The organism is Curvibacter sp. GW821-FHT01G03, assembly GCF_059422285.1.
The window spans coordinates 165,369-217,824 of sequence record NZ_JBWKWP010000010.1 but is presented as its reverse complement, the minus strand read 5'-3'; the positions used below and the strand labels follow the sequence as shown (position 1 = coordinate 217,824).

General features: G+C 66.6%; 68 protein-coding genes (1 of these 68 running past the window's edge). 50 read left to right on the top strand and 18 right to left on the bottom strand.

The window, feature by feature from the left end:
- Positions 1-142 precede the first annotated feature (142 nt).
- The 15 genes from nifB to AC07VS_RS16650 all read left to right on the top strand — a co-directional run bounded on the left by nifB (position 143) and on the right by AC07VS_RS16650 (position 9,571).
- Entirely contained in the window at positions 143-1,738 is a 1,596-nt protein-coding gene (gene nifB / locus AC07VS_RS16720; RefSeq protein ID WP_494658693.1) for a nitrogenase cofactor biosynthesis protein NifB, read from the top strand.
- Between the two features lie 79 nt (positions 1,739-1,817).
- Positions 1,818-2,012 (top strand): 4Fe-4S binding protein, encoded by a 195-nt coding sequence (locus AC07VS_RS16715; protein ID WP_019572750.1) that lies wholly within the window; start codon positions 1,818-1,820, stop codon positions 2,010-2,012.
- Position 2,013: 1 nt separating this feature from the next.
- Positions 2,014-2,415, top strand: coding sequence for a HesB/IscA family protein (locus AC07VS_RS16710; RefSeq protein WP_492345881.1), 402 nt, complete (start codon positions 2,014-2,016; stop codon positions 2,413-2,415).
- Positions 2,416-2,430: 15 nt separating this feature from the next.
- Positions 2,431-3,003, top strand: a complete 573-nt coding sequence (locus AC07VS_RS16705) for a hypothetical protein (RefSeq protein ID WP_494751511.1) — start codon at positions 2,431-2,433, stop codon at positions 3,001-3,003.
- On the top strand, positions 3,000-3,848 hold the full coding sequence (locus tag AC07VS_RS16700; protein WP_494751510.1) for a 4Fe4S-binding leucine-rich repeat protein: 849 nt from the start codon (positions 3,000-3,002) through the stop codon (positions 3,846-3,848). Before AC07VS_RS16705 ends, AC07VS_RS16700 begins: the two co-directional genes overlap by 4 nt.
- The gene (locus AC07VS_RS16695; RefSeq protein WP_019572754.1) at positions 3,841-4,206 is read left to right on the top strand and encodes a nitrogen fixation protein NifZ; all 366 of its coding nucleotides are present in this window, start codon (positions 3,841-3,843) and stop codon (positions 4,204-4,206) included. The genes AC07VS_RS16700 and AC07VS_RS16695 overlap by 8 nt, the downstream gene beginning before the upstream one ends.
- Positions 4,203-4,496, top strand: coding sequence for a nitrogen fixation protein NifZ (locus AC07VS_RS16690; RefSeq protein ID WP_494658689.1), 294 nt, complete (start codon positions 4,203-4,205; stop codon positions 4,494-4,496). Before AC07VS_RS16695 ends, AC07VS_RS16690 begins: the two co-directional genes overlap by 4 nt.
- A complete protein-coding gene (locus AC07VS_RS16685) occupies positions 4,493-4,957 on the top strand; it encodes a DUF3024 domain-containing protein (RefSeq protein ID WP_492345877.1) in 465 nt (154 codons plus the stop codon). Before AC07VS_RS16690 ends, AC07VS_RS16685 begins: the two co-directional genes overlap by 4 nt.
- A gap of 30 nt (positions 4,958-4,987) precedes the next feature.
- Positions 4,988-6,142, top strand: coding sequence for a cysteine desulfurase family protein (locus AC07VS_RS16680; protein ID WP_494751509.1), 1,155 nt, complete (start codon positions 4,988-4,990; stop codon positions 6,140-6,142).
- 54 nt (positions 6,143-6,196) lie between these two features.
- Positions 6,197-6,412 carry a putative nitrogen fixation protein NifT gene (gene nifT / locus AC07VS_RS16675; RefSeq protein WP_492345875.1) on the top strand — a complete coding sequence of 72 codons (216 nt, stop codon included), beginning with the start codon at positions 6,197-6,199 and terminating at the stop codon, positions 6,410-6,412.
- A gap of 57 nt (positions 6,413-6,469) precedes the next feature.
- Positions 6,470-6,730 carry a hypothetical protein gene (locus AC07VS_RS16670; RefSeq protein WP_492345874.1) on the top strand — a complete coding sequence of 87 codons (261 nt, stop codon included), beginning with the start codon at positions 6,470-6,472 and terminating at the stop codon, positions 6,728-6,730.
- A 2-nt stretch (positions 6,731-6,732) separates the two neighbouring features.
- Positions 6,733-7,896 (top strand): DegT/DnrJ/EryC1/StrS family aminotransferase, encoded by a 1,164-nt coding sequence (locus AC07VS_RS16665; protein ID WP_492345873.1) that lies wholly within the window; start codon positions 6,733-6,735, stop codon positions 7,894-7,896.
- 9 nt (positions 7,897-7,905) lie between these two features.
- Entirely contained in the window at positions 7,906-8,754 is an 849-nt protein-coding gene (locus tag AC07VS_RS16660) for an SIR2 family NAD-dependent protein deacylase (RefSeq protein WP_494658685.1), read from the top strand.
- Between the two features lie 68 nt (positions 8,755-8,822).
- Positions 8,823-9,119, top strand: a complete 297-nt coding sequence (locus AC07VS_RS16655; protein ID WP_019572762.1) for a 2Fe-2S iron-sulfur cluster-binding protein — start codon at positions 8,823-8,825, stop codon at positions 9,117-9,119.
- Between the two features lie 8 nt (positions 9,120-9,127).
- On the top strand, positions 9,128-9,571 hold the full coding sequence (locus AC07VS_RS16650; RefSeq protein ID WP_492345871.1) for a hypothetical protein: 444 nt from the start codon (positions 9,128-9,130) through the stop codon (positions 9,569-9,571).
- A 131-nt stretch (positions 9,572-9,702) separates the two neighbouring features.
- Here AC07VS_RS16650 and AC07VS_RS16645 read toward each other — a convergent pair whose 3' ends face one another.
- The 7 genes from AC07VS_RS16645 to AC07VS_RS16615 all read right to left on the bottom strand — a co-directional run bounded on the left by AC07VS_RS16645 (position 9,703) and on the right by AC07VS_RS16615 (position 13,352).
- Positions 9,703-10,419, bottom strand: a complete 717-nt coding sequence (locus AC07VS_RS16645) for a hypothetical protein (protein WP_494751508.1) — start codon at positions 10,417-10,419, stop codon at positions 9,703-9,705.
- The gene (locus AC07VS_RS16640; protein WP_494658682.1) at positions 10,403-10,732 is read right to left on the bottom strand and encodes a hypothetical protein; all 330 of its coding nucleotides are present in this window, start codon (positions 10,730-10,732) and stop codon (positions 10,403-10,405) included. Before AC07VS_RS16640 ends, AC07VS_RS16645 begins: the two co-directional genes overlap by 17 nt.
- Positions 10,733-11,154: 422 nt before the next feature.
- Positions 11,155-11,388 (bottom strand): FmdB family zinc ribbon protein, encoded by a 234-nt coding sequence (locus AC07VS_RS16635; RefSeq protein WP_492345869.1) that lies wholly within the window; start codon positions 11,386-11,388, stop codon positions 11,155-11,157.
- A 27-nt stretch (positions 11,389-11,415) separates the two neighbouring features.
- Entirely contained in the window at positions 11,416-11,904 is a 489-nt protein-coding gene (locus tag AC07VS_RS16630; protein WP_494751507.1) for an ArsC/Spx/MgsR family protein, read from the bottom strand.
- The gene (locus AC07VS_RS16625; RefSeq protein ID WP_494658679.1) at positions 11,901-12,239 is read right to left on the bottom strand and encodes a thiosulfate sulfurtransferase GlpE; all 339 of its coding nucleotides are present in this window, start codon (positions 12,237-12,239) and stop codon (positions 11,901-11,903) included. Before AC07VS_RS16625 ends, AC07VS_RS16630 begins: the two co-directional genes overlap by 4 nt.
- 11 nt (positions 12,240-12,250) lie before the next feature.
- Positions 12,251-12,859 (bottom strand): hypothetical protein, encoded by a 609-nt coding sequence (locus AC07VS_RS16620; protein WP_494751506.1) that lies wholly within the window; start codon positions 12,857-12,859, stop codon positions 12,251-12,253.
- Complete coding sequence (locus AC07VS_RS16615; RefSeq protein ID WP_494751505.1) at positions 12,852-13,352, bottom strand: group II truncated hemoglobin; 501 nt, start codon at positions 13,350-13,352, stop codon at positions 12,852-12,854. Before AC07VS_RS16615 ends, AC07VS_RS16620 begins: the two co-directional genes overlap by 8 nt.
- 394 nt (positions 13,353-13,746) lie before the next feature.
- On the opposite strand from AC07VS_RS16615, the gene nifH reads away from it, so the two are divergent.
- The 8 genes from nifH to AC07VS_RS16575 all read left to right on the top strand — a co-directional run bounded on the left by nifH (position 13,747) and on the right by AC07VS_RS16575 (position 20,664).
- On the top strand, positions 13,747-14,622 hold the full coding sequence (gene nifH / locus AC07VS_RS16610; protein ID WP_492345866.1) for a nitrogenase iron protein: 876 nt from the start codon (positions 13,747-13,749) through the stop codon (positions 14,620-14,622).
- Positions 14,623-14,714: 92 nt separating this feature from the next.
- The gene (gene nifD / locus AC07VS_RS16605) at positions 14,715-16,178 is read left to right on the top strand and encodes a nitrogenase molybdenum-iron protein alpha chain (RefSeq protein WP_019572772.1); all 1,464 of its coding nucleotides are present in this window, start codon (positions 14,715-14,717) and stop codon (positions 16,176-16,178) included.
- A gap of 89 nt (positions 16,179-16,267) precedes the next feature.
- A complete protein-coding gene (gene nifK, locus AC07VS_RS16600) occupies positions 16,268-17,827 on the top strand; it encodes a nitrogenase molybdenum-iron protein subunit beta (protein WP_492345865.1) in 1,560 nt (519 codons plus the stop codon).
- A 113-nt stretch (positions 17,828-17,940) separates the two neighbouring features.
- The gene (locus AC07VS_RS16595) at positions 17,941-18,264 is read left to right on the top strand and encodes a hypothetical protein (RefSeq protein WP_494751504.1); all 324 of its coding nucleotides are present in this window, start codon (positions 17,941-17,943) and stop codon (positions 18,262-18,264) included.
- Between the two features lie 8 nt (positions 18,265-18,272).
- Complete coding sequence (locus tag AC07VS_RS16590) at positions 18,273-18,842, top strand: hypothetical protein (protein WP_492345863.1); 570 nt, start codon at positions 18,273-18,275, stop codon at positions 18,840-18,842.
- 9 nt (positions 18,843-18,851) lie between these two features.
- Complete coding sequence (locus tag AC07VS_RS16585; RefSeq protein ID WP_492345862.1) at positions 18,852-19,208, top strand: hypothetical protein; 357 nt, start codon at positions 18,852-18,854, stop codon at positions 19,206-19,208.
- A 7-nt stretch (positions 19,209-19,215) separates the two neighbouring features.
- Entirely contained in the window at positions 19,216-20,121 is a 906-nt protein-coding gene (locus AC07VS_RS16580; RefSeq protein WP_494751503.1) for a hypothetical protein, read from the top strand.
- A 60-nt stretch (positions 20,122-20,181) separates the two neighbouring features.
- Positions 20,182-20,664 (top strand): ferritin-like domain-containing protein, encoded by a 483-nt coding sequence (locus tag AC07VS_RS16575; RefSeq protein WP_492345860.1) that lies wholly within the window; start codon positions 20,182-20,184, stop codon positions 20,662-20,664.
- Positions 20,665-20,780: 116 nt separating this feature from the next.
- Here the strand turns inward: AC07VS_RS16575 and AC07VS_RS16570 are convergent, their stop codons facing one another.
- Together AC07VS_RS16570 and AC07VS_RS16565 are read right to left on the bottom strand one after the other, a co-directional pair.
- Positions 20,781-21,710, bottom strand: a complete 930-nt coding sequence (locus tag AC07VS_RS16570; RefSeq protein ID WP_494751502.1) for a hypothetical protein — start codon at positions 21,708-21,710, stop codon at positions 20,781-20,783.
- 364 nt (positions 21,711-22,074) lie between these two features.
- On the bottom strand, positions 22,075-22,320 hold the full coding sequence (locus tag AC07VS_RS16565; protein ID WP_494751501.1) for a hypothetical protein: 246 nt from the start codon (positions 22,318-22,320) through the stop codon (positions 22,075-22,077).
- Positions 22,321-22,609: 289 nt separating this feature from the next.
- Here AC07VS_RS16565 and nifE point away from each other — a divergent pair, with 289 nt between their 5' ends.
- From nifE to AC07VS_RS16525, 8 genes are all read left to right on the top strand, one after another.
- A complete protein-coding gene (gene nifE, locus AC07VS_RS16560) occupies positions 22,610-24,169 on the top strand; it encodes a nitrogenase iron-molybdenum cofactor biosynthesis protein NifE (protein WP_494751500.1) in 1,560 nt (519 codons plus the stop codon).
- A 68-nt stretch (positions 24,170-24,237) separates the two neighbouring features.
- Positions 24,238-25,665 carry a nitrogenase iron-molybdenum cofactor biosynthesis protein NifN gene (nifN, locus tag AC07VS_RS16555; RefSeq protein ID WP_494751499.1) on the top strand — a complete coding sequence of 476 codons (1,428 nt, stop codon included), beginning with the start codon at positions 24,238-24,240 and terminating at the stop codon, positions 25,663-25,665.
- A gap of 40 nt (positions 25,666-25,705) precedes the next feature.
- Entirely contained in the window at positions 25,706-26,125 is a 420-nt protein-coding gene (gene nifX, locus AC07VS_RS16550; protein ID WP_492345855.1) for a nitrogen fixation protein NifX, read from the top strand.
- Positions 26,118-26,642: a NifX-associated nitrogen fixation protein gene (locus tag AC07VS_RS16545; RefSeq protein ID WP_494658673.1), complete on the top strand. Its 525-nt coding sequence runs from the start codon at positions 26,118-26,120 to the stop codon at positions 26,640-26,642. The genes nifX and AC07VS_RS16545 overlap by 8 nt, the downstream gene beginning before the upstream one ends.
- A gap of 31 nt (positions 26,643-26,673) precedes the next feature.
- The gene (locus AC07VS_RS16540) at positions 26,674-26,883 is read left to right on the top strand and encodes a CCE_0567 family metalloprotein (RefSeq protein ID WP_492345853.1); all 210 of its coding nucleotides are present in this window, start codon (positions 26,674-26,676) and stop codon (positions 26,881-26,883) included.
- A gap of 18 nt (positions 26,884-26,901) precedes the next feature.
- A complete protein-coding gene (fdxB, locus tag AC07VS_RS16535; RefSeq protein WP_492345852.1) occupies positions 26,902-27,213 on the top strand; it encodes a ferredoxin III, nif-specific in 312 nt (103 codons plus the stop codon).
- 17 nt (positions 27,214-27,230) lie between these two features.
- On the top strand, positions 27,231-27,806 hold the full coding sequence (locus tag AC07VS_RS16530; RefSeq protein WP_494658672.1) for a nitrogen fixation protein NifQ: 576 nt from the start codon (positions 27,231-27,233) through the stop codon (positions 27,804-27,806).
- A gap of 38 nt (positions 27,807-27,844) precedes the next feature.
- Entirely contained in the window at positions 27,845-28,018 is a 174-nt protein-coding gene (locus AC07VS_RS16525; RefSeq protein WP_494751498.1) for a hypothetical protein, read from the top strand.
- A gap of 140 nt (positions 28,019-28,158) precedes the next feature.
- Here the strand turns inward: AC07VS_RS16525 and AC07VS_RS16520 are convergent, their stop codons facing one another.
- Both AC07VS_RS16520 and AC07VS_RS16515 read right to left on the bottom strand, forming a co-directional pair.
- A complete protein-coding gene (locus AC07VS_RS16520; protein ID WP_494751497.1) occupies positions 28,159-29,193 on the bottom strand; it encodes an aminoglycoside phosphotransferase family protein in 1,035 nt (344 codons plus the stop codon).
- A gap of 43 nt (positions 29,194-29,236) precedes the next feature.
- The gene (locus AC07VS_RS16515; RefSeq protein ID WP_494751496.1) at positions 29,237-29,749 is read right to left on the bottom strand and encodes a GNAT family N-acetyltransferase; all 513 of its coding nucleotides are present in this window, start codon (positions 29,747-29,749) and stop codon (positions 29,237-29,239) included.
- Positions 29,750-30,205: 456 nt separating this feature from the next.
- Here AC07VS_RS16515 and AC07VS_RS16510 point away from each other — a divergent pair, with 456 nt between their 5' ends.
- From AC07VS_RS16510 to AC07VS_RS16425, 18 genes are all read left to right on the top strand, one after another.
- Positions 30,206-30,895, top strand: coding sequence for a globin family protein (locus AC07VS_RS16510; protein ID WP_494751495.1), 690 nt, complete (start codon positions 30,206-30,208; stop codon positions 30,893-30,895).
- 124 nt (positions 30,896-31,019) lie between these two features.
- On the top strand, positions 31,020-32,057 hold the full coding sequence (locus AC07VS_RS16505; protein WP_494657694.1) for an LLM class flavin-dependent oxidoreductase: 1,038 nt from the start codon (positions 31,020-31,022) through the stop codon (positions 32,055-32,057).
- 135 nt (positions 32,058-32,192) lie between these two features.
- Positions 32,193-32,987: a TOBE domain-containing protein gene (locus AC07VS_RS16500; protein WP_492345847.1), complete on the top strand. Its 795-nt coding sequence runs from the start codon at positions 32,193-32,195 to the stop codon at positions 32,985-32,987.
- A 125-nt stretch (positions 32,988-33,112) separates the two neighbouring features.
- Positions 33,113-33,472 carry a CidA/LrgA family protein gene (locus AC07VS_RS16495; RefSeq protein ID WP_492345846.1) on the top strand — a complete coding sequence of 120 codons (360 nt, stop codon included), beginning with the start codon at positions 33,113-33,115 and terminating at the stop codon, positions 33,470-33,472.
- On the top strand, positions 33,462-34,193 hold the full coding sequence (locus AC07VS_RS16490) for an LrgB family protein (protein ID WP_492345845.1): 732 nt from the start codon (positions 33,462-33,464) through the stop codon (positions 34,191-34,193). The genes AC07VS_RS16495 and AC07VS_RS16490 overlap by 11 nt, the downstream gene beginning before the upstream one ends.
- Before the next feature lie 206 nt (positions 34,194-34,399).
- The gene (locus AC07VS_RS16485; RefSeq protein WP_494751494.1) at positions 34,400-35,914 is read left to right on the top strand and encodes a class I adenylate-forming enzyme family protein; all 1,515 of its coding nucleotides are present in this window, start codon (positions 34,400-34,402) and stop codon (positions 35,912-35,914) included.
- Positions 35,911-36,156, top strand: coding sequence for a hypothetical protein (locus AC07VS_RS16480; RefSeq protein WP_494751493.1), 246 nt, complete (start codon positions 35,911-35,913; stop codon positions 36,154-36,156). The genes AC07VS_RS16485 and AC07VS_RS16480 overlap by 4 nt, the downstream gene beginning before the upstream one ends.
- The gene (locus AC07VS_RS16475; protein WP_492345842.1) at positions 36,153-37,151 is read left to right on the top strand and encodes a tripartite tricarboxylate transporter substrate binding protein; all 999 of its coding nucleotides are present in this window, start codon (positions 36,153-36,155) and stop codon (positions 37,149-37,151) included. The genes AC07VS_RS16480 and AC07VS_RS16475 overlap by 4 nt, the downstream gene beginning before the upstream one ends.
- Before the next feature lie 5 nt (positions 37,152-37,156).
- Positions 37,157-37,972, top strand: a complete 816-nt coding sequence (locus AC07VS_RS16470) for an SDR family oxidoreductase (protein ID WP_494751492.1) — start codon at positions 37,157-37,159, stop codon at positions 37,970-37,972.
- Positions 37,972-38,268, top strand: a complete 297-nt coding sequence (locus tag AC07VS_RS16465) for a PaaI family thioesterase (protein WP_494751491.1) — start codon at positions 37,972-37,974, stop codon at positions 38,266-38,268. The genes AC07VS_RS16470 and AC07VS_RS16465 overlap by 1 nt, the downstream gene beginning before the upstream one ends.
- A 71-nt stretch (positions 38,269-38,339) precedes the next feature.
- Positions 38,340-39,356 (top strand): UDP-glucose 4-epimerase GalE, encoded by a 1,017-nt coding sequence (galE, locus tag AC07VS_RS16460; RefSeq protein WP_494751490.1) that lies wholly within the window; start codon positions 38,340-38,342, stop codon positions 39,354-39,356.
- Positions 39,357-39,544: 188 nt separating this feature from the next.
- Positions 39,545-39,991 (top strand): hypothetical protein, encoded by a 447-nt coding sequence (locus AC07VS_RS16455; protein WP_494751489.1) that lies wholly within the window; start codon positions 39,545-39,547, stop codon positions 39,989-39,991.
- 231 nt (positions 39,992-40,222) lie between these two features.
- Positions 40,223-41,257, top strand: a complete 1,035-nt coding sequence (locus tag AC07VS_RS16450) for an ABC transporter ATP-binding protein (protein WP_492345828.1) — start codon at positions 40,223-40,225, stop codon at positions 41,255-41,257.
- 78 nt (positions 41,258-41,335) lie between these two features.
- On the top strand, positions 41,336-42,622 hold the full coding sequence (locus AC07VS_RS16445; protein WP_494657685.1) for an ABC transporter substrate-binding protein: 1,287 nt from the start codon (positions 41,336-41,338) through the stop codon (positions 42,620-42,622).
- 4 nt (positions 42,623-42,626) lie between these two features.
- Positions 42,627-43,547: an ABC transporter permease gene (locus AC07VS_RS16440; protein ID WP_492345826.1), complete on the top strand. Its 921-nt coding sequence runs from the start codon at positions 42,627-42,629 to the stop codon at positions 43,545-43,547.
- Positions 43,548-43,557: 10 nt separating this feature from the next.
- Positions 43,558-44,451, top strand: coding sequence for an ABC transporter permease (locus AC07VS_RS16435; protein WP_492345825.1), 894 nt, complete (start codon positions 43,558-43,560; stop codon positions 44,449-44,451).
- Positions 44,448-45,167 (top strand): GntR family transcriptional regulator, encoded by a 720-nt coding sequence (locus AC07VS_RS16430; RefSeq protein ID WP_492345824.1) that lies wholly within the window; start codon positions 44,448-44,450, stop codon positions 45,165-45,167. The genes AC07VS_RS16435 and AC07VS_RS16430 overlap by 4 nt, the downstream gene beginning before the upstream one ends.
- 18 nt (positions 45,168-45,185) lie before the next feature.
- Positions 45,186-45,866 carry an aspartate/glutamate racemase family protein gene (locus AC07VS_RS16425; protein ID WP_494751488.1) on the top strand — a complete coding sequence of 227 codons (681 nt, stop codon included), beginning with the start codon at positions 45,186-45,188 and terminating at the stop codon, positions 45,864-45,866.
- A gap of 31 nt (positions 45,867-45,897) precedes the next feature.
- On the opposite strand, the gene aroE is transcribed toward AC07VS_RS16425, so the two are convergent.
- From aroE to AC07VS_RS16400, 5 genes are read right to left on the bottom strand one after another with little or no spacing between them, the layout of a single operon-like run.
- A complete protein-coding gene (gene aroE, locus AC07VS_RS16420) occupies positions 45,898-46,719 on the bottom strand; it encodes a shikimate dehydrogenase (RefSeq protein WP_494657681.1) in 822 nt (273 codons plus the stop codon).
- Positions 46,720-46,748: 29 nt separating this feature from the next.
- The gene (locus tag AC07VS_RS16415; protein ID WP_494657680.1) at positions 46,749-47,978 is read right to left on the bottom strand and encodes a CaiB/BaiF CoA transferase family protein; all 1,230 of its coding nucleotides are present in this window, start codon (positions 47,976-47,978) and stop codon (positions 46,749-46,751) included.
- Between the two features lie 29 nt (positions 47,979-48,007).
- Positions 48,008-48,493 carry a MaoC family dehydratase gene (locus AC07VS_RS16410; protein WP_494657679.1) on the bottom strand — a complete coding sequence of 162 codons (486 nt, stop codon included), beginning with the start codon at positions 48,491-48,493 and terminating at the stop codon, positions 48,008-48,010.
- 27 nt (positions 48,494-48,520) lie between these two features.
- A complete protein-coding gene (locus AC07VS_RS16405) occupies positions 48,521-48,931 on the bottom strand; it encodes a VOC family protein (RefSeq protein ID WP_494657678.1) in 411 nt (136 codons plus the stop codon).
- 22 nt (positions 48,932-48,953) lie between these two features.
- Positions 48,954-49,880: a ketopantoate reductase family protein gene (locus tag AC07VS_RS16400; protein ID WP_494751487.1), complete on the bottom strand. Its 927-nt coding sequence runs from the start codon at positions 49,878-49,880 to the stop codon at positions 48,954-48,956.
- A 111-nt stretch (positions 49,881-49,991) separates the two neighbouring features.
- Between AC07VS_RS16400 and AC07VS_RS16395 the strand changes: the two genes are divergently transcribed.
- Entirely contained in the window at positions 49,992-50,966 is a 975-nt protein-coding gene (locus tag AC07VS_RS16395; RefSeq protein ID WP_494751486.1) for a LysR family transcriptional regulator, read from the top strand.
- Here the strand turns inward: AC07VS_RS16395 and AC07VS_RS16390 are convergent.
- Positions 50,884-51,807 (bottom strand): SMP-30/gluconolactonase/LRE family protein, encoded by a 924-nt coding sequence (locus tag AC07VS_RS16390; RefSeq protein ID WP_494751485.1) that lies wholly within the window; start codon positions 51,805-51,807, stop codon positions 50,884-50,886. The two genes, AC07VS_RS16395 and AC07VS_RS16390, sit on opposite strands and share 83 nt — an antisense overlap.
- Positions 51,808-51,819: 12 nt before the next feature.
- Positions 51,820-52,456 carry the 3' portion of an amidohydrolase family protein gene (locus AC07VS_RS16385; protein WP_494751484.1) on the bottom strand. It continues 359 nt past the right edge of the window, so only the last 637 of its 996 coding nucleotides appear in the window; the start codon falls outside the window, past its right edge — the gene reads right to left on this strand; its stop codon occupies positions 51,820-51,822.

Genomic DNA, 52,456 nt, shown 5'->3' with positions numbered 1-52,456 from the left:
GCACCGCTCCCCTGTCCGGGCTGTCGTGACACCGACACCCTACAAAGATGACAAGCTGTTGATTTAAAAGAAGTTTTTGGGTGGCATGGATTTGGCTAAAGAAGCCTGAGGCCGCCACTCCGGGTGGCCAGGAAGGATCTCCATGCAATCCGCTTCCCCCGCCAGCAGCACCCCACCCGCCGTCGCCTTTGTGGGCATTGGACAGATCAAGCGCCTGGGCGACCCCCTGGACATCCCGGCCCCCTCGGGGGGCTGCAGCACCGAAGGCGGCGAGGGCAAGGCCAGCTGCGGCTCGTCCGGCGGCCCCGACGACATGCCGCCCGAGATCTGGGAGAAGGTCAAGAACCACCCCTGCTACTCCGAAGAGGCGCATCACCACTACGCCCGCATGCACGTGGCGGTGGCCCCGGCCTGCAACATCCAGTGCAATTACTGCAATCGCAAGTACGACTGCAGCAACGAGTCGCGCCCCGGCGTGGTCAGCCAGAAGCTCACGCCCGAGCAGGCCGTGAAGAAGGTGGTCACCGTGGCCAGCGAAATCCCGCAGATGACCGTGCTGGGCATTGCCGGCCCGGGCGACTCGCTGGCCAACCCCAAGAAGACCTTCGACACCTTCCGCATGCTGCAGGAGCAGGCCCCCGACATCAAGCTGTGCCTGTCCACCAACGGCCTGGCGCTGCCGGACCTGGTCGATGAGATCTGCCGCTACAACATCGACCACGTCACCATCACCATCAACATGGTCGACCCCGAGGTGGGGGCCAAGATCTACCCCTGGATCTTCTGGGACCACCGCCGCATCACCGGCATCGAGGCTGCCCGCATCCTGCACGAACGCCAAATGCTGGGGTTGGAGATGCTGACTGCACGTGGCGTGCTCACCAAGATCAACTCGGTGCTGATCCCCGGGGTGAACGACGAGCACCTGATCGAGGTGAACCGCGAGGTCAAGAAGCGCGGCGCCTTTCTGCACAACATCATGCCCCTGATCTCCGAGGCCGAGCACGGCACGGTGTTTGGCCTGACCGGTCAGCGCGGCCCCACCGCGCAAGAGCTCAAGGCCGTGCAGGACGCCTGTGCCGGCGGTGCCAACCTGATGCGCCACTGCCGCCAATGCCGCGCCGATGCGGTGGGCCTGCTGGGCGAAGACCGCAGCGAAGAGTTCACCCAGGACAAGATCGACCAGATGGAGGTGGTGTACGACCTGGACCGTCGCCGTAGCTATCAGGAGCAGGTCGAGATCGAGCGCCAGGCCCAGCACCAGGCCAAGCAGATGGCCCTGGCCGGCGCCAGCGCGTTGCCGGTGGACGACCTGAAGCTGCTGGTGGCGGTGGCCACCCAGGGTGGGGGCCGGGTGAACGAGCATTTTGGCCACGTCACCGAGTTCCAGATCTACGAGGTCTCGGCCCAGCAGACCCTGTTTGTGGGCCACCGCCGGGTGGACCTGTACTGCCAGGGCGGCTATGGCGACGACGAGCAGTTGCCCTCGGTGGTGCGTGCCATCAACGACTGCCATGCCGTGCTGGTGTCCAAGATCGGCGCCTGCCCGCGCGATGAGCTGTCGGTGGCCGGCATCGAGCCGGTGGACGCCTACGCGGGCGAGTTCATCGAGAAGGCCGTGCTCGAGTGGTTCAACGACTACCGCAGCCGCGTGGCCAGCGGCGCCCTGGTGCACCAGCACCGCGGCGATGCGCAGATCCGCCAAGGGGCCTTCACCGGCGCGCAGCAGGCGGCCTGAAGCCAGCGAGCCTTGCCCTGGCATCACCCTGGCACCCTCTTTTTCAACCCCACTTTCACCCCAGCAAAGGAGCGCCATCATGGCTTTGAAGATCATCGGTTCCACCTGCACCGGCTGCTCGGCCTGCGAGCCTGAATGCCCCAACGTCGCGATCCGCGAAAAAGGCGGCACCTATGTCATCGACCCCAAGAAGTGCACCGAATGCGAAGGGCAGTTTGACTCGCCCCAGTGCGTGGCGGTGTGCCCCGTCGACGGCTGCATCGTGAAGGCCTGACATGCTGCCCAACCTTCAAATCACTGCCGCCGCCGACAAATTCATGCGGCGCATCGTCCGCTTCTCGGGCCTGCCCGAGGGCGCTGGCTTTCGGCTGTTGGTCAGCGAAGGCGGCTGCTCGGGCTACAACGCCGAGTTCAGCGCCGAGCCCGCCCCGCGTGAAGGCGAGCAGACCCTGGAACACCAGGGTCTCAAGATCTTCCTGCCGGCCGAAAGCCGCCTGCTGCTCGATGGCGTGACCATGGACTTTGCCGACACCCCGACCAAGTCCGGCCTCACCTTCGTCAACCCCAAGCAGTCGGCCTGTGCCTGCAGCAGCAGCGCCGAGGCTGCGCCCCCCGGCGTGGCGCGCATCGAGATCGGCTCGATCAGCCGCGGCCGCCCGGCCAGCCTGCTGTCCTGACGCAGGGCCCGCGCCATGAGCTTCGCCTCCCTGGCTTTCGACGAACAGGCGCTGGCGGCCTTTGCCGACAGCGTGGTGGGCGCCGGCCTGGGGCCCGAGGCCTTGGCCCTGATCGAACAGGCGGGCCAGTTGCGCGAGCAACCCGAGGCGGCCCTGCGCTGTCTGCAACAGGCCCGGTGCCTGGCGCCGCGTCACCCGGTACCGGTGATTGCCGTGTACCGCTTCCATTTCTATGCGCATGAGCTGGCGCTGGCCCGTGCCGCCGGCGAAGACGCGCTGGCCCTGGCCCGCTATGCGCTGGGCCCTGATTTCGGTGACGAGCCACCCAGCGACGAGGCCACCCGCCACGACGCTGCGGTGCGTTTCTACCTGTTCACGCTCAAGGGCCTGGCCTACCTCAACCTGCGCCTGGGTGACTGGCCCCAGGCCTGGCTGATGCTGGGCGAGCTGCGCCGGCTGGACCCGCAAGACCGTGTCGGCGGCTCGCTGCTGTTGCAGGTGCTGGAGCGCCGCGAGGCCGGCGAAGACCCCGACACCCCGCTGTGGCAGGAAGGTGATCCCGTACGCGGCTGGAGGCCCCGGTCATGAGCACGCGCCCGGATGTCCACGCCCGCGATGCTGCCGAATCCGACATTCCGGCACGGCACTGGTCGGGTGCTGCACTGGACTGCAGCACCTGCGCGCAGCACGCTCTGCTGCAGCGGCCTCCGGGCCAGGGCTGCCAGCCCGGCCACGCCTGCCTGCACGATGCCTACGCCCGGCGCATCAGCCGCTTTCTGAGCTGGCACCCCGGGCTGGCCGATGCCCAGTTGCAGCACCCGTATTTCGAGGTGCGCGCGATCGCAGTGCGCCATGCCAGCGTGTTCCGCCTGCCGGCCTTGCTGCGCGACCCCGACGAAACCGTGCGCATGCAGGTGGTGCAAAGGCTGCCGATCGCTCAGTTGCTGGCCCACCTGCACCTGCTGGCACAGGACCCGCACCGCGAGGTGCGCCTGCGTGTGGCCCAGCGACTCGACCCGGCGCGGCTGGGCCCGCTGGTGTGCGATCCCGACTATGGCGTGCGCGAATGCGTAGCGGCCCGCCTGCCCTTGCCCCTGCTGAGCACCCTGGCAAGCGACCCTGACAGGGCGGTGCGCCTGCGCGTGGCGCAGCGGCTCGAGATGCCTGCGCTGCTGGCCCTGGCCGACGACCCCGAAGGCGAGGTGCGGCGCGCCGTGGCCCAGCGCCTGCCCGCCGCCTTGCTGCCCACGTTGCTGGGTGACCCCGACTGGCGCGTGCGCTGGGAGGTGGCCCAGCGTGCCGTCCCCGCCGCCTTGGGCCCCTTGCTGCATGACGACGACCCCGAGGTGCGTGCGGCCGCCCGCCAGCGCCTGCCCCTGGCCTCGGTCCCCCAGGCTGTCCCCTCCAAGCATCGGAGCAATGCCCATGGCTGACATCAATCGTGACGATGACCTGATCGAGATCGCCTCGCCCCCGCGCTTCGGCTTTGGCGAGCGGGTGGTGGCGCGTTCGGTGGTGCGCAACGACGGCACTTACAACGGCTTGGACATCGGCGCCGTGCTGGTGCAGCGCGGCGAGATCGGCTACGTCACCCAGATCAACACCTTTTTGCAGCAGTTCTACATCTATGCCGTCGATTTTGTCGACTCGGGCCATCGGGTCGGCATGCGGGCCAAGGAACTGTGCACCCTGGACCACCTGCCCGACGAGGTGTTGCAGCAACTGGGCGACAAGGCTCAGGCGCTGAACCACCTGGGCTTGCCACCCGCCCCCAAGGAGGACCTGCCATGACCGCCCCTCAACTGCCGATCGAAGCCCGCAGCGCCGTGTATGCCTGGGGCCAGCGCGTGATTGCGCTGGACGACCTGGTCAACGATGGCAGCCACCCCGAGTGCGCCCCCGATGCCCTGCTGGCGCCACGCGGCAGCGTGGGCGAGGTGGTCAACATCGGCCATGCCGTCGAGCTCAACGAGCCTGTCTACCTGGTGCAGTTTGCCCAAGCCGTGGTTGGCTGCCTGGAGGTCGAGCTGGCCCCGGCCCCGGCTGGCCTGCTGCCCGAGACCGACGAGGTGCAGGCATGAACGGGCGTTGCGTGGGCGGCGCCCAGGTGCGCCCCCTGCGGCCGCTGCGGCAGACGCGCCAGATGCTGCGCGCCCTTCAGGCGCGCCGGCGTGAGATGCCCTCGGGCGTGGCTGCCCAGCCCGGCACCTCGGCAGACAGCCGCGTGATGGACCTGCTGATCCGGCAGGTGCAGCGCGTGCTGGGCGAGCGCAGCCGCTACCGCTACGTGAAGCCGCGGGTGCTGCGCGAAGGCGAGGGGGTGCGCATCGAAAGCCCCTGCTGCTCGCGCAACATCGACCGCAGCGGCGGCGTGATCGACATCGCCTTGCTGCAGCCCGGCACCTCGCGCGGGAGCCGGGGCTGGACCCTGTTTGCCCGCGACCACGCAGCCGGCTGCTGGGCTGCACAGGCCGAAGACGAGGCGCTGCAACCCCTGCTGGCGCTGCTGTGCCAGGACCCGCAGCGGGTCTTCTGGCCTTGAACGGTGCTGCCACCCCAGTCTGAATCCCCCATGATCTACCTCGACCACAACGCCACCACCGCGCCCAGCCACGCCGTGCTGCAGGCCATGGCGCAGGCCATGGCGCAGCACTGGGCCAATGCCTCGTCGCAACACGCGCCAGGGCAGGAGGCCCGCCGCTGCCTGGCCCAGGCGCGCCAGCAGTCGGCCCAGGCCCTGGGCTGCAAGCCGGCCGAGTTGGTGTTCACCAGTGGTGCGACCGAGTCCAACCAACTGGCCGTGCGCGGCCTGCTGGCCGGGGCGCCGCTGGGGCGCCGGCGCGTGCTGTTCAGCCAGGTGGAGCACAGCGCCCACTTGGCCCTGGCCCGCAGCCTGGTGACCCAGGGGGTGTCGGTGGGCTGGCTGCCGGTGCGGCCCGACGGGGCGCTCGACCTGCGGGCCGCTGCCGAGCTGATCAACCCCGAGGTCGCCCTGGTGTCGCTCATGGCCGCCAACAACGAGACCGGCGTGCTGATGCCGCTGGCCGAGGTGGTCGCGCTGACGCGCCAGGCCGGTGCGCTGCTGCACACCGACGCCACGCAGTGGCTGGGCAAGCTGCCCTTCCGGTTTGACGACTGCGCGGCCGACGCGGTCAGCTTCTCGGCCCACAAGTTCCATGGCCCCAAGGGCGTGGGTGGCCTGCTGCTGCGCCAGGGCCTGGCCTTTCATTCGCCCGTGCCGGGCAGCCAGGAGCGCGGTCGCCGCGGGGGGACTGAGAACCTGCCCGCCATCGTCGGCCTGGCCACGGCCCTGAGCTCATTGGGCGACGCGGGCGCCGTGAACGCAGAAGCCCGGCGCCAGGCCGCCCTGCGCGATGCACTGGAGCAGGGCCTGGCCCAGGCCTTGCCCGCGCTGCAGGTGTGGGGCCAGGGCCAGGCCCGGCTGCCGGGCACCAGCTATTGGCGTGTGGGCCAACTGGCGGCCGACACGGTGCTGCAGCGCCTGGCGCGTCTCGGTGTGGCGGCCTCATCGGGCGCGGCCTGCTCCTCAGGCGGCAGCCAGCCTTCGCATGTGTTGTCGGCCATGGGCGTGCCCCGCGAGCACGCGCTGGCGGCGGTGCGCCTGTCGCTGGGCCGTGACAGCACGGCCGACGATGTGAGCGCCGTGCTGCAAGGCCTGCCGCCCCTGCTGGCGCCGCTGCTGCACGAAGCCCAGGCCTGTCACTGAAGCTCACGACTGAGCCCCCTTTTTTCCAACCCCGAACCCAACGAGAGGCTCCCCATGAAAGTCATGATCCGAAAAGACAGCAAAGGCCAGCTCAGTGCCTACGTGCCCAAGAAGGACCTGGAGGAGCCCATCGTCTCGATGGTCGAGCCCGGCATGTGGGGGGGGCTGGTCACCCTGGGCAATGGCTGGCAGCTTGACTTGCCGGCCATGGCGCCCGACACGCCGTTGCCCATCACGGTCGAGGCCCGTCGCATCGCGGTCGCCGAGTGATCTTCAGCCGATCACCCGCCGAATCCGTCCTGATCCCTGCCACCCCAGGAGCCCCCCATGAGTCTGATGCCCGAACACCTGCACGAAGCCAGCCAGCTGGTGGGTGCCGCCTCCAGCCTGCGTGATGCCGCCGCGCTGTGGCGCGCCCACCACCCCGAGATCCGAGCCCTGGTGGTGGACGCCTTCGACATGCGCGACGAAGCCCCCACCCTGATCCTGGGCGCACGCCGCGTCTACCTGGCCGCCAGCGACGGCCATTGCTGGCAGGTCACGCAGGAGCCGGCCCAGGCCTCGGCGCTGATCCTGACCGAGGGCTGAGCATGCAGACCGACACCATCGCCCTGTTCGAGCCCGAGGCTGGCCCGCAGGAGAGCGCACTGATCCAGGCCGTGCTCGATTCGGGCCGCTGGAGCGACGGCCCCATGCTGGAGGCCTTTGAGCAGGCCTTTGCCGGCTGGGTAGGCCGCGCCCATGCCGTGGGCGTGGCCAGCGGCACCCTGGGCACCTGGATGGCCCTGCGCGCCCTGGGCATCGGGCCCGGCGATGAGGTGGTGTGCGCGGCCCACACCTGGCACCAGGTGGCCCAGTCCATCACGCTGTGCGGTGCCACCCCGGTGTTCGCCGACATCGACTACTGGAGTGGCTGCCTGAGCGCCGACAAGGCCGCCCTGCGCATCGGCCCGCGCACCCGGGCCCTGCTGGCCGGCAACACGAACGGCCACCCGGCCGCCTGGGGGCCGCTGCGGGCCCTGGCCCAGGCCCACGGCCTGGCACTGATCGAAGACAGCACCGAGGCGCTGGGCTCGCGTTACGGCGGCCAGACCGTGGGCAGCTTTGGCGATCTGGCGGTGTTCGACTTCTCGTCCCCGTTGGCCCTGTGCACGGGCGAGGGCGGCATGGTGGTGACCGACGACGAGTCACTGGCCCACGAGCTGCGCTACCTGCGCCAGCGCCGCCTGAGCGACCGGCATTCGGTGTCGGTGGGCTCGCGTGTGCCCCTGCAGGCCGGCCTCAGCGAACTGAGCGCCGCCCTGGGCCTGGCCCAACTGGCCTCGCTGGACGAGCGCCTGCAGCAACGCAAGCAGGTCGAGGCCTGGTACCACGAGCAGATGCAAAGCTTTGAAGGCATCAAGCCCCCTTATCTGGGAGAGGACGTGGACGAGGTGCACTGGATGCTCTATGTGGTGCACCTGGGCAAGCGCTTCACCGCCAGCGCCCGCACCCAGATGATCGACGACCTGCGGGCCTGCGGCATCGAAAGTGCCGCCTACAGCCACCCTTTGCACCAGCAGTTCTTCTATATGAACGCCGGCGACACCATCGGCCGCAAGCGCGGTTTGCTGCCCGACACCGAGCGCATCGGCGACCGCGCCCTGGCCCTGCCGCTGCATGGCGGCCTGGGGCCGCAGCACATCCAGTACATCGTCAAGACCCTCAAGGACACCGCCACCAATGTCGGTGCCGGGGCCGCCATCTACCTGTGAAAGCCGCCCATGAACACACCTTTGATGGCCACCCTGGCCGAGCAGTTTGACAAGGGCCTGATCGTGCCCTATCTCGGCCCGGGCATGCTGGCCCTGTGCCCCGAGGCCCCGGTGCCGGCCACGCCGCTGGCCCTGGCCGAGCTGATGACCTCGCAGGTCAGCGTGCCGCACAAGATCCGCAAGCGGCTGACCCAGGCGGCGCAGTTCATCGAAAACTTCAAGCACCGCAAATCGGTGGTGCACCTGATGAATCAGGCCTTTGCCGCGCCCACCAAGCCCTCGGCCCTGCACCTGGCCCTGGCCCGCAGCCATGTGGGCCTGCTGGTGGACGCCTGGTACGACGACACCCTGGCCACCGCACTGGCCCAGGTGCGGCCTGAGGGCGGCTGGCTGCAGCTGCAGGGCCTGTCGCAATCGGAGCATTTCGGCCACTGGACCGGTGCCTATGCCGCCAACGGCGAATTCCTGCCCCAGGCCCCGGGCGGCGCGCAGCCCATTCTCTACAAGCCCATCGGGGCCCATGCGCCGGCTGGCAACTACCTGGTGTCTGACAGCGACTATGTCGAGGTGCTGACCGAGATCGACATCCAGACCCCCATCCCGGCGGCTGTGCAGGCCTGGCGCAGCGGGCGGCATTTTCTGTTTCTGGGCTGCCGCTTCGACGACCAGCTCACGCGCAGCTTCGCGCGCCAGATCATGAAGCGCTCCAGCGCCCAGCACTGGGCCGTGCTGCCCGACGAACCCACGCGCATGGAGGCGCGCTTTCTGCAGGAGCAGGGCATCACCCGCATCGCCCAGCCGCTGGCCAGCTTTGCCGCCGGCCTGGTGGTGGCCCTGCAGGACACCGCCACCGCCTGAGCGCCTCGACCCCGGTTGCCCCGTCACCCATTTCCTCAACCAGAACCAGCCTTGAGCTGACTACCACCATGACCGCACTGACCGTCCTGCCCTCGGGCAAAACCTACGAAGCCACTGCCGGCAGCACCCTGCTGCAGGCCCTGCTTGCCGTTGGCGAGGTGATCGCCAGCAAATGCGATGGGCAGGCCAAATGTGGCGCCTGCCATGTGTTCATCCAGGAGGGGCGCAAGGGCCTGTCCAAGATCCAGAAGCTCGAAAACGAGAAGCTCGACGCCCTGGTGGGCGTCAGCTCCAAGTCGCGCCTGGCCTGCCAGGTGGTGCTGGGCACGGAGCCTGCCACCGTCGAGCTGCTCAGCTTCGTCTGAGGCGGCTGGTGAGCACCCCCGGCCCGGCCCAGCCGGGCCCCACCTCGCAGCCTTCGTCCACCCGGCGCGAGATCGATCTCTCGGGCCCTTCGCCCTGGGCCACCGGGGCCTTGCTGGGCCTGGTCGAGCAGGCTGCCCATGGCGTGCTGGTGCTGTGTGAAGGCCTGGCCCGCGATGAACTGCTGGGTTCGCGTCTGACGCGGGCCGAAGTGCTCAGGCACCTGCTCACGCTGGCCGTGTCAGCCACTCAGCTGGATGCCGCGGTGCAGGCCGTCATGCCCGAGTTGGATTGGGCCGGCTGGGCCGCCCTGGCCCCGCGCCTGCGCGCTCCCGCCGGCCCCGAATTGGACGAGGCGCTGTGGTTCGCTGTCGAGTCGCTGGTGCCCGCCACCTTGCTGTGGCTGCGCTTTTACCGCCAACAACAGCCGCGGTGGTTTCGCATCGGGCTGTGAGGGCAACGCTCGGTGGGAGGGTGACTCAGAGGGGGACCCGCGAACCTGTGCTTGTTTTGACGGGCCATGCCTGGGGCCCCAAATCTTCCTCAGCCTCTGCAAGAGAACCACAGGCACAGTTGGCTGGGCAATTACTGGGTCGGACGCGAGGGGGCTTGAGCGGCCTTTTCCGTTTGGGCCGATCCCTGCCCAACGGATTCTGAAACCAAGGCTGCGGTGGTGGTGGCAGACCGACCGTCGATGCTGGATTTCACAACCCATGAGACGGCGCCAGCTGTTGCCAAGCCAATGGCGATCATTGTCGACACAATCCAGCGTAGATTGACGGATGACTCTTTGTGCATCTCAGTGCGCAGGCGCTCCACATTCAGGCCTGCTTCACCCACTGCCTTGTTGATGTCTGAACGCAGTGTCTGAAAGGTTTCACCCTGGTGGGCGATCATGACTTTGATCTCGGCACGGAATTCGGCTTCCGCCTGCTTGGCAGCCAGCAAGTCTTTATCGACCTGCAGCCGAGCGTTTTGGAACTGAAGGGCAATCTCTTCGCGAGAATGGGATGTCATGGTCTCACCAGTATAGGGGCCAGCTTGCTTTTGTACTTCACCCAGTGGCATGCGGATTTCAGTGAAATCTATCGCTGTTTCGTCAAAGCCCTGCTCAAGTTGCCGGACATGGGGGGGCAAGCTGGTCGCCGACGAATAGACCAGATGAACGGATCCTTCGGGGCCCACACCAAACGCAGAGTCAAACTGAATTTTTTCAGTGGGCTTGATCTGCGAATGGGACGTAGCCATCTGCAAAAACCGCTGAAAGCTGGGGTCGAAGGTCACCTCAACCGTTGCCGGCATGGGGCTGGCCCTTCGCGGTACCCGCTGGCACGGCTGTGGCTGCCCTGGGTTCCAGGGATTCCACAGTCTTCACCATGTGTTCAAAAAAACTCTTCGACATCTGAACAGTCGTTCGGATCAGCTTCTGTTCTCTCGCACTGTGGCGCTCTCCTGAGATCACAGGCACAAGCATCGAGTCGATGAAGGTCAGGAGGTACAGGACCTCGCCCGTTGAGGTAACGCCTCTCGTGACCGAATATTGGCTGGGTTGGTGCACCACGTAGTCGTCAGCAAATTCGGGGTCGCTCGTGTGGGGATCCGTTGTTGTTCGCATGCTGCCTCCTTCTGCGTACTTTTGGTTTCATGGCCTGATGTACCCCTTGACGGCTCAATCTCTCTGAGTACGGCACACCATCCCTCTTCACCAGCACCGGCGGCGCACTTTCGGTGAGAGGAACCGGGAGCAGGCCCAGCCAGGTGGTCAACCGGGTCATGACCTCATCCCTACCTGGCTCTGAAGAGCTGGTCTGGCTGGGCCGCCCGTTTCTGTGGAGTAGAGGAAGCCGTATCAGGCCTGATTTGGCAAGCGCCATTCTTGCAGCTGACCGGGCCTCTATCCGTTACCAAGTTTTGCTGAGTGATGCTTGAACCATCGCTGTTGAACGGGGCTTGAAGGAAGGCGGAACCCAACGTCGGGCGACGGCAGGCATGGCCTGCCTCGGAATCAGGGAGCGTTCAATGTCTCAAACACTTACCTCAGCCCAGCTTGCCGCGCTCGGCCTTCGAGAAGTTGCTCAGATGACCTTCGCGAGCGGCCTGGCGGCGTGCCGAGGCGATGATGGCCTTGCTCTGGCCTGGTGGCACCGGGGCGCTGATCTGGCGCTCCAGGCTGCTGCTGCCACATTGGGGGCAGGTGGGGGCGCTGCCGGCACGCACCAGGGCTTCAAAGCGGTGGCCGCAGGCCGGGCAGTGGTAGTCATAAAGAGGCATGGCAGGGGTCCTTGCGTGGTGGGGGCATCAGGCGGCGAGCGGCGGTGAGCTGGCGCAGCGGCCAGGCTCGAGGCCCGGTGGTGGGGGCGAATCGGTGTGAGAAGGCGCATGGGCATGGGCACAGCCCTCCAGCCCGGTGGGGCCAGACAGCGTGGCGAGACTGGGGCCCAGGCCCACCCAGGCGTGCACGGCCTCGGTCACAAAGCCCAGGTGGTGCTGGGTGCCGCACTGCATCAATGGGCGGCGTATCAGCAAGGGTTCTGCCAGCAGGCAGGCCAGGGCCTCGTCGCCGTTCAGGGTGTCGGGGTCGAGCAGGCCCTGGCGGATGCGGGGCGCCGCGCGGTTGAACCAGTCGGGCACGGGCTGGCCGTGCAGAAAGGGCAGCAAGGTGTCGGGGGTCCAGGCGGTGCGCAGCAGGTCGCGCACCTCCAGGGTATGGCCCGCAGCGCGCAGTGCGGCCTTCTGCCGGGCGTTGCCACCGCAGCCGGGCTTTTCGTAGAAGACGATGTGGCTCATGCGGGCTCCTCCGGGGGCCGGGGGTGGGCTTGCGCCCAGGCCGCGTGGCCGCCCACCAGGTCACACACGTCCACATAGCCGAAGTCGGCAAACATCTGGGCCCAGGTCTGGCTGGCGTGGCCGTGATGGCAGTAGATCAGGATGGGGCGCTTGCGATCGGTCTGCAGCAGCAGCGCGTCCTGGTTGTGCGGGCCCAGGCGCACCGAGCCGGCCCAGCCATCGCGCTGATGGCTGCCCGGGTCGCGTGCATCCAGCACCAGGGCGTGGGGCCGGCTGGCGCACCAGCGCTCCAGCTCGGCCAGCGTGAGCCGGCGGAAGAGGCGGGGGCCGCGCATGGCGCCGTCGCTCAGACCGGGCGGTTTTCGTTGGGGTTGCGCACCGGCCCCATCAGGCTCAGGCCTTCGGCGTAGGTGATGGTGTCAAAGGTCACGTCGTACTTGAGCGCCGCATCGGCCACGGCATCGAGCTTGCCGGCCGTGTCTTTCTTCTTGAGCTCGCTCTTCTCCAGGTACAGCAGGTCGAGCAGTTCGTTGTAGACGGTCGACTCGTCGATGGGCAGCACATAGAACAGCGCGCCGCGGTAGGGCACCTGGTACTTTTTCGACAGGTCGATGTTGTTGCAGAACAAAAAGTACTTGCCGCCGGCGCTCAGGCTGTCGCCCAGCACCTCGGCCACGTCTTTCAGGTGCTCGAAGCTCAACAGGTAGCCGGCGAAGAAAGGCAGGTGGGCCTCCCCCACCTGGGCGATGGCCATCACCTGGTCGCAGGTCAGTTCGGGGGGGCGGGCCTCGTCGGCCAGCTTGGCGGCAAAGCGCAGCGCCAGCTCGCCCCGGAAGCCGACCCGACCGGGCTTGGCCGTGGGCGCCTTGAGCACGGGGTTCAGCAGTCGGCCATCGGCATCGAGCGGGCCCAGGGCCGTGTCTTCAATGGGTTTGCGCACCAGGGTTTCAGTCATGGTCAGTCCTTGGAAGGGTGGAGGAAACAGGGGGGCCGGCCGCGCGGTTGCGCAGGTGGTCGGCGGTCTTTGAAAAGGCCTGCATCAGCGCGTGGCGCAGGCCTGGGGGTACCTCGATGGCGAACAGGGCGGCCTGCATGCAATGCAGCCAGGCATCGCGCTCGGCGTCGCCAATGGCAAAGGGCTGGTGGCGCATGCGCAGGCGGGGGTGGCCGCGCTGCGCGCTGTAGTCACGCGGGCCACCCAGCCATTCACACAGATAGCTCACCAGCACGGCCTTCACCGGGCCCAGGTCAGCAGGGTGCATGGCGCGAATCGCCTGCGCCTCAGGGCGCTGGTCCATCTGCGCATAGAAGGCCTCGACCAGGGCCTGTACCCGGGTCAGGCCACCCAGTTGCTCATAGTGCGACACCTGGGGTGACACGGGCGCGGCCACGGGCACCGATGCCGTCATCAGGTCGGTGGGGGCCGTGGGTTGGGGCTGCGTGCTCATGCCCCTCTTTCTGCAATGACCGTACCAGGCCAGGCGCGCACGCAGGCGGCCACCAAACGCGACAAAACAGCCCCTGCGGGGCGCCCGCATCCGCGGGGCGGGGCTGGCCGGGACCGGATTGTCGCAAACGGAACAAAGCGCTGCAGCCGGCCGGACAAAGCGCCCGCCAAGGCTGTCGCAAGCCGACATGTTGGCGTCGTTTTGTCGCAAACAGCGCGCTGATCGGGCCGAAACACGGTGATTTCGGCATGGCACAGAAGGTGCAAAGAACCAGTGCGCGGACACAAGTCCGGCCCAACGTGACCCGATAGAAGAAGACCAACAGGCACGCCAGGCTGACATGGTCGCGAGTTCGCTACCTTGGTTCTCAACCCTTCCTGAATGGAGTACTGCAATGGCTAAACTTCGGCAAATCGCCTTCTACGGCAAAGGCGGCATCGGCAAATCCACCACCTCCCAGAATACGCTGGCCGCGCTGACCGAACTCGGTCAGAAGATCCTCATCGTCGGCTGCGACCCCAAGGCCGACTCGACCCGCCTGATCCTGCACGCCAAGGCCCAGGACACCATCCTGTCGTTGGCCGCCGAAGCCGGCTCGGTGGAGGACCTGGAGCTTGAGGACGTGATGAAGATCGGCTACAAGGACATCCGTTGCGTCGAATCCGGCGGCCCGGAGCCCGGAGTGGGCTGCGCCGGCCGCGGCGTGATCACCTCGATCAACTTCCTTGAAGAAAACGGCGCCTACGACGGTGTCGACTACGTCTCTTACGACGTGCTGGGCGACGTGGTGTGCGGCGGCTTCGCCATGCCCATCCGCGAAAACAAGGCGCAAGAGATCTACATCGTCATGTCGGGCGAGATGATGGCCATGTACGCGGCCAACAACATCTCCAAGGGCATCTTGAAGTACGCCAATTCGGGCGGCGTGCGCCTGGGTGGCCTGGTGTGCAACGAGCGCCAGACGGACAAGGAACTGGAGCTGGCCGAATCGCTGGCCAAGATGCTGGGCTCGCGCCTGATCCACTTCGTGCCGCGCGACAACATCGTGCAGCACGCCGAGCTGCGCCGCATGACCGTGATCGAGTACGCCCCGGACTCCAAGCAGGCCGAAGAGTACCGCCAGCTGGCCACCAAGGTGCACAACAACGCCGGCAACGGCACCATCCCCACCCCCATCACCATGGACCAGCTGGAAGACCTGCTGATGGAGCACGGGATCATGAAGCAGATCGACGAGTCGCAAGTCGGCAAGTCGGCCGTGGCCGCCTGAAGGGCCCCCGGGCGCGGGGCGCAGGGCCCCACCACACGAGGGCCTGCCCCCGCGCCCGACTCTCACTGACAACTATCTAACCGGAGCTCTCCATGACCGCCACCGTTGAAGAACGCAAGGCCGCGAACAAGGCCCTGATCGATGAAGTGCTGAAGGCCTACCCTGAAAAGATGGCCAAGCGGCGCGCCAAGCACCTGGGCACCTTCGAGGACGGCAAGCCCGATTGCGGGGTCAAGTCCAACATCAAATCCTTGCCCGGCGTCATGACGATCCGGGGTTGTGCCTACGCGGGCTCCAAGGGCGTGGTGTGGGGCCCCATCAAGGACATGGTCCACATCAGCCACGGCCCGGTGGGCTGCGGCCAGTACTCGTGGGCTGCTCGCCGCAACTACTACATCGGCACCACCGGCATCGACACCTTTGTGACGATGCAGTTCACCTCGGACTTCCAGGAAAAAGACATCGTCTTCGGCGGTGACAAGAAGCTCGACAAGATCATTGACGAGATCCAGGAACTGTTCCCGCTCAACAAAGGCATCTCGATCCAGTCCGAGTGCCCGATCGGCCTGATCGGCGACGACATCGAAGCCGTCTCCAAGAAGAAGGCCAAGCAGTACGAAGGTCACACCATCGTGCCCGTGCGTTGCGAAGGCTTTCGCGGCGTGAGCCAGTCGCTGGGCCACCACCTGGCCAACGACGCGATCCGGGACTGGGTGTTCGACAAGGTCGACCCCAACAAGCGCCCCGATTTCGTCTCCACCCCTTACGACGTGGCCATCATCGGCGACTACAACATCGGTGGCGACGCCTGGGCCAGCCGCATCCTGCTCGAAGAGATGGGCCTTCGCGTGATCGCGCAATGGTCGGGCGACGGCACCATCGCCGAGCTGGAGAACACCCCCAAGGCCAAGCTCAACGTGCTGCACTGCTACCGTTCGATGAACTACATCAGCCGGCACATGGAAGAAAAGTACGGTATCCCATGGGTGGAGTACAACTTCTTCGGCCCTTCGATGATCGAGAAGAGCCTGCGCGAGATCGCCAGCCACTTCGACGACACCATCAAGGCCAATGCCGAAAAACTGATCGCCCGCTACCGCCCGTTGATGGACGCGGTGATCGCCAAGTACAAGCCCCGCCTGGAAGGCAAGAAGGTCATGCTGTTCGTGGGCGGCCTGCGCCCGCGCCACGTGATCGGCGCCTACGAAGACCTGGGCATGGAAGTGGTGGGCACGGGCTACGAGTTCGGCCACAACGACGACTACCAGCGCACCACTCACTACGTCAAAGACGGCACGCTGATCTATGACGACGTGACAGGCTACGAGTTCGAGAAGTTCGTCGAGCAGGTCAAGCCCGACCTGGTTGGCTCGGGCATCAAGGAAAAGTACGTGTTCCAGAAAATGGGCGTGCCCTTCCGGCAGATGCACAGCTGGGACTACTCGGGCCCATACCACGGCTATGACGGCTTCGCGATTTTTGCGCGCGACATGGACATGGCCATCTCCAGCCCGATCTGGGGCCTGACCCAGGCGCCCTGGAAAAAGGCCGCCTGATCCCATCAGCCACCGCCAGCTTTCGCCAGCGCCCCGGGTGCCCCGCGCCCGGGGCCCCCTGAACCCTCTCTCGTTTACCGGAGCCCGTCATGCCCCAATCCGCCGACAAGATCCTCGACCACGAATTGCTGTTCCGTGAGCCCGAGTACCAGGAAATCTTCCGAACCAAGAAAGAGAACTTCGAGTTCAACCACTCCGACGACACCGTCAAACAGGTCATCGAGTGGACCAAGACCGAAGACTACAAGCAAAAAAACTTTGCCCGCGACTCACTGACCGTGAACCCGGCCAAGGCCTGCCAGCCGCTGGGCGCCGTGTACGTGGCCAACGGCTTTCACAAGACCTTGAGCTTTGTGCACGGCAGCCAGGGCTGCGTGGCCTACTACCGATCGCACTTCTCGCGCCACTTCAAGGAGCCCACCTCGTGCGTGAGCTCGTCGATGACCGAAGACGCCGCCGTCTTCGGGGGCCTGAACAACATGATCGACGGCCTGGCCAACGCCTACAACCTGTACAAGCCCGAGATGATTGCGGTGTCCACCACCTGCATGGCCGAAGTGATCGGCGATGACCTGGACGCCTTCATCAAGAACAGCAAACAAAAGGGCAGCGTCCCCGAGGCCTACGACGTGCCTTTTGCCCACACACCGGCCTTTGTGGGCAGCCACATCACCGGCTACGACAATGCCTTGCTGGGCATCCTCAAGCACTTCTGGGACGGCAAGGCCGGCACCACCGCGCCACTGACCCGCGTGCCCGATGAGAGCATCAACTTCATCGGTGGCTTTGACGGCTTTGTGGTCGGCAACATGAAAGAGATCCGCCGCATCTTCAGCCTGTTCGGCGTGCAGGTGAACGTGCTGTGCGACCCCTCGGGCAACTGGAACACCCCCACCGATGGTGAGTTCCGGATGTACGAAGGCGGCACCACCAAGGAAGAGGTGGAGCGTGCCCTGCACGCCAAGGCCACCATCGTGTTCCAGGAGTTCTGCAGCGAGAAGACCAGCAAGTTCATCAAGGAACACGGCCAGGAAGTGGTGGTGCTGAACGCCCCGGTGGGCGTGGCCGGTACCGATGCCTTCCTGCTGGCCATCTCGCGCCTCACGGGCAAGCCGGTGCCGGCCGAGCTGGAGCTGGAGCGCGGCCAGTTGGTCGATGCCATGGCCGACAGCCAGGCCCACTTGCACGGCAAACGCTACGCCCTGTACGGCGACCCTGACCAGATGCTGGGCTACACCCAGTTTCTGTTGGAGCTGGGCGCCGAGCCGGCCCATGTGGTGGCCACCAACGGCAACGAAGAATGGGCCCGGCGGGTGCAGGCCTTGTTCGACGCCTCGCCCTACGGTGCCGGCTGCAAGGCCTACCCCAAGCGCGACCTGTGGCACCTGCGCTCGCTGCTGTTCACGGAGCCGGTGGATTTTCTGATCGGCAACACCTACGGCAAGTACCTGGAGCGCGACACCGGCACCCCGCTGGTCCGCATGGTGTTCCCGATCTTTGACCGCCACCACTACCACCGCTACCCCACCTGGGGCTATGACGGCGGCCTGCGCGTGCTGGTGACCCTGCTCGACGAGTTCTTCGAAACCCTGGACGCCAACACCAACGTGGCCTCCAAGACCGACTACTCGTTCGACATCATCCGCTGATGTGCACGGCGGGCCACCTTGTGCCAGGTGGCCCGTTTCGCACCGGCTGGGCAGGGCCGGTGCCCACTGGCCGAGCCCGGACCGTTGTCCCTTCGCGCAGAGGAGTCATCGCCATGAATGCCCCCATCACCCATGTGAAGACCACCCTGGACGGGCGCCGCGTCGAGGTCATCGACGGGCAGCTGTGTCTGGGCGGTGTGCCCGAGACCACCGTGCTGGTGCCCTTGAGTGAGCACCCCAACCGCCAGGCCATTGCCCGCGTCATGCCCGATGCGGCCTATGTGGCCGGCCGGCTGCCGCTCACGCTCAGCGAAGCCGCCACGGCCCAGGGCGCCATGACGCAGGCGCAGCGCCAGTTCGACGCCAGCCCTTCGAGCATCAACCAGCGCATCCGGCGGGCCCTGTGGGCCAAGGCCGAGGCCGATGGGGTGGAGTGAAGCCCGTCATGATCTACATCCTGGAACGCCCCGCCGACGCGTCGACCGGATCGCTGGCCGCCGCATCGGCCCCGGCGGGTACCCCCGTGCAGGCCCGGTCTGAACCTCGCACCGAACCTCGCATTGAACCCCGTGCCTGGTTTGCCTACGATGAGGCCGACCTGGCCCGCAAGGTGGCCGCCACCGATGCCCTGCAGCCCTGGGAGATCTACGACCGGCAGAGCGCCCGCGAATGGCTGGAGCTGCTGGCCGATCTGCCCCCCGGCCCTGAGGCCGAGGCGCGCTTTCCGGCCCTGTGCGCGCTGGGGCAGCACCATGGCTATGACGCCCCGCTGTACCGAGCCGACCACCTGCTGGGGCGCGGCATGCTGCAAGCTGAACCCGTGAGCCTGCGCCAGGCGTTGGAGGCCGCACTGGCCGCCCGCCCGGGCCGCACCACGGTCTACTGGAGCGACGAGCAGGCCCTGCACGCCTTCGAGGGCGCCGACCCAGCCCTGGTGGGGCCTGCGCACTGGCACGCCCGGCGCGCCCTGTATCAGCAGTTGGTGGCACTCGAAGTGCTGGCCGACAACCAATAGGGGCAGGCCGTGCTGGCGCTGATGCAACTGGCCATCCTGCAGTCGGGTGGCCGCACCCTGGCCCTGCTGCTGCGCGAGTTGCAGGATGAGGATGAACTGTTTGCCAGCCCCAACACCCTGGCCGAGGTGGAGCAGCAGCTGCTGATCATGGCCCAGACCCTGTCGCACCTGCCCGAGGCCCTGCAGTTGAACCTGCCGCAACTGGACTGGCACGGCTGGGGCGTGTTGCAGACCCTGCTGGAGCAGCCGGGCAGCGCGCGCCGCGAGGCCGTCTGGTACGCCCTGAAGGCCCTGGTGCCTGCCACGCTGGACATGTTGCACCAGCTGCGGCAGCGTCATCCGGTGTGGTTCGACATGAAGCTGTGAGCACACCATGAGCGGCACCGGCCAAGACTTGATCCGCCTTTCGCTGGCGGCCGCGCAGAGCCAGGCCGCCGGCCTGGACGCGCAGGACCTGGCCTGGATGAGCTGCCTGGTCCAGATGGACCGCATCGAGCGCCTGCGCCCTGAGCAGCGCGGCCAGAGCCTTTGCCGGGCCTTGATGGCGCCGTACCCAAGGGGCTTCTTCGAGGCGCTGCGCGCCTGCGGCGGCCTGAAGCGCTTCTTGCCCGAACTCGACCAGCTCTATGCCCAAGCCCTGCCGGTGGGGGCTGCGTCCGATGCAACGCCGTCCTTGGTCGCCCCGCATGCGGCCGAGGTCCAACTGCGGGTGCTGGACCGGTTGGCCGCCAGCGGTGCCCCACTGGAGCACCGCCTGGCCGGGCTGTTGCACCGCATCGGCGGGATGCCGGCGGAAGGCGACCGGTGTCTCGATCGGGCGGTGGACCGGCTGCGGCCGATCCGTCCCGGTGAGACGGCCCTGGCCGTGCTGGCCGCCCTGAGCGAACGCTGTCAACTGCCCGAAGCGAGGCTGGTGCTGTGCCGCCAATTGATGCGACACCGCGATCGCTTGCTGCATCTGGCCGACGGCGATCCCGAGGCCGTGCTGCAACTGCTGCTGGAGCTGGGTTGCCCGGATCAGCCGCAGACGCTGGGCACCTTGTTGCACCTCTGCCAGCTGGAGTACGAGGCCACTGTTGGGCGCCCCGGCTTCGTGCAGGCCCGCTGGTGGCTGCGCATGCAGGCCGCGCTGCTTGCCGTGTCGGTGCCCGGCGCGCAGGCCGACCCGGGGCATGACCTGACCTGGCGGCAGGCACAACTGGCCCGCCTGCGGCAGATCCTGTTGCAAGTGCCCTTCAGGCAGGCGTCCGGGCCATCGCCGCCCCCACCGTGGCGCTGATGCGCCCACATGCCCATCGCTGCCCATCGCTGACCATCACCGCCAACGCAGACCATCACCATGCACTACGACATCGAAACCTTTCTGGCCCATTCCATCCAACTGGAGAGCGAGGCCGCCCGCCGCTTTGGCGAACTGGCCGACGCCATGCAGAGCGCGGGCAACCGCGCGGTGGCCCGCCTGTTCAGGCGCCTGGCCGACTACTCGCTGCTGCACCTGCAAGACGCCCGTGCCCGCGCCGCCTACCGCCAGTTGCCCGCGCTGAAAGCCGAGGATTTCAGCTGGCCCGACCTCGAAAGCCCCGAGGCCGCCGCCATCTGGGCCGCCGACCCCCAACTGGGCCCGGAGCAGGCGCTGCAGGTGGCCCTGCAAGCCGAAACCTCGGGCCGTGACTTCTACCAGCAGGTGCTTGACGGCACCACCGACCCCGAAATCCGCACCCTGGCGCGCGAGTTTGTCGACGAAGAAAGCGCCCACGTGCTGGAGCTGCAGCGCTGGGTGGATCTGCAGAAGGCAGGTCTGCCTTTGCCGGTGGAGGGGTGATGGACAAGTGAAAGACAGAAGCAGGCCCAACGTTTCGCAGCGCTGAACTTCTGTCGAGCCTTGACCGCGTGGCCGTCATGGGTCTTCAGGACCTCACACAGGCCAGCAACGTGGCCTCAATTTGTGAAGGGGCCGGGTCCCGCCGGAGCATCGGGTGCTTCCAGCGCGAAGGCGCAATCGAAGTATTTCTCTGCCTCGTGCCAAGCTGCCTTTTCCTTCCACAAGGTCAGCAAGGCTCGGCTGGCATCGACGACGCTGGGGCTGACCTGCAGGGTTTGCAGGCCCAGCGCCTTGAAGGTGTCCTCGTGGTCGTGCAGGCTGCCCACCTGTCCCGCGTAACTGTAGAACTGGCGGATCTTGCCGGGCTGTGCAAACCGCGCCATCCCTTCGCATGCGGCCCCGCTCTCAGGGGCCCGTCCGGCGTGGGCCTGTGAAAAGCTGTCCTGGAGCATGTGCAGCAGAACACCCAGAGCCACTTGGTCGAGGTCTTTGCGGACCTCGACGATGCCGGTTGCCATCAGATTGGTGGCCGTCATGTCGCCAGGAAAATAGAGCGCCAGCGGGGCCATGCCGAGGGTTCGGATGAATTGATCGGTTGGAATTGTCTGGGTCGCCACCCCCCAGAGGAACTGTGCCCACATGCGCATGCGTTGCTGGGTCTCGGCGGCAGTCTCTCCGTCGTGCGCGGCCATCGAATGGAAGAACTGCAGGTCACCAAAATGGGATCGGTACAACAAGTAGTCGCCTGGGCCGAAAGCAGGTTCGCCGGGCCGGCTGGCCATGCGCTGCTTGGCGGTCTTGTCGGCATCGGAAAACAGGCCCTTCCAGCACTTGGGCTGGGCAGTTGAGCGCAGCGTGACACTGGGGTCACAGTCTGCAATGCGCGGCGGCGACGCGCGGTTCAGCGCGAACGGTGGATCGTCGGGCCAGCGTACGCCGTACAAAAGCACCTGGTGGGCCCGGACCGCTTCGGTGGTCAGGCAGTCTTTTTCAGCGCCTGGCTGAACCGTGCAGTCAAGGGCGTTGAGGGTGATGGCTTCATGCACCGGGCTTTTGATCAAAGGAAGCGCGTTGCCAACCAACCATTGCCCCAGACCGTCGATGATCTGGTTGCTGCCCAGGCTGGAGAGCTTTCGGTCAACGTCGCTGATGCGAGGCAGAACCTGAAAGGCCGGTGACACAGAGGGCCCCAGTGAGGCCGCCATGCATGCGATGGCCAGGCAACGTTTCAGGTGGGTCTTTGCCATGATCAAGGTCCTCCGGTGGGGTCTTCGGCCCCCAGTTGACAGGGTCGTTTGTCTTGATTTCATCCTAAACGAAAGCTGGCCATGCCTTGCCGGCTGCCTTGATGGCAGGCGTGCTGCGGCGCTTTGAGGTGAAGTGGGGCGAACAAATCGCCCCAGAGCCCCCTCAAGTGATCTTGAACACCGTCCGCACCATCTTGCCGCCGGCCTTGTGCTCGTAGGCGGCCCACTGCTTGATGCCTTTCACCAGCACCTCGGAGCTCACGTCGCGAACCACTTTGCCGGACTTGCGCTGGGCGGTGACCCAGTCCTGGATGTGGGGGTAAAAGGTGCCCTCGGGGCCGCTGGGGATCAGCAGGTGTTTGCCGGCCACTTGGCCGGCGGGGGTCACGGTGAGTTCGGTGGCAGGCATGAACGGCTGAGGTCTGGTTTGGTTGAGTTGGAGGGTTGGGTGGGCAGGGCCCTGGTGGCGGGCAGGGCAGGGCGGGCCTGCTGCAGGCGGCCATTCTAGGGCGGTGGTGGTGGGCGGCAGGGCGCTGTGTCGCAAACCCTTCAATTGCGTCAAACGCTTCACGCCGCAGTGGGCCAGGTGCGACCGGGCGTTGTACCGGGGGGGTGGGCAATGCCGTTTTGTGCGCTTTGTCGCTGGCACCAAAACTGCAAAGAGGGCTTACCCACCCCACCGCTGTCAGGAGTGCCCCATGTCCGTCTCGCTCAAAGCGAAAATTGCCGAAGTGTTCGAAGAGCCCGGTTGCGACAAGAACCAGGGCAAGACTGAGAAAGAGCGCAAGAAAGGCTGCACCAAGCAGCTGTCGCCCGGTGCCGCCGCCGGTGGCTGTGCGTTTGATGGCGCCAAGATCGCGTTGCAGCCGATTGCCGACGTGGCCCACCTGGTGCATGGCCCGATCGCCTGCGAGGGCAACTCGTGGGACAACCGGCATTCGGCCTCGTCGGGCTCGCAGATCTACCGCACCGGTTTCACCACCGACATCCATGAGCTCGATGTGATCTATGGCGGCGAAAAACGCCTGTTCCGCAGTGTGCGCGAGATCATCGAGAAGTTCGACCCGCCGGCGGTGTTTGTGTACCAGACCTGTGTGACGGCCCTGATCGGCGACGACATCGAGGCCGTGTGCCAGCGCGCCAGCGCCAAGTTTGGCAAACCGGTGATCCCGGTCAACGCGCCGGGCTTTGCCGGCCCCAAGAACCTGGGCAACAAGCTGGGTGCCGAGGCATTGCTCGACTACGTGATCGGCACCCGGGAGCCCGAGTACACCACCCCGCTGGACATCAACATCATCGGTGAATACAACCTGGTGGGCGAGCTGTGGCAGACCCGGCCACTGCTGGAGGCCTTGGGCATCCGGGTGCTGTCGTGCATCTCGGGCGATGGCCGCTACAACGAGATCGCCAGTGCACACCGCGCCAAGGTCAACATGATGGTGTGCTCCAAGTCGATGATCAATGTGGCCACCCGCATGGAGCAGCGCTACGGCATTCCGTACTTCGAGGGTTCGTTCTACGGCATCAGCGACATGAGCGACACCCTGCGCCAGATCGCCACGCTGCTGGTGCGCCAGGGCGCCGATGCCGAGCTGCTGGAGCGCACCGAGCGCCTGATCGAGGTGGAAGAGGCCCGGGCCTGGAAGCGCATTGCCAGCTACAAGGCCCGCCTGAGCGGCAAGCGGGTGCTGCTGATCACCGGCGGCGTCAAGTCCTGGTCGGTGGTGTCGGCCCTGCAAGAAGCAGGGCTTGAGATCGTGGGCACCAGCGTCAAGAAGAGCACCCGCGAAGACAAGGAAAAGATCAAGGAGATCATGGGCGACGACGCCCACATGATCGACGACATGACCCCGCGCGAGATGTACAAGATGCTGCGCGAGGCGCGGGCCGACATCATGCTGTCGGGCGGGCGCTCGCAGTTTGTCGCCCTGAAGGCGCGCATGCCCTGGCTCGACATCAACCAGGAGCGCCACCACCCCTATGGCGGCTACGAGGGCATGGTGGAACTGGTGCACGAGATCGACCGGGCCCTGTTCAACCCGGTGTGGCAGCAGGTGCGCATCCCGGCACCCTGGGGTGACGACGGCGAAACCCTGGGCGCGGTGCCGGCCAGCGCTGCCGGCCCGGATGCGCCCCCCGCAAGCGCGGCAACCTTGCCCAGCCCCACACCCGAACCCATGCCCATGGCAGCGCACCAGTACCTGAGCGACGTGGCGGCCCAGTCTCTGGGCCTCAGCGCCGAAGAGATTCCGGTCTGAGCCCTGCCACGCCTGCCTGCTTTTCTGCCCGCCAGCCCACCCCATCCACCCAGCCGGAGAGCCCCACCATGGCCAAGGTCGTCGAGTCGAAGAAAGCCTGCACCGTCAACCCGCTCAAGATGAGCCAGCCCCTGGGGGCCAGCCTGGCCTTTCTGGGCCTGGCCGACTGCATGCCGGTGATGCATGGCTCGCAGGGCTGCACCTCGTTCGGCCTGGTGCTGCTGGTGCGCCACTTCAAAGAGGCCATTCCACTGCAGACCACGGCCATGAACGAGGTGACCACCATCATGGGGGGCTACGACAACCTGGTCACGGCCTTGCTCAACATCCGCAAGCGCGCCGCACCGCGGCTGATCGCCATCTGCTCCACCGGCCTGACCGAGACCAAGGGCGACGATGTGGAGGGCTTTCTGGTCACCGCACGCCAGCGCCATCCCGAACTGGCCGACACCGAGATCGTCTACGTCTCCACCCCCGACTACGTGGGCGCCTTTGAAGACGGCTACCGCCTCGCCCTGACCGGCCTGGTGCAGCAACTGGTCAAGCCCTTGCCGGTGCGGCCCCGGCAGGTGACGCTGTTGCCTGGCAGCCACCTCTCACCCGGCGACATCGACGAGCTGCGCGAGATCATCGAGGCCTTTGGTCTGCAGCCGGTGGTGCTGCCCGATCTGTCGGGCTCGCTGGACGGCCACATCGCCCCCGACTGGCGCGGCACCACCCTGGGCGGCACCAGCCTGGAGGACATTCGCGCCACAGGGGCCTCGGCCTTCACCCTGGGGGTGGGCGAGCAAACCCGGCAGGCGGCCCAGGCCCTGCAGGCCATCGCCGGCACGCCTTTTGAGGTGTTCGAGCGCCTGACCGGGCTGGAGCCCAACGACCGCCTGCTGCTGCGCCTGTCGCAGGTGTCGGGCCAGCCCGTGCCGGCCCGGCTGCGCCGCCAGCGCAGCCAGTTGCTTGACGCCATGCTCGACGGGCACTTCTACACCGGTGGCATCAAGGTGGCCCTGGCGGCCGAGCCTGACCTGCTGCTGGCCGTGGGCGCCTTGCTGCACGAGATGGGCGCCGAGCTGAGCGTGTGCATCAGCACCACCGCATCGCCTGCCCACGCCCTGTTGCCGGCCGCCGAAGTGCTGCTGGGCGACCTGGAAGACCTGGAGCGCATGGCCGTCGATTGCGATGTGCTGATCACCCATTCGCACGGGCGCCAGGCGGCCGAGCACCTGGGCAAGCCGCTGTGGCGCGTGGGCTTTCCGATGTTCGATCGGGTGGGCAACTCGCACCGGCGCATGGTGGGCTACCGCGGCACCATGAACCTGATCTTTGAGATCGCCAACCTCATGATCGAGCACCTGCCGCACCACCACACGGGCGACTGGCCCCTGAGCCCCGAGGCCCAGCGCGCGGCCAGCCGCCCCTCGGCCAGCCCCGTTTCCCCTGCCTCGATGGCGCTTGAAGCGCATCAGGCGGCACCACCGGCCCAGGCTTGCAGCTTCTGAGCCCCATTCAATGCCCCTCTCTGAAGAACAGGAGTTCCCCATGAAAGTCGCCTTCGCCACCCAGGACAAGGTCCGCGTGGACGCCCACTTCGGCTGGGCCAAAAGCATTCTCTGCTACGACGTGACGCCCGAGGGCTCGCGCTTTGTCGAGGCCTTCGACTTCGACGGCAAGCTTGAGGAAGACGGTGACGAAGACAAGCTGGCCCCCAAGCTTGAAGCCATCAAAGACTGCGCCATCCTGTACGTGGCCGCCATCGGTGGTTCGGGCGCGGCGCGGGTGGTGGCCCTGAAGATCCACCCGATCAAGGTGCCCCAGCCCGAGGTGATCGACGAGATTCTGCTCAAGCTGCAAGGCGTGCTCAAGGGCACACCGCCCCCCTGGCTGCGCAAGGCCATGACCAAAGATCAGCCTCGCGCCCACGATTTTGATGACGAACTCGACGAGGTCCAACATGGCTGAAGCCACCCTTACCACCCCCCCTGCCCTTGACGCTGCTGCGCCCGCTGAACTGCCCGCCGGGGCCGACGACACGGCCTTTCTGGCCCAGCCCTTTGTGCAGCAGCTGATCAAGCAGCTGCGCGCCCAGGACACCCATGGCGCCTGGGACGGCAAGACCGACCTGCAACTGCTGCGCCCCTACATCCTCACCCCCGAAGAGCGCCGGGCCCTGCCCATCCTGGGCGACCCCGATCCCGAAATCCTGTGGCGGCTCGACATCTTCTACAACGCGATCGCCGTGGCCATCGAACGCGAGACCGGCCAGATGGTGTCGCCCATGATGAAGATGAGCCACGAGGGCTTTGGCCGCATGGTGCTGCTGGCCGGCCGCCTGGTGGTGGTCAACAAACAACTGCGCGATGTGCATCGCTTCGGCTTTCCGTCGCTGGCCAAGCTGGCCGAGGCCGGCGGCAAGTTTCTCGATGAGGCCATCACCATGATCCGCACCTACCCGGCCGTGGCCCAGTACGGGGCCTGACGCCGCAACCCCCCCTTCAGACGTTTTGACCATGACCACGCCCGACCCCCGCGCCGACGAGCTCAAAGCGCGCATCAAGAAGCTCAACGCCCAGGCCACCCAGGCCAAGATGGATCTGCACGATCTGTCCGAAGACCTGCCCACCGGCTGGGAACGCATCCTGGACGTGGCCCAGCGCTGCCACCGCGCCCACGCCGACCTGATGGACGCCCGCCGCGAGGCGGCCCAGGCCACCTCCTGACCCTGCCCGGAGCCCACCATGAGCGAACACTTTCAGGTCACGCTGCCCAGCGGCGCGCAATGGACCCCGACCTTCGTGGCCAGCCTCGACGAAGCCAAGTGCATCGGCTGCGGGCGCTGCTTTCGCGTTTGCCCGCGCGGCGTGCTGGAGCTGGTGGGCCTGGACGAAGACGGCGAACGCATCCACCTGGCCGGCGATGACGACGACGAAGACGATGAGTACGAGAAAAAGGTCATGACCATCGCCCATCAGGAGCTGTGCATCGGCTGCACCGCCTGCGCCAAGATCTGCCCCAAGAAGTGCTACACCCACGCCGCCGCCCCGGCGTGAACCCGGCGGGTCTGCCCATGGACACCTACCGCACCTTATTGCTGTCGTTCGCCGATACCGACCCGCTGGAGCCCGCCGCCCTGGCCCTGGCCGGCGTGCTGGAACAGGCCTGGCAGGCCCATGGCCTGGCCTGGCTGCCCCTCAGCGGCCTGGGCGCAGAGCCCACCCGGCTGGCACTGCAGCGCTGGTTCCCGGGCGCCGACCGGCATCTGGGTCTGGATTGGCCCGCCTTGGCACAGGCCCACCGACCGGAGCCCCGGCAGGACGAGGTCGACGACCTGCTGGACCTGCTGCGCGAGCACATGGCCCTGCCCGCCGGCACCCCGGCCGAACGCGAGGCCGTGGCCCACGGCATCGCCTGCGCCTGCCTGGGCAACAACCACCTGTGGCAAGACCTGGCATTGCCCTCACGGGCCGAACTCTCGGCCTTGATTACCACCTGGTTCCCCACCTTGGCCGCGCTCAACCACCAGAACATGAAGTGGAAGAAGTTCTTCTACAAGCAGCTCTGCCTGCGCCACGAGCTGTTCATCTGCCGGGCACCCAGCTGTGCGGTGTGTGCGGATCAAGGGCTTTGTTTTGGGCCGGAGTAGGGCAGGGGTGCTTGGGTCGATTTGACTGGGGTGTTTCTGTGATCAAGACCGCCCGCCACCTGGCTTCTGAGCCGGAAGATCGCTTGGTGTCGCTGGAGGCGCCTTTGAATGCCGGTGCTGACACCGCTGCAAAAGGCCTCTTTGTGGACACGCCATTGGACCTCGCTTCTCGTCAAGGTTTCAATGTGTTTACTGCCGCGTCAACGGCATGAGGGGGGCAACGGGGAGCGAGCGATGGCGCCGTTTCAGATTTGACGGCATCTGGCCGGCGTTGAATTCAGTGACACAGAGATCCCGCTCTGGGCTGATCTGCCGCCGCTCGATCTTGCTGAAATCGGTCGTTGTGTCGTCATCAGGCCAACAAATCTAGGCATTGAAGATCTTCCACTGCGTCTTGAATGCGGATGATTTGCGGCCACCATACATACGCGGACATTTTTCTGACGAATCGCGCAATGGGCGTACGCATATGCAGGAGAACTGCCAGACGATAGTCGTTTTGAAGCGACTCACGCGAATAGCCAGTCACGCCCGACGCGGCGAGAGTCTCGTGGTAGCGGTCCAGTAGCTGAATCTCGAAGCGCAGGCGTACTGAGCGATCCCACTGCACGGCCATCATGTACGCAAGGTCCCAGGCGCCAACACCAAGATGCCAGCCATCCCAGTCGATGAGCTTTGGTTCGCCATCTCGGCCTTCTCGCGGCAGCATCCAGTTCCAGACGTGGGCATCCCCATGAATGAGCGTTCTACCCCTAAGGCGCTCTGCTCTCTCTATGAGAGTAGAAAAGCCGAGTTGAAATCGGGCATATGCGTCCCGCGTTCGCTGGTCTGCTGCGTCGCCAACTTGGGCGAACAAATGATTGCATCCGCCCTCAAGCCAATCTGACGATCGAAGCCGGGTCCACATGGTGGGGCCGATGTCGTGCCAGTCATTCTTGTGCCATCCGGCAGCGTGAAACCGCGCCAATGCTTCCACTATTTGAACGCTCCGTGCGAAGCGCGGAGGCAATGGGGCGTCACTGGGACGCTCATGCGAAATAGACAGATCCTCCAACAGCAGCCACGTTCGTCCCGTCTGTTCGTCAATTCCACCGCCATAAAAATGGGGCACGGCGGTGGAGTTCAAGCGTTTCGCCACATTCTCGTAAAACGGCAACTCCGGTTGCCCGAATCCCGCATGAGACACCTTTAATACAGCATGAGTCGGCGCATCAACACTGCGATTCCACTTCAGCGTCACTCCAACCAAGTCCGAGAGGTAACCAGGGGCATCGACTTCTCTGGCAGTAGCTGACAGCAGTACGGCGCCGTCCAGTTGTACGTGCCGAGAAATATGTTGCGCCAGGTCTTCAGGGGTGAGCAAGCGCCTCAAAATCAAACTGTCCATCTAGGTCCTTGGGGAAACTTTGAGTGGCAATTTCTGGCCGTCTTCAGACTGAGACCACAAGCGTCATGTGTTGACTGTCATAGTAGTTACCGTCAAGAAAAACTGCCTCTGGTTCGAGCCCATAGCGCTGAAAGCCGAGAGACTCGTAAAGAGTCACGGCGGCTTGGTTGGGCACGAATACGGACAAGTTGACCCGCCGTAGTAAGTTCTGGCGGGCATGATCAAGAGCCCGGTTGACGACCTGCCTGCCGAGCCCATAGCCACGGAAAGCAGGGTCAACGAAACATCCCCATAGAACCGCTTTGTGTGTTGAGGAAGAAAATTTGCTTGTCCAAGCAAGAGCGGCACAAGCGCGCAGTCGCCCATCTACGAGAACTCCGAATGCGGCGTTCGGTGCGGGAGCCGACAGTTGATCCCGAAATCCTTGAAGGGGGCGAGTCAACTCCTCTTCTAGGGTCAAGCCCATCGGCAAGGGATTGTCTGCGGTAACAGCCCGACGCAGTGCTGAAAAATCCTCTGCATCTGAAGCATCCAACGGACGTACCTGAATATTCATACCTGTCTACTTTCACGGAAATCACGAATAACTGCTTCCGAGATTTATCGGCTGATTACGAAGTCTCGTTTCTGGCCGGATTCCGCCCCCCCGCCAAGGTTTTCGGGAGGCAATCCGCCCAAGTGCGAGCCCATTCCGATCACTCAGCACGGCACTTCCCACTCCGCTCCAAAAGCCTCTTGAGTTGCTCCGCTGAAACCTGCCTCCACACCTGTCCGCACGCCCTGCAGGCCTGGAACGGTTGCCCATTTCAAGGTCACTCCTGATAGGTTTTGGCCATGCTATCAGGCCCTCCCTATCGAGGTCACGGCGACGGCCACGGGGTTGCGCCGTGAGGCTGTGTTGGCACTCCAGTCGCTGGAGCCGGGCACGCAGCTTGCAATGCTTTGTCGACCTATGTAGCTCGCTACATAAACACGACAAGCCCTGTGCCAACCCTGACAAAGCCGACACGCCATGAACACCACTGCACCTCGACCCGGCCCCACGCAACATCAACGCACCGGTCTGCCAGCAGCCCCCGGCAGGGCTGCCGAGGGGCCCAGCGCGCGCTACATCCCGTGCTCGCGGGCCTGCTACCAGACCCTGATCTGGCCACGGGGGGCGGGAGGCACTGCCGGCGACGGTGGCGATGGCGGGGGCTGGCAGGGCGAGCCGGTCCAGCCGGCAGGCTCGTTGCACCAGCGCCTGCCGCAACTGCCCCAGCCGCCGCACCGGCTGTTGGCCTTGTGCAACGAAGAGGGGCTGCGCAGGCTGGTGGCCTTGCACATGGCGCGCCTGCGCAGCACCCCGCTGTTTGCCCAGGCTGGGCCCTGTTTTGATTGCGTGGCGCAGCGTGTGGCCGATTTTGTGGTCGAGTCTTGCGGCGGGCCGCTGTATTACAGCCAGCGCCATAGTCGGCTGCAAGCCGGCTATGGCCTGCCCTTGTTGCTGGACCCACCGGGCCGCGAGCTGTGGCTGGTGCAGCTTTGGCACGCCATGGACGATGCGGGCCTGGCGCCCGCCCTGCAGGCCGACTATTGGAATTGGGCCGAGCCCCTGTCGGTGCACTTGCTGGCGCCCCAGGCCCGGTACGCAGGCCTCAGCCGCTACCCCTACGACACGGTGCGCAGCTGGTTTCTCAACGCCTCGCCTCGGGGGGGCTGAGCGGCGCGGTTCTTGCGCTGCGCCCTTCAACCCTGGTCTTGATTCCTCTTCGCGCCGCGCCCTGCAGGGGCCCGCTGTGCCGAGGCCTTTGTCAGAAAGCCCGCCTGTGTCGTCTTTGTCGCAAATGTCGTCTTTGTCGCCCGCGCCGGGGCTCACCCGCCTGGGCGTGTTCCTCAACGTGGAAGACCCGCACCACGACCCGGCCGGCGCCTTGCTCGAGCTGGTGCGCACGGCCGTGGCGGCCGAGGCTCAGGGCTACGAATCGGTGTGGCTGGCCGAGCACCACCACAACGGATTTGCGATTGGCAGCGCTCTCACGGTGTTGCTGGGCCACGTCGCGGCGCTGACCACGCGGATTCGCCTGGGCACCGGGGCGGCCCTGTTGCCCCTGAACGACCCGGTGCGCATCGCCGAGCAGGTGGCCACGCTGGATTTGCTGAGCCAGGGCCGCATCGAGTTCGGCGTGGGGCGAGGGGGGCCGTTTCCGGAGCAGTACCGCCAGGTGGGCCTGGCCTCGGCCGATGAGGCACGGGCCCATCTGCATGAGGCGCTGGCGCTGATCCGGCGCTTGTGGGCCCCGGTTCAGGGCGATGGCGACAGCGATGGGGGCGTTGATTTTGCGGGCCGCTTCTACCAGGTCAGCAACCTGCGGCTCGAGCCCAAACCGCTGCAGCGCACGGTGCCAGTGTGGCTGGCCAGCCTCAGCCCCGACTCGTGTGCGCTGGCCGCCGCGAACGGCGACGGCCTGATGGCCACGCCTTCGTCCGATCTGGCGCAGGTGGCCCAGGTGGTGCAGGCACAGCGGGCCCGGCAGGGAGGCTTGCGTTTTGCGATCGCGCGCTTCTTTCATTGTGAGCCCGACCATGGCCAGGCCCTGGCGCACGGCCTGGCCGGGGTGCGCGCCTATCCGCTGGAGATGGGCGTGCAGTTTGCGCCGGGCAAGCGCCCGCCCATGTTCGAGCCCGATGCGCCTGACGAGGTGATCCTGGCCAATGCCGTGATCGGTGACCCGGCCCATTGCCTGGCCCAGGTTCAGCGCCTGCAGGCTTTGCTGGGCCCGCATCTGTTGCTGCTCAAGCCCGCCGCGCATGAGCCTGCCCAGGCACGCGCGGCGTTGGGCCTGTTCATGTCGGAAATGCGACAACAAGGCCTGGCCCAGTGATTGCTTTGCCACACCAGCCGATTTTGCAATGCGCCCTCGCGGGCCTTGCCTGCCACCCCATGCCCCTGACCCTTGCTGCCCTTGCTTGCTTGCCACACCTGGCGCCCTGGGCCTGCGCGGCAACCGAAAGAGCGCATGGCTGACTCGACCCTGCTCAGTGGCGACCTGAGGCTGGCTGGGCGCCTTGACGGGCGCTTTTTCGAGTTGCTTGAGGCCCTGCACGCCACCGGCTCGATCAACCGCGCGGCCCGCGCCGCGGGCTACACCTACAAAGGCGCCTGGCTGATTCTGGAGAGTGCGGCCAAGCTGGCGCACGAACCCCTGGTGGAGCGCGTGGTGGGCGGGCGCGGCGGTGGCGGCACCCGGCTCACACCGGCCTCGCTGGGCCTGCTGGCCGCCTGGCGCCATCTGCAAACCCAACAAGCCGCCTTCTTGCGCCAGCAAGAGGCCTGGCTCACCCAGCAACCGGCACTCGCCGGGCTTTTAAGGAGCGTTTCCATGAAGACCACCGCACGCAACCAGTTCGCCGGCAGCATCACGGCCATTGAGAGCGGCCCCGTCACCACCCAGGTCTGTGTGCAGATCGCTGGCGGCCATGAGGTGGTGGCCACCCTGACCAGCAAGGCGGCCGAGCGCCTCAAGCTGGCGCTGGGCAAGGCCGCCATCGTGATGATCAAGTCGTCGGCCCTGGTGCTGGTGACCGACTTTGGCGGCTACGCTCTGTCGGCCCGCAATCAGTTTGCTGGCACCCTGTCGCGGGTAGAGCGCGGCGCCGTGTCCTCGCTGGTGGTGGTGACCCTGCCCGGTGGCATGCACCTGACCGCCAGCGTCACCAACGACGCGGTGGACGCCCTGGCCCTGGAGGTGGGCCAGGCCGCCACCGCGGTGTTCAAGGCCTATTCAGTGATGGTGGCCGTGGCGGAGGATTGAGCACAGGGCAGGGGGCCTGGCCGCAAGCACCGGGTCGGGGTTTGACCAGCCTCGGGGTGCGGGTGTCGGCCCACGGGGTTGCGGCGTTATAAAGGCGTTGTCAGCCCATCCGACAAGGAGCCCCCGTGATCCATGGTTTTCTGCAATTGCTGGCCTTTCAGGCCTTGGGCGAGTTGTGCAGTCGCTTTGCACTGCCCTTCATTCCCGGGCCGGTGCTGGGCCTGGTGCTGCTGCTGGCGTACCTGGGGGTGCGCGGCACGGTGCCTGCCAGCATCGACCTGGTGGGCAGCGGCATCCTGCAACACCTGGGCCTGCTGTTCATCCCGGCCTCGGTGGGCGTGATCATGTACCTGCCCTTGCTGGGGGCCAACGCGCTGGCCCTGGGCCTGGCCCTGGTCTTGAGTGTGTCGGCCACCATCGCGGTGACGGCGCTGGTCCTCAAGTGGGCGGCCCGCCCCAGCCCGGAGGACGAGCATGCGCCCTGATCTGCCCCCCATCCACGAAATCTGGGTGTACCTGGCGGGCAGCCCGCTGTTTGCGCTGCTGCTCACCCTGGGGGCCTATGCCTTGGGGTTGTTCTGCTACGAGCGCAGCCGGCGCAACCCCTTGGCCAATCCGGTGCTGCTGGCCCTGCTGGTGGTGGCCCTGGGCCTGTACCTGGCCGACATGCCCTACGCACGCTACTTCGAGGGGGCCCAGTTTGTTCACTTTCTGCTGGGCACGGCCACGGTGTCGCTGGCGATCCCGATCTACAAAAGTTGGGCGTCCTTGCGTGGGCGCTTCGGGGTGCTGCTGCTGGCGCTGGCCGCTGGCGGAGTGTGTTCGATCGTGGTCGCGGTAGGCGTGCTCACCCTGTTCCATGCCGATGCCACCCTGGTGCGCGCCATGTTCGCCAAATCGGTCACCGCCCCGATTGCGATGGGCATGGCCGAGCGCATCGGGGCCTCGCCCACCTTGACGGCGGTGTTTGCGGTCAGCACCGGCATCCTGGGCGCGGTGCTTGGGCGCTATGTGCTCAATGCCTGCCGTGTCACGGCGTGGTGGCAGCGCGGTTTTGCACTGGGGGTGGCCGCCCATGGCATCGGTACCTCACGGGCCTTCAGCGTGCACCCGGCCGCCGGCACCTACGCCAGCCTGGGCATGGGCCTGCACGGCATTCTTGGCGCCACGCTGATCCCGGTGGTGCTGCGCTGGGTGTCGGGCTGAGGCGTCTCTAGGGGCGCTAGCTGCGCCAGTCTCGGGTCAAGGGTTGCAGGGGCCGCACGAGCCGCACGAGCCGCAGGAGCAAATGGGGGGCGTGTCGTTTTTCGCCAAGTGCATTGGTCAATCCAGCCATTGGCGGGGGCGGGCCGGGCGCCCTACGCTTGGCACTCGAACCCTCCGATCGACCTTTCACCTGAGTAGCGACCCCCGTGTACCTGACCCAAGGCCTGCACCGTTCACTGCAGCGACACCCCGACAAGCCCGCTTTGCGCCATGTCGGCGACGGCGATGTTCGAGACCATTCCTTTGCTGAGTTGCTGGGCGACATTGCCCGGCATGCGGCGGCGCTGCAGGCCCGTGGCGTGGGGCCCGGCGACCGCGTGGCCCTGCTGGCCCCCAACCACGACCGCTTGGTGCGGGCGCTGTTCGCCTGCTGGTGGCTGGGCGCCGTGGCCTGCCCCCTGAACGTGCGCTGGAGTGCGCCCGAGCTGGCCTATGCCGTCAGTGACAGCGGCGCCAGCCTGTTGGTGGTGGACCAGGCCTTGGCGGGCGGGGTGCGTGATCTGGCCCTGCCCATGATCGATTTTGAGCAACTGGCCCACGAGGCCCAACACGTGCAGGCGCTGCCCGACGTGCGCGCGGGCGGCGACACCCTGGCCGCCATTCTTTACACCGGGGGCACCACGGGCCGATCCAAGGGTGTGATGCTCAGCCACGCCAATTTCTGGACGGCCTCGATGACCCGGGGCGCTGAGCTGAACAACGCCCCCGAGTCGGTCTCGCTGCTGGTGGCACCGCTGTTCCATGTGGCCGGGCTGGGGCGCCTGGTGGGCCAGACCCTGGTGGGGGGAACCTGCGTGACCCTGGCGCATTTCAAGCCAGGCGCGGTGCTGGAGGCCGTCGAGCGCCATGGCATCAGCGATGTGATCGTGGTGCCCACCATGCTGCAATCGCTGCTCGATGACCCAGGCTTTGCGCCCGAGCGGGTGCGCAGCCTCAACCGGATTGCCTTTGGCGCCGCGCCCATGCCGCCCGATCTGCTGGAGCGGGCTTTGCAGGCCTGGCCCCATGCCGAGTTCTTTCAGGCCTACGGGCTGACCGAGACCGCGGGTGCGGTCTGCATCAACCTGCCCGACAACCACCGCAACCCGGCGGCCCTGGCCCAGGGGCGTTTGAATTCGGTGGGCCGGGCCGGGCTGGGGGCCGAGATCCAGATCGTGGATGAAGGCGGGCGCGAGCTGCCGGCGGGCCAAGTGGGGCAGATCGTTGTGCGTGGCCCCATGGTCACCCGCGGCTACTGGCGTCTACCCGAGACCAGCGTCGAGGCCTTGCGCGACGGTTGGCTGCACACGGGTGACGCCGGGCGCATGGATGCGCAGGGCTACCTGTTCATCGTGGACCGCCTCAAGGACATGATCATTTCCGGGGGCGAGAACATCTACTGCGCCGAGGTGGAGAGCGTGTTGCGCACCCACCCGCTGGTGTCGCAGGCGGCCGTCATCGGGCGACCCGACCCGCATTGGGGCGAGGTGGTGCATGCCGTGCTGGTGCTGGTCGAGGGGGCGGGTGCCGAGCAACTGCCGCTGCCCGCTTTGCGCGAGTGGTGTCATGAGCGCCTGGCGGGCTACAAATGCCCGCGCGGCCTGAGCCATGTGCCGGCGCTGCCCTTGTCGGCGGCCGGCAAGGTGCTGAAGACCGTGCTGCGTCAGCAGTTGGCGGCATGAGCGGGCTCCAGGCGGTGGCCGGCACCGATCCGCGGCAGGTCTTCAGCCAGGTGCCCTTCATGGCCTGGCTGCAGATGCAGCGCGAGTTTTCGGAGGGCGGGCGGGCCCGGCTGAGCATCGACGCCCGCGCAGAACTGGGCAATGTCATCGGTGCGGTGCACGGCGGGGTGTTGGTGGCAGTTGGCGCCGTCGCGCTGAGCCGTTTTCGGTTCGACCCCCAAAAGACCAGGAGACATCTATGAACCTCAATTTTCAGCGGCCCAATCGGCGCCATTGGGTGGTGAACCTGCTGGCGGGCCTGTCGGCGCTCGGCTTGGCGGGCACGGCGACGCCGGGGCGGGCCAGCGAGCGCTTTCCGAGCAAGCCCGTCCAACTGGTGCTGCCTTTTCCGCCTGGGGGCTCGTTCGACCCGGTGTTCCGCTCGCTGGCCGAAGCCGCCTCGCGTGAGCTGGGCCAGCCGGTGGTGCTGATGCACCAGCCCGGCGCGGGCGGCGTGGCGGGCACGGCCAATTTGGCGCGCATCGCCGAAGGCGATGGCTACACGATCGCCGTCATGCACAACTCGGTCATCCGCGCCCCGTTGGTGCAACGAGTGAACTGGGATCCGATCAAGGATTTCACCTACATCGGGGGCTTTCTCGGCCTGGTCACCGGGGTGTGCGTGGCGCGCGATGCGCCCTGGAAAACCTTCGACGACCTGATGGCCGACGCCAAGGCCCGGCCGGGCGCGATCAGCTGGGGCAATGTGGGCGCCATCAGCATCAACCGCATCACCGCCGAGCGCATGGCCCGCGGTGCGGGCACCTCGTTCAACATGGTGTCGTTCAAGGGCGGGGCCGAAGCCTTTCAGGCCTTGATCGGGCGCCATCTGGATGTGTACGCCGACCCCGGCTTTGGCCCCCAGGTGCAAGGCGGTCGGGCCCGGCTGCTGGCCGTGTTTCTGGATCAGCGCCACAAAAGCTACCCCGACGTGCCCACCCTCAAAGAGCTGGGCTACCCGGTCTCGATCGATTCACCGGTGGGCCTGGTGGCACCCAAGCGCCTGCCGCCCGAGGTGCTGCAGCGGCTGCACGTTGCCTTCCGCAAGGCCGCCAGCGACCCGGCCTACCTGAAGCAGCTGGACGCCTTCGACATGCTGGCGCAACTGAGCAGCCCGCAGGAATACACCGATTACGCCCGCGCCCAGTACGAGCGCGATCAGAAGATGCTGGCCGAGATCGGCTTCAAACTGGATTGATCCCCATGAGCAACAACCCCTTCGATTTTCAAGGCCGCCACGTGTTTGTGGCCGGCGGTTCGTCCGGCATCAACTTCGGCATTGTCCAGGCCTTTGCCGAGTCCGGTGCCCGCATCAGCCTGATCAGCCGCTCGGCCGACAAGGTCGGCAGCGCCGTGGCGGCCTTGCAGGCCACCGGTGCTGAGGCCTTTGGCCAGGCTGCCGACGTGCGCCAGCCCGAGGCGGTGGCGGCCGCCCTGGCCGCGGCGGCCGGGCGCTTTGGCCCCATCGATGTGCTGGTGTCGGGTGCTGCGGGCAACTTTCTGGCGCGGGTGCTCGACATGTCGCCCAATGCCTTCAAGACTGTGGTCGACATCGACCTGATGGGCAGCTTTCACGTCGCCCGCCTGGCCCACGAGCACTTGCGCCAGCCCGGGGCCTGCGTGATCCAGATCTCGGCCAGCCAGGCGTTCACGCCCACGCCCTACCAGGCCCATGTCTGCGCCGCCAAGGCGGGGGTGGACATGCTGACCCAGGTGCTGGCCATGGAGTGGGGGCCGCAGGGCATCCGCGTCAATTCCATCGTGCCGGGGCCGATTGCCGACACTGAGGGCCTCAAGCGCCTGGCCCCCACCGCCGACACCCTGGCCCAGATGGCCCAGCGCGTGCCCCTGCGTCGCCTGGGCCAGGTGAGCGACATCGCCCGCATGGCCCAATGGCTGGCCAGCGACTGGGGCAGCTTTATCACCGGGGCCATCATCCCGGTGGACGGGGGGCTGTCCTTGAGCGGCCCGCGCGATTTCTCGGCCGCTGCCGAAGCCACGGCGCGAGGCCCGCGCTGATGGGCGCAGAGGCAGCCAACCAGGCAGACCTGCAGGCCGACGCCGAGTTGGCGCAATGCCTTTTACTGCATCAGGCCCTTCGGCAGGCGGCCCGCAGCCGCCTCGACGATGGGGCCCGCCTGCTGGCGATCACCGATCTGAGCCAGGTGTTCAGCGCCGCCCCCGAGGCGCCGTTGCAGGCCCACGGCCAGGTCACAGGCGGTGGGCGCTCGGTGTGCTTTTGCGAGGCCGAGCTGCGTGACCGCGCGCAGCGCCTGGTCGCGCGGGCCATGGGCACCTTCCGCTATCAGCGATAGCGCCCGGGCACGGCTTGAATGGGGCTGGCGTTCGCCACAATAGGGCCTCTTGCGTCCCAGCTCTCACCACCATGATTCTTCTGACCGGCGGCACCGGCTTCATCTGCAGCCACACCGCGGTGGCCCTGGCCCAGGCCGGGCTGCCCTGTGTGCTGCTCGACAACCTGGCCAACAGCCCGGAGTCCACCCTGCAGGGCCTGGCCCGCATCACGGGCCAGGCCCCCTTGTTTGTTCAGGGCGATGTGCGCGATGCGGCCCTGCTCGACACCTTGTTGGCGCGCTACCCCATCCAGGCCGTGGTGCATGGCGCCAGCCTCAAGGCCGTGGGCGAGGGCTTGGCCCAGCCCGCGCTCTACCATGACAACAACGTGTGCGGCACGGTCACGCTGATCCGGGCCATGGAGCGCGCCGGGGTGCGGCGGCTGGTGTTCTCTTCGTCATCCACGGTCTACGGCAATCCCGCAGCGCAGCAGCTGGCCGAGAGCGCTCCCCTGGCCCCGTTGAACCCCGAGGCCCGCAGCAAGGTCATGGTCGAGCAGATGCTGCACGACGTGGCCGCCAGCCACCCTGACTGGCGCATGCTCAGCCTGCGCTGCTTCAACCCGGTCGGGGCGCACCCCAGCGGCCTGCTGGGCGAGGCGCCTCGCGGCCAGACGCTGAACCTGCTCACGGTGATGGCCCAGGCCGCCGCCGGCCAGCGCCCACCCTTGAGCATCTTCGGCAACGACTACCCCACACCCGATGGCACCGGGGTGCGCGACTACATCCACGTGATGGACCTCGCCCTGGGCCACCTGGCCGCCGTGCGACAGGTGCTGCAACAGGGGCCGCCCACGCAGGAACGTCACCGCATCCTCAACCTGGGCCGTGGCCAGGGCCTCTCGGTGCTGCAACTGCTGCAAGCCTTTGAGCAGCACACCGGCCACCCCGTGCCTCACCAGTGGGCACCGCGGCGTGAGGGCGATGCGGCCTGCTGGATGGCTGATGTGACGGCCGCGCGTCAGCACCTCGGTTGGCAGGCGGAGCTGGGCCTGGCTGACATGTGCATCGATGCCTGGCGGTGGCAGGGCGGGCCGCGAGACGACTGAGGTCGCTCGGGACTGCACGCTGCGCCGACTACTGCCCACTGGGTACGGAGGCTGGTTTGCAACGTACCTGCGTTCAGTTTGAAATTTGACCGTATGAACCCGCTGTTCTTGGATTAGCATGTCGCGCTGTCGGGTTGATACAAATTCGATACATTCAATTTTTCGAACACTCTAGGAGAGAGGTAACCATGAAATCGTTGGCTGTTTTGGCACTATTCGCGAGCAGCACGGTGATGGCGGCCGGCGTCTACGACGGCATCTATTCGAACCAGACCGTGCCCAATGAATACCTGTCGGTCCATACCACTGGCAACCAGATGATCGTCACCGAGTACACGGCCGTGCCTTCGAACGGATCGGTGGCATTTGTCAGTGTGATCGGCACCATCCGGCCCCCGGCCGTCCCGGTCTGGCAGTTGTTCAATGGCCCCATCAACGGATCGACTGCCAGTCTGACCGGGCAGTACCCCTTCAATGCCTGCGCTGTCAGCATCACCATGAACTTCACCTCCGTCGGGCTGACGGCCGCCATCAACAGCGCAAGCAACACGGCCATCGGTAACGCTTCTGGGGCGAACTGCGCAGCACTCCCCTCTCTGATGAACGGCAATCTGAGCTACACCAAGGTGTTCTGACACGAGGTTGTCTGTGTAGCGGACTCCCTTGTCGGTCTCATAAGCGTCGTCGGACGGCCCGCCACTTTGGCGGGCCGTTCTGTTTTGGGGCATGGGGCACCGCGATGTGGTGCTGGTGCGCGCCAGGCATGACGGATGGGCGAACCCTGTGCACCTTCCTGGTGAAAATTGTGTGCAATCTATAAAAAATATTGTGTACAAAGTTGGCATGGACTGTGCTCAGTCTTGGGCATGGACGCATCAAAGACCTCTTCCGGCCCGTTGGCCTCGCGGGCTGCCGGCATTGAACTGATTGCACTGAGCAAGCGCTACGAGGGGGGCAGTGTGGCGGTGAACGCCATCGACCTGCGCATTGCCGAGGGCAGCTACTGCTGCCTGCTGGGCCCTTCGGGCTGTGGCAAGAGCACCACCTTGCGCATGATTGCGGGGCATGAGTCGGTCAGCAGCGGCGACATCCTGATGGGCTCGCGCAACATCACCGACCTGCCAGCCGCGGCCCGGGGCACGGCCATGATGTTTCAGAGTTTTGCGCTGTTTCCGCACCTGACGGCGCTCGACAACGTGGCCTTCAGCCTGAAGATGAAGGGCGTGCCCCAGGCCGAGCGCCGGCAGCAGGCCCAGGCCCTGCTGGAGCGGGTGGCCATGGGCCACCTGGCGCAGCGCTTGCCGGCCGAGCTGTCGGGTGGCCAGCAACAGCGCGTGGCGCTGGCGCGGGCGCTGATGAATCACCCCAAGGTCTTGCTGCTGGACGAGCCGCTGTCGGCGCTTGATCCGTTCTTGCGCATCCAGATGCGGGCCGAGCTGCGGCGCTGGCAGCAGGAGCTGGGCCTGACCTTCGTCCATGTCACCCACTCGCAGGAAGAGGCCATGGCCCTGGCCGACACCATGGTGGTGATGAATCACGGCGTGATCGAGCAGGTGGGCTCGCCACACCAGATCTACAACCGCCCGGTCAACGAGTTTGTTGCCCGTTTCATGGGCGGGCACAACGTGTTGCGCCTGCCGCAGGGCCTGACCGCCGTGCGCAACGACCACCTGCAACTGGGCACCCCGGCCGAGGCCTGCCCCAGCCTGGGCGGCACGGTGACCGATGTCGAGTACCAGGGCAGCCATGTGCTGCTGGGCGTCGAGGCCATTGACCAGCAAGGCCCCACCGGCGTCACCGTGATGGTGCCCGAGGCCCGCTTTGCGGAGCAGCCGGTGCAACTGGGCCAGGCAGTGAGCCTGTGGTGGCAGCCCCAGCAGGCCCACGCCCTGGCAGCGTGATGTGTCCCAAACGATTTCTTGTCTTTCCCCGCGTGACGTCTTTCTCTTCAACTTCCTTTCACTTCTGGAGCTTTGACCATGTCTGATTCCCAGTCCTCTTTCACGACCGATGTGTCCCAGACCGCCGTGCAGCGCCGCGCTTTGCTCAAGGGCACGGCGGGCATCCTGGCCGCGGGCGTGTTCCCGGCCGTGCATGCGCAGGAGAAACCCGTGCTGCGCTACCTGGGCACGGCGGTCAACCAGGACAAGGCCATCGCCGAGAAGTTCAAGGCCGACACCGGCATCACCCTGCAGTACGTGGCGGTGACCACCGATGACGTGACCAAGCGCGCCGTGACCGCGCCCAACAGCTTCGACCTGATCGACACCGAGTACTTCTCGCTCAAGAAGATCGTGCCGACCGGCAACCTCAAGGGCATCAGCACCAAGCGCGTGAAGAACGCTGACAAGATCACTTCGCTGTTCACCAGCGGCACCGTGGCCGGCAAGCTGGTGGGTGATCAGGGCACGGCGCCCAAGAAGGTGATCTTCCTGGAGGGCGAGAAGAGCAAAGCCTTTGCCAAGGCCCCGACCGAGTGGATGTCGCTGATCCCCACCACCTACAACGCCGACACCCTGGGCATCCGCCCCGACCTGATCAAGCGCCCGATCAGCTCTTGGGCCGAACTGCTGAACCCCGAGTTCAAGGGCAAGGCCGCGATCCTGAACATCCCCTCGATCGGCATCATGGACGCCGCCATGGTGGTCGAGGCCAAGGGCATCCACAAGTACGCCGACAAGGGCAACATGAGCAAGGCCGAGATCGACCTCACGATCAAGACCCTGATCGAGGCCAAGAAGGCGGGGCAGTTCCGCGCCCTCTGGAAAGACTTCAACGAGTCGGTCAACCTGATGGCCTCGGGCGAGGTGGTGATCCAGTCGATGTGGTCACCCGCCGTGACCGCCGTGCGCGGCAAAGGCATCGACTGCGTGTTCCAGCCGCTCAAGGAGGGCTACCGTGCCTGGGCCTCGGGCTTTGGCCTGCCGGCCACGCTGTCGGGGGCCAAGCTGGATGCGGCCTACGAGTTCATCAACTGGTTCCTCGACGGCTGGGCCGGTGCCTACCTGAACCGCCAGGGCTACTACAGCGCCGTGCTCGACACCGCCAAGGCCAAGATGGAGGCCTACGAATGGGCCTACTGGATGGAGGGCAAGGCTGCCACCCAGGACATCAAGAACCCCCACGGCGAGGTGATTGCCAAGGCGGGCAGCGTGCGCGATGGCGGCAGCTACGAGCAGCGCATGGGCGGCATCGCCTGCTGGAACGCGGTCATGGACGAGAACGAGTACATGGTGCGCAAGTGGAACGAGTTTGTCGCGGCCTGACCCCATGAGCACGGTCGCTGCCCCCACCCAGGCGCCGGCCGGCGCCGCGGCGCGCGGGCTGCCTGCCTGGTGGCAGGCGGCCCCTTTCAGTGCGGTGTTCGCACTGTTCTTCGTACTGCCCCTGTTGCTGGTGCTGATGGTCAGCTTCTGGCACTTCAACGAGTACGAGCTGATCCCTGGGTTCACCTGGCACAACTATGCCGCCATCTTCGAGGGCTGCAGCCAGCGCACCGAGCAAGGCGATCTGTGCGTGACCCTGAGCACCTACCTGTCCACGCTCAAGTTTTGCGCTCTGGTGTGGGGCATCACCTTGGTGCTGGGTTTTGCGGTGGCTTACTTTCTGGCCTTCCACGTGCCGTCGGCGGGCCTGCAGACCGGTCTGTTCGTGCTGTGTACCGTGCCGTTCTGGACCTCGAACGTGATCCGCATGATCTCCTGGGTGCCCCTGTTGGGCCGCAACGGCCTGGTCAACCAGACCCTGCAGGGCCTGGGCCTGATCCAGACGCCCATCGATGGCCTGCTGTATTCGGATTTCTCGGTGGTGCTGGCCTTTGTGCACCTGTACACCCTGTTCATGATCGTGCCCATCTTCAACAGCATGATGCGCATCGACCGCAGCCTGCTGGAGGCTGCCAGCGATGCAGGGGCCTCGGCCTGGCAGACGCTGTGGCATGTGATCGTGCCGCTGTCGCGCACCGGGGTGCTGATTGGCTCAATCTTCGTGATCACCATCGTCATGGGCGATTTCGTCACCATCGGCGTGATGGGCGGGCAGCAAATCGCCTCGGTGGGCAAGATCATCCAGGTGCAGACCTCGTACCTGCAGTTTCCGCTGGCGGCGGCCAATGCCGTGATTTTGCTGGCGGTGGTGTTGATGATCATCTGGGGCCTGACCCGGTGGGTCGACATCCGCCGTGAGTTGTGAGGAGGTGAGCATGTCCAGTTCCATGACCCGTCGACGCGCCCCCGGCTTCTGGCCGCTGGCCCTGGTCTTTGCCTTGTTCGTGGCCTTTCTGTACGGCCCCATGCTCACCATCGTGGTGCTGAGCTTCCAGGGGCCCGAGGGCGGGCTGACCTTTCCGTTGCGCGGGGTGTCGCTGCACTGGTTTGCCCAACTGGCCCAGGGCCTGGGCACGGTGGACATCGGTGCCGCCTTTTTGCGCTCGCTCGGCCTGGGGGCCATGGTGATGCTGCTGACCGTGGTCCTGTCGGTGCTGGCGGGGCTGGCTTTTCGCAAGCGGCTGCGTGGCGGGCAGGTGCTGTTCTTCGTGACGGTGGCCAGCCTGATCATGCCCTCCATCGTGGTGTCGCTGGGCATCGGGCTGCAGTTTCGCCTGCTCGACGACGGGCTCAAGGCTTTGCTGGCCTGGGGCGGGGCAGATTCGCTGCTCGAAGGCTACGGCAGTTCACTCGGGCTGATGACCTCGGCGCTCGGTGCTCACCTGACCTGGACGCTGCCCTTCGGGCTGCTGATCATGTTCGCGGTGTTCAACCGTTTCAACCCGGCTTATGAAGAGGCGGCCCGCGATCTGGGGGCCACGCCCTGGCAGACCTTCCGCCATGTGGTGCTGCCCCTGATCGGCCCCTCGGTGGTGGGCGTGGGCATGTTCGGTTTCACCTTGAGCTGGGACGAGATCGCCCGCACCTCGCAGGCCATCGGCGACGTGAACACGCTGCCGCTGGAGTTGCAGGGCCTGACCGCCACCGTCACCACCCCGGCCATCTATGCGCTGGGCACGGTGACCACGGTGGTGTCATTCGCGGTGATGGGACTGGCCGTGACCGCGGCCGCCGGTATGAAGCGGCGCCGCCGCAAGGAAGCTCGATGACTTTGACCGCCGAAACCCCTGTGCCCCCCCTGAGTGACAGCGAGATGTACGAGCGCATCGTCTCGGCGGTGCTGGACCACCACCTGCCGCCCGGCACCAAGCTGGTCGAAGACAAGCTGGCCACGGCCTTCGGGGTGTCGCGCACCCGCATCCGGCCGGTGCTGGTGCGCCTGGCCAATGAGCAGATCGTCACCCTCACCCCCAACCGCGGCGCCACCATCGCCCAACCCACCGAGCAGGAGGCCCGCGAGGTGTTTGGCGCCCGCCGCCTGATCGAACCCATGCTGGTGGAGCTGTTCATCCAGCGTGCCAGCATGGGCGAGGTGCAGCAACTGCGCGACAGCATCGAGCAGGAGGAGGCCGCCCGGGCCCAGGGTGACATGCGCCGCGCCATTCGTTTGTCCGGTGACTTTCACCTGCGCATTGCCGAAGGCTCGGGTCACCAGACCCTGGGCCGCATCCTGCGCGAGCTGGTGTCGCGCACCTCGCTGATCCTCATGACCTACAGCGCGGCCCATGCCCGCGAGCGTGAAGAGGCCACCGCCTGCGGTTGCCGAGAGCACCGGGCGCTGATTGACGCCATCCGCCTGCGCGACCCGGCCGAAGCGGCCCGCCGCATGCGCGACCATTTGGCCCGACTGGAGTCGCAGCTGCATTTTGGGCCCGATGTGGCGGCGCCGCCTGACCTGCTTGCCCTGCTGGGCGGTGCGAGCTGAAGCGCACATGAAACGCTCATGAAACGCCTTCTGGTCATCAATCCCAACACCTCCGAGTCGGTGAGTGCGCTGCTGCAACAGCACATCAGCCAGGCCTTGGCGGCCCGGGCGCCCGCCCTGGCGGCGCAAACCGTGACGGCGCGATTCGGCGCCCCCTACATCGCAGACGAGGTCAGCTACCAGGTGGCCGGCCACGCGGTGCTCGATGCCTGGGACGCCGAGCAGGCGCGCGCCATGGCACCGCCTGAAGCTGTGCTGATCGGGTGTTTTGGCGACCCCGGCCTGTGGGCCCTGCGGGAGTGTTCGCCTGTGCCCGTCACCGGCCTGGCCGAGGCGGCCTTCACCGAGGCAGGCCGCCTGGGGCGATTTGCCGTGGTCACCGGTGGCGAGCGCTGGGGTCCGATGCTGCAGCGCCTGGCACTGCAACTGGGCTTTGCACCGCAACTGGCCGGGGTGTGGACGGTGGCACCCAGCGGTGCCGAGATGGCCGCCGACCCGGAGGGCGCTCAGCGTGTGCTGGCCCAGGCCTGCCAGGCCGCCCAGGCGCAGTGGGCGCCCGAGGCCCTCATCATCGGCGGCGCAGGTCTGGCCGGCATGGCGGCTCGCCTGCAGCCCGACATTGATGGGCCGCTGATCGACAGCGTGCAGGCCGGCGTGCGCTGGATGCTGGAGCAATTGGCGCCCACCCCGGTGGCTTGATGCCCGGCCGTGCCTCGCGCGCAGCCGGTGTTCACACCAGAGGCACAGTCAGCTGTTCGATCACGGTGCGGGTCTCAGGTCGGACACCACGCCACCAGGCGAAGGCCTCGGCGGCCTGCTCGGCCAGCATGCCGACGCCATCGGCCCATTGGGCCACGCCGGCACCTTGAGCCAGTCGCAAAAAGGGTGTCAGCCCTTTGCCGTAGGCCAGCTCGTAGGCCAGCGTACAACTGGCAAACACCGAGACCGGGACCGGGGGCAACTCGGCGTGCAGGCTGGCCGAGGTGGCATTGAACACCAGATCGAAATTCTGGCCCTGCAGCGCCGGCAGGCTGCTGGCGCGCACCGCCCCTTGTTGGGCGCCGATTTGCGCCAGGGCCTGGGCCTTGTCGAAGCTGCGGTTGGCAATCACCAGTTCGGCCGGCTGTTCGGCCAGAAAGGGCAGCAGCGCGCCGCGCGCGGCCCCGCCCGCGCCCAACATCAGCACGCGTTTGCCGCGCAAAGGCTGGCCCAGGTTGTGCACCACGTCGCGTACCAGGCCCACGCCATCGAAGTTCTCGGCCAGCACGCGCTCGCCGTCGAACTTCATTGCATTGGCGGCCCCGGCCAGCCGGGCCGCGGGCGAGTGCTCGGTGGCGTAGGCAAAGGCATCAAGCTTGAAGGGCGCGGTGATGTTGAGGCCCCGCCCGCCCTGGGCGCGAAAGGCGTCGACCGTGGCGGCAAATCGGCCCAGCGGGCCCTCGATGCGGGTGTAGTCGATGTCCTGGCCGGTGGCTTGGGCAAAGCTGCCGTGGATCAGGGGGGATTTGCTGAAGGCAATCGGGTTGCCGATGACGGCATAGCGGTCGGTCATGGGGAGAGGCTCCGGTACAAGGTGGGAGGTCAGCGGCTGAACAGCACGCCTTCGGCCTGCAGGGCGGCGATCTCGTCGGCGCTGTAGCCCAGGGCGGCGGCCACCTCGGCGTTGTGTTGGCCCAGGTCAGGGGCCACCTGGTGCACCGTGGTGTCGCACTCTGAAAACCGGAAGGGCAGATTGGGCAGGCGCAGCGTGCCATAGCGCGGGTGTTGCTGCTCCAGGAGCATGCCGCGGGCCTGGATCTGCGGGTCGTCGATGACCTCGTCAATGCGCTGCACCTTGGCGGCCGGCACATCGATGCCGTCCAACAGGGCCAGCACCTGGGCCACGGTGCGTTGCGCGATCCAGGGCTTGACCACGGCCAGGATCTCTTCGCGCCCGGCGTTGCGGCCGTTGGCGTCGTGAAAGCGGGTGTCGGCGCCAAAACCCGAAGGGCCGCCGTGTTGCTCGACCAGGGCGGCAAAGCGTCGCCAGGCGTCGTCTACCTGGGCGGCCAGCACCAGGTCGCCGTCCTGGGCGCGGAACACGCCATACAGGGTGGAGGTGGGCATGTCGTGTCCGGTCTGCTGGGGCAGCACCTGCCCGCCCGACAGGGTGTAGCACTGCACCGCGTACTCGTGCATCGAGACCAGGGTGTCGTACAGGGCCATGTCGATGTGCTGGCCCCGGCCACTGCGCTCCCGCCCCAGCAGGGCTGCATTGATGGCGGCCACCGCGTGGATGCCGGTGTACATGTCGCCCAGCGAGATGCGCAGCAAGGGCGGCGCCTCGCCGGGGCTGCCCACCATCTGCATGATGCCGCTCTTGGCCTCGGCGATCAGGCCGAAGCCGGCCCGGTGCGAGTCAGGGCCGGTGTGACCGTAGGCCGAGATCGAGCAGTACACCAGGCGCGGGTTGCGCGCGGCCAGTTCGGCGTAGCCCAGGCCCAGCTTGTCGAGCGCGCCGGGGCGGTAGTTCTCGATGAACACATCGGCCGAGTCGCACAGGCGGTGCATGAAATCCTTGCCCCGCGGGTCGCGCATGTTCACGCTCACGCCTTGTTTGCCCATGTTCAGTTGCAGAAAGTAGCCGCTTTGCTGCTCGTCGATGATGTGGCTGTGCTGGCGGCCGGCGTCGCCGCCACCGGGGCGCTCCACCTTGATCACCTCGGCGCCCAGGGCGGCCAGGCAGCGGCCCACATAGGGGCCGGCCAGAAAGTGGCTGTAATCGATCACGCGCAGGCCGGCCAGCGGCAGGGCTTGGGTTGTGGGGCTCATGAAAGGCTTTCGGTGTGGGGGCTGTCGGCTCAGAAACAGCCCGGGCGGCGCGGGATCATCAGGCGATGTTCGCCCTGCTGGACCACCTGGCCATGCTGGTTGATCAACTCCGAGGGCAGCACCACGATGCCCCAGCCGGGGCGGCTTTTGGAGGCGCGCAGGCCGCTCACGCTGAAGCGCACCTGCAGGCTGTCGTTGATCTTGATGGGCAGGAGAAAGTCCCAGGTCCAGCCCAGCGACATGCCGGGCAGAAAACGGTACTCGCTGCGTGTCTTGAGGCCATCGGCGATCGACAGGCCGAACAGCCCGTGGGCCACCCGGGTGCCGAAGGGCGTCGTCCTGGCGTAGTCCTCGTCGATGTGCACGGGCGTGTAGTCGCCCGTCAGTTCAGCGTAGGCGTTGATGCGCGCCTCGGTCACCGCGTAGCTCGGGCTGAGGCAGACATCGCCCTCGCGGGCATCGTCCCAGTATTTTTCGGGGGTCTCGAAGTGGATCGTGGGGGGGGTGAGTTTCATCGGCGGCTTTCTGGAGGGGTAGGCGCTTCAGGCCCGGGGCTTCACGGCCAGGGCCTGGGCCACGCTGCCGGGGGCGGCCTGGATCAACTCCAAGGCCAGGCCGTCGGGCAATTGCAGCCAGTTGCGGCCCTGGGGCAGGCGGGTCACGCCCCAGGGCTCGGCGGCGACCAAGGCGGCCTCCAGGTCATCGACCATCACGCCCAGGTGGGCCAACCAGCCGCTGTCGTTGCTTGGGGGCGCTTCAAAGCCGGGTGTGGCCATCAGTTGCAGGCCGCCCAGGGTCCAGTACTGGCGTGGATCCTCGGTGGGGCCGTCGATCTCGCGCACGTCCATGCCCAGCACCTCGTAGAAGAAACGGATGTGCCAGTGGATGTCTTTGACGCGCACGGCCACATGCTCGACATAGGCGCGGGTAGGGGGCTGAAATGGGGTGTTCATGGACTGGCTCAAGCGAAGGGTTTCAATGGGGCAGGGCGGCTTCGAGGCCCTTGATGCAGGCCACCAGGGTCTGGTTGACGGGTGTGGCCACGCCGTGGCGCTGGCCCCAGCGCAGCACGGCGCCGTTGATGAAGTCGATCTCGGTCACCGAGCCCTTCTCCAGGCTTTGCAGCATCGAGGTCTTGAAGTCGTCCGGCAGGCCGGCCGCCGCCTTGAGCCAGGCCGAGCGGGGTTCGGTGTGGCTCAGGCGCACGCCGGCGGCGGCGGCCACCTGCATGGCTTCCTGCACTGCGGCCACGGCGGTGGCCTCGACCTCGGGGATGCGGTACAGCGGCCCATAGGGCAATCGGGTGATGCTGCTGACGGCGCCGGTGGCCACATTGATCAGCAGCTTGTCCCACATCACGCCGAAGATGTTGTCGCTCACCGTGGTGAGCAGACCGGCACCGTTGAAGGCCTCGGCGATGGCCAGGGCGCGCGGGCTGATCCGGCCATCGAGTTCGCCGATCAGGGTCTCCTTGCCCGCCGTGCCGGCGATGATCTGGCCCGGGGCCAGCATCACCCCGCCCACATAGGTCTTGCCGGCCAACACGTGCTCCCGCCCCACGATGTCGGCCAGGATGTCCTCATGGCCCAGGCCGTTCTGCAGTGACAGCACCACGGTCTGCGGTCCCACCAGCGAGGTGGCCGCGGCCATGGCCTCGCGGGTGTGGAAGGATTTGACCAGCACGATCACCAGGTCCACGGGCGCCAGGCCTGCGGCGCTTGGCGCAGCCTTCACGCGCACGCTGGTTTCAACGTCGCCGCGGCGCATCCTCAGGCCGTGCTGCGCGATGGCGGCCACCTGGGCCACGTTGCGGTTGATCAGCACCAGCTCATGGCCGGCCTCGGCCAGGGTGCCTCCGATGGCACAGCCCAGGGCGCCTGCGCCTAATACCGCAATCTTCAAAATCGTCTCCCGTGTTGGATGGGGGTGATTCTGGGCAGCAGGCCTGATTTGATCCAGGCAGTAGCCGCAATACACTTCATTGCGTTTGGCAATACACCTGTGAGCGATTTCATGAGCACCGATCTGCACCTGATCGACCCCCGGCACCTGGCTTTTCTGGATCGCCTGCACCGCAGCCGCAGCGTGACGCGGGCGGCCGAGCAACTGGGCCTGAGCCAGCCCACCGTCAGCGTCTGGCTGGCCCAGCTGCGTGAATCCCTGGGCGATCCGCTGTTCGTGCGCACCAGCGAGGGCATGCTGCCCACCCCTCGGGCCGAGGCCATGATGGACACGGTGCGCAGCGTGCTCGAAGGGCTGCGCCGCCTGAGTGAGCCCGCGGCCGCCTTCGAGCCTGCCCGCAGCGAGCGCGAGTTCCGCATCTTCATGACCGATGCCAGCCACATCACGCTGCTGCCGCGCCTGTTCACGCACGTGCATGCCCTGGCACCCGGCGTGCGGCTGGAGGCTGCGCCGATCCGACCCGGCCTGGTGCAGGCCTTGGAAAACGGCGAGGCCGATCTGGCCCTGGGGCTGTTGCCTGAGCTGGAGACCGGCTTCTTCCAGCAGGCTTTGTTCGTGCAGGACTGGGTGTGTCTGGCCAATGCCCGCCACCCGCGCATCCAGGGGCGCTTGAGCCGGGCCACCTATGCCAAGGAGGCCCATGCCGGTGTGGTGGCCGGCACGGGGCAGATGTTGCTGGAGGACGCCCTGAAACGCGCCCGGGTGCAGCGTCAGGTGCGGCTCAAGGTGCCGGGCTTTCTGGGCCTGTCAACCATTCTGGCGACCACCGACCTGATCGGCACGCTGCCCAGGCAGATCGGCGAGACCCTGGCGCAGGGCAGCGGGCTGCAGGTGCTGGACTGCCCGATTCCGATCGCGAGCTTCACGGTCAAGCAGCACTGGCATGCGCGCTTTCACCACGACCCGGCCAACCGGTGGTTGCGGGGTGTGTGCGCGGCCTTGTTCATGCAGGCCGAGGGCCCTGCACCGGCTGGCCGGGCTCGCTCATCGGCGCCCACAGGATCTCGCCCGCGGTCGAGTCGGTGACGAACAGCGTGCGCCGGTCTGCCCCGCCAAAAGCCACATTGGTCAGCGAGTGGCCGGCAGGGCCGCGCAGCACCTCGGCCGGCTCGGCGCGGCCATTGAGCACCCACACATAGGCCAGGCCCGGGTTGGCCACGATCAGGCGGCCGGCCTCGTCCATGGCCAGGCCGTCGGGGCCGCTGGGCCCGTAGGAGGTAAAGAACTGCCCGGCCTTGGCCACCGAGCCATCGGCCAGCAGCGGCATGCGCCACACGCAGTTGCCGCGGGTGGCGGCCACGAACAGAAAGCGCTCGTCGGGTGACAGCACGATGCCATTCGGGCTGGGCACGTTGTTCAGCAGCAGGTCCAGCCGGCCTTCGGGCGAGAGTCGGTAGACCCGGCCCGTCGGGTCGTGCAGGCCGGTCTGGCCCTGGTCGGTGAAGTACAGATTGCCCAGCCGGTCAAAGCACAGGTCGTTCACGCCCTTGAAGCTTTCGGTGTTGCGCCGCGCCAGCAGCGGGCGCAGGCTGCCCCGGGTCACGTCCAGCACCATCAGGCCGTTCAGGTAGTCGGTGATCAGCAGCTCGGTCGGGCTCATGAGCTTCATGCCGTTGGGCTCGCCGTCCCACTGGGCCACCAGCTCCCATTCGCCTTTCGGGTCGATGCGGAACACCCGACCGAAGGGGATGTCGGTGACATACAGGTTGCCCTGGGCATCGAACACCGGGCCTTCCAGAAACGAGTCGGCAGCGCGGCCGCCCTGGTTGGCATCGCCCCAGACAGTGCGCCTTGCCTGCCGGTACTTGCCCGGCAGGGCGCTGAAGGTGTCGAGGGTGCGGACCGTGGGCGGGTTCAGCAAAAACATGTCTGGGTGTCCTCAGAGGCTGGCAAAGCCGTACAGCACGGCGGGGTTGTCGACGAGGATGCGATGGCGCTGGGCGGCATCCGGGGCCCATTGTGCGATCAGGTTGAAGTAGGCCGCATCGTCGGGTTTGGCGTCGGCCTTCTTGGTCGGGTGGGGCCAGTCGCTGCCCCAGACCAGGCGCTCGGGGGCTTGGCGCAGCAGGGCCTGGGCCACGGTGCCGACATCGCTCAGATCGGCACGCTGGGCCGTGATGTAGGCCCCCGACAGCTTGAACCAGGTGCGCCCGCCGTCCAGCCAGCGCTGGTACAGCCGCCAGGCCGGGTGCTGCAGGCCGGCCGGCTGGGGCAACTGGCCCATGTGGTCGATCACCAGCGGGCAGGCCAGTTGGCTCAGGGCCGTCTCGTGCGCCTGCAGCAGCGCGGCCGTGCCGTTGACCTGCAGGTGCCAGCCCCGTTCGGCCAGGCGCTTTGACAAGGGCACCATCATGTCGGCACTGACGCCGACCAGAAAGCTCAGGTTGAAGCGCACACCGCGCACGCCGGCCTCGTGCAGGGTCTGCAGCTCGGCCTCGCTGGCCTCGGTGCCCAGCACAGCCACGCCGCGGGCCTGGGGGCCGGCGGCGCGCAAGGTGTCGAGCAGCAGGCGGTTG

Bases quoted from the DNA above. Each gene is read 5' to 3' on its own strand.
- nifB (WP_494658693.1), top strand. From the start codon at position 143: ATGCAATCCGCTTCCCCCGCCAGCAGCACCCCACCCGCCGTCGCCTTT.
- AC07VS_RS16715 (WP_019572750.1), top strand. From the start codon at position 1,818: ATGGCTTTGAAGATCATCGGTTCCACCTGCACCGGCTGCTCGGCCTGC.
- AC07VS_RS16710 (WP_492345881.1), top strand. From the start codon at position 2,014: ATGCTGCCCAACCTTCAAATCACTGCCGCCGCCGACAAATTCATGCGG.
- AC07VS_RS16705 (WP_494751511.1), top strand. From the start codon at position 2,431: ATGAGCTTCGCCTCCCTGGCTTTCGACGAACAGGCGCTGGCGGCCTTT.
- AC07VS_RS16700 (WP_494751510.1), top strand. From the start codon at position 3,000: ATGAGCACGCGCCCGGATGTCCACGCCCGCGATGCTGCCGAATCCGAC.
- AC07VS_RS16695 (WP_019572754.1), top strand. From the start codon at position 3,841: ATGGCTGACATCAATCGTGACGATGACCTGATCGAGATCGCCTCGCCC.
- AC07VS_RS16690 (WP_494658689.1), top strand. From the start codon at position 4,203: ATGACCGCCCCTCAACTGCCGATCGAAGCCCGCAGCGCCGTGTATGCC.
- AC07VS_RS16685 (WP_492345877.1), top strand. From the start codon at position 4,493: ATGAACGGGCGTTGCGTGGGCGGCGCCCAGGTGCGCCCCCTGCGGCCG.
- AC07VS_RS16680 (WP_494751509.1), top strand. From the start codon at position 4,988: ATGATCTACCTCGACCACAACGCCACCACCGCGCCCAGCCACGCCGTG.
- nifT (WP_492345875.1), top strand. From the start codon at position 6,197: ATGAAAGTCATGATCCGAAAAGACAGCAAAGGCCAGCTCAGTGCCTAC.
- AC07VS_RS16670 (WP_492345874.1), top strand. From the start codon at position 6,470: ATGAGTCTGATGCCCGAACACCTGCACGAAGCCAGCCAGCTGGTGGGT.
- AC07VS_RS16665 (WP_492345873.1), top strand. From the start codon at position 6,733: ATGCAGACCGACACCATCGCCCTGTTCGAGCCCGAGGCTGGCCCGCAG.
- AC07VS_RS16660 (WP_494658685.1), top strand. From the start codon at position 7,906: ATGAACACACCTTTGATGGCCACCCTGGCCGAGCAGTTTGACAAGGGC.
- AC07VS_RS16655 (WP_019572762.1), top strand. From the start codon at position 8,823: ATGACCGCACTGACCGTCCTGCCCTCGGGCAAAACCTACGAAGCCACT.
- AC07VS_RS16645 (WP_494751508.1), bottom strand. From the start codon at position 10,419: ATGCCGGCAACGGTTGAGGTGACCTTCGACCCCAGCTTTCAGCGGTTT.
- AC07VS_RS16640 (WP_494658682.1), bottom strand. From the start codon at position 10,732: ATGCGAACAACAACGGATCCCCACACGAGCGACCCCGAATTTGCTGAC.
- AC07VS_RS16635 (WP_492345869.1), bottom strand. From the start codon at position 11,388: ATGCCTCTTTATGACTACCACTGCCCGGCCTGCGGCCACCGCTTTGAA.
- AC07VS_RS16630 (WP_494751507.1), bottom strand. From the start codon at position 11,904: ATGAGCCACATCGTCTTCTACGAAAAGCCCGGCTGCGGTGGCAACGCC.
- AC07VS_RS16625 (WP_494658679.1), bottom strand. From the start codon at position 12,239: ATGCGCGGCCCCCGCCTCTTCCGCCGGCTCACGCTGGCCGAGCTGGAG.
- AC07VS_RS16620 (WP_494751506.1), bottom strand. From the start codon at position 12,859: ATGACTGAAACCCTGGTGCGCAAACCCATTGAAGACACGGCCCTGGGC.
- AC07VS_RS16615 (WP_494751505.1), bottom strand. From the start codon at position 13,352: ATGAGCACGCAGCCCCAACCCACGGCCCCCACCGACCTGATGACGGCA.
- nifH (WP_492345866.1), top strand. From the start codon at position 13,747: ATGGCTAAACTTCGGCAAATCGCCTTCTACGGCAAAGGCGGCATCGGC.
- nifD (WP_019572772.1), top strand. From the start codon at position 14,715: ATGACCGCCACCGTTGAAGAACGCAAGGCCGCGAACAAGGCCCTGATC.
- nifK (WP_492345865.1), top strand. From the start codon at position 16,268: ATGCCCCAATCCGCCGACAAGATCCTCGACCACGAATTGCTGTTCCGT.
- AC07VS_RS16595 (WP_494751504.1), top strand. From the start codon at position 17,941: ATGAATGCCCCCATCACCCATGTGAAGACCACCCTGGACGGGCGCCGC.
- AC07VS_RS16590 (WP_492345863.1), top strand. From the start codon at position 18,273: ATGATCTACATCCTGGAACGCCCCGCCGACGCGTCGACCGGATCGCTG.
- AC07VS_RS16580 (WP_494751503.1), top strand. From the start codon at position 19,216: ATGAGCGGCACCGGCCAAGACTTGATCCGCCTTTCGCTGGCGGCCGCG.
- AC07VS_RS16575 (WP_492345860.1), top strand. From the start codon at position 20,182: ATGCACTACGACATCGAAACCTTTCTGGCCCATTCCATCCAACTGGAG.
- AC07VS_RS16565 (WP_494751501.1), bottom strand. From the start codon at position 22,320: ATGCCTGCCACCGAACTCACCGTGACCCCCGCCGGCCAAGTGGCCGGC.
- nifE (WP_494751500.1), top strand. From the start codon at position 22,610: ATGTCCGTCTCGCTCAAAGCGAAAATTGCCGAAGTGTTCGAAGAGCCC.
- nifN (WP_494751499.1), top strand. From the start codon at position 24,238: ATGGCCAAGGTCGTCGAGTCGAAGAAAGCCTGCACCGTCAACCCGCTC.
- nifX (WP_492345855.1), top strand. From the start codon at position 25,706: ATGAAAGTCGCCTTCGCCACCCAGGACAAGGTCCGCGTGGACGCCCAC.
- AC07VS_RS16545 (WP_494658673.1), top strand. From the start codon at position 26,118: ATGGCTGAAGCCACCCTTACCACCCCCCCTGCCCTTGACGCTGCTGCG.
- AC07VS_RS16540 (WP_492345853.1), top strand. From the start codon at position 26,674: ATGACCACGCCCGACCCCCGCGCCGACGAGCTCAAAGCGCGCATCAAG.
- fdxB (WP_492345852.1), top strand. From the start codon at position 26,902: ATGAGCGAACACTTTCAGGTCACGCTGCCCAGCGGCGCGCAATGGACC.
- AC07VS_RS16530 (WP_494658672.1), top strand. From the start codon at position 27,231: ATGGACACCTACCGCACCTTATTGCTGTCGTTCGCCGATACCGACCCG.
- AC07VS_RS16520 (WP_494751497.1), bottom strand. From the start codon at position 29,193: ATGGACAGTTTGATTTTGAGGCGCTTGCTCACCCCTGAAGACCTGGCG.
- AC07VS_RS16515 (WP_494751496.1), bottom strand. From the start codon at position 29,749: ATGAATATTCAGGTACGTCCGTTGGATGCTTCAGATGCAGAGGATTTT.
- AC07VS_RS16510 (WP_494751495.1), top strand. From the start codon at position 30,206: ATGAACACCACTGCACCTCGACCCGGCCCCACGCAACATCAACGCACC.
- AC07VS_RS16505 (WP_494657694.1), top strand. From the start codon at position 31,020: ATGTCGTCTTTGTCGCCCGCGCCGGGGCTCACCCGCCTGGGCGTGTTC.
- AC07VS_RS16500 (WP_492345847.1), top strand. From the start codon at position 32,193: ATGGCTGACTCGACCCTGCTCAGTGGCGACCTGAGGCTGGCTGGGCGC.
- AC07VS_RS16490 (WP_492345845.1), top strand. From the start codon at position 33,462: ATGCGCCCTGATCTGCCCCCCATCCACGAAATCTGGGTGTACCTGGCG.
- AC07VS_RS16480 (WP_494751493.1), top strand. From the start codon at position 35,911: ATGAGCGGGCTCCAGGCGGTGGCCGGCACCGATCCGCGGCAGGTCTTC.
- AC07VS_RS16475 (WP_492345842.1), top strand. From the start codon at position 36,153: ATGAACCTCAATTTTCAGCGGCCCAATCGGCGCCATTGGGTGGTGAAC.
- AC07VS_RS16470 (WP_494751492.1), top strand. From the start codon at position 37,157: ATGAGCAACAACCCCTTCGATTTTCAAGGCCGCCACGTGTTTGTGGCC.
- AC07VS_RS16465 (WP_494751491.1), top strand. From the start codon at position 37,972: ATGGGCGCAGAGGCAGCCAACCAGGCAGACCTGCAGGCCGACGCCGAG.
- galE (WP_494751490.1), top strand. From the start codon at position 38,340: ATGATTCTTCTGACCGGCGGCACCGGCTTCATCTGCAGCCACACCGCG.
- AC07VS_RS16455 (WP_494751489.1), top strand. From the start codon at position 39,545: ATGAAATCGTTGGCTGTTTTGGCACTATTCGCGAGCAGCACGGTGATG.
- AC07VS_RS16450 (WP_492345828.1), top strand. From the start codon at position 40,223: ATGGACGCATCAAAGACCTCTTCCGGCCCGTTGGCCTCGCGGGCTGCC.
- AC07VS_RS16445 (WP_494657685.1), top strand. From the start codon at position 41,336: ATGTCTGATTCCCAGTCCTCTTTCACGACCGATGTGTCCCAGACCGCC.
- AC07VS_RS16440 (WP_492345826.1), top strand. From the start codon at position 42,627: ATGAGCACGGTCGCTGCCCCCACCCAGGCGCCGGCCGGCGCCGCGGCG.
- AC07VS_RS16435 (WP_492345825.1), top strand. From the start codon at position 43,558: ATGTCCAGTTCCATGACCCGTCGACGCGCCCCCGGCTTCTGGCCGCTG.
- AC07VS_RS16430 (WP_492345824.1), top strand. From the start codon at position 44,448: ATGACTTTGACCGCCGAAACCCCTGTGCCCCCCCTGAGTGACAGCGAG.
- AC07VS_RS16425 (WP_494751488.1), top strand. From the start codon at position 45,186: ATGAAACGCCTTCTGGTCATCAATCCCAACACCTCCGAGTCGGTGAGT.
- aroE (WP_494657681.1), bottom strand. From the start codon at position 46,719: ATGACCGACCGCTATGCCGTCATCGGCAACCCGATTGCCTTCAGCAAA.
- AC07VS_RS16415 (WP_494657680.1), bottom strand. From the start codon at position 47,978: ATGAGCCCCACAACCCAAGCCCTGCCGCTGGCCGGCCTGCGCGTGATC.
- AC07VS_RS16410 (WP_494657679.1), bottom strand. From the start codon at position 48,493: ATGAAACTCACCCCCCCCACGATCCACTTCGAGACCCCCGAAAAATAC.
- AC07VS_RS16405 (WP_494657678.1), bottom strand. From the start codon at position 48,931: ATGAACACCCCATTTCAGCCCCCTACCCGCGCCTATGTCGAGCATGTG.
- AC07VS_RS16395 (WP_494751486.1), top strand. From the start codon at position 49,992: ATGAGCACCGATCTGCACCTGATCGACCCCCGGCACCTGGCTTTTCTG.
- AC07VS_RS16390 (WP_494751485.1), bottom strand. From the start codon at position 51,807: ATGTTTTTGCTGAACCCGCCCACGGTCCGCACCCTCGACACCTTCAGC.